The following is a 57,671-nucleotide window of genomic DNA, read 5'->3' as shown; positions in this document are numbered from 1 at the left end:
TTCCGCCTGTGCCGCTTGAAGATCGCGCAACCAATCCGCGACTCCGCGCGCGCCGTCGAGCCGGACGCGCACCGGCAGGGTGTTGATGAAGATGCCGGGAATGTCGTCCGCGCCAGGCAGTTCCGCCGGACGGCCGGACACCGTCGCGCCGAAGCACACCTCGGTTTCGCCGCTGTAGCGCGCCAGCAACGCGGCCCAGGCACCTTGGACGACGGTGTTGACGGTCAGCCGGTGCCGCCGCGCGAAGGCATACACCGCGGCGGACGTCTCGTCGTCCAGTTCCACCGGGATCCGGCCGGTCGAACTCGACGTGTGCGTGCGGACGGCGGGACGTTCGAGGGGCAGCGGAGTCGGCGTCACTCCGGCGAGTTCGGTTCGCCAGTGTTCCTCGGCGCGCTCGTCGTCTTGTGCGGCCAGCCAGGCCGCGTAGTCGCGGAACGGGGGCCGTACGGGCGGTTCTTCGCCGCGCAGCAGGGCGACGACGTCGGAGAGGATGCCGAAGACGCTCCAGCCGTCGAGGAGGACGTGGTGGAAGGTCCAGAGCACGCGCACCTTTGTGGCGGATTCCCGTGCGATGGCCAGCCGGGCCAGCGGAGCCTGGGCGAGGTCGAATCCTTCAGCGAGGTCTTGTTCCAGCTGATCTGTTAGAGCTTTCTCCGCGTCCACAGTGGACCAGTCCAGATAGGACACTGGGAGGTCGACCGCGCGGTGCACGACCTGCAGCGGCTGGGGCACGCCGTCCCACACGATGCGGCTGCGGAGGATCGGGGTCCGCTCGACAATCCGCTTCCACGCCTCGCCGAGCCGCCGCGGATCCGGCACATCGTCCACGGTGAACGAAACCTGTTCGAAGTAGACCCGGTCGCCGGGCTGGGCCAGGTCGTGGAACACCATCCCGGCCTGCATCGGCGTCAGCGGGTAGATGTCCTCGACGTCCCGGCCGTCGCCGACCAAATCGTCCACTCCTGCTTGGTCGAGCCCGGTCAGCGGGAAGTCCGACGGCGTCCGGCCGCCCGCTCCCGGCTCCGCGCAATGCCGGACGATCTCGCGCAGGGCCTCGGCCATCGCCGCGGCCAGCCGGTCCACAGTGGACTTATCATGGACGCCCTCGGCGTAATGCCAGGCCAGTTCCAGCTCGCCGCCCTCGACCCGGCCGACCACCTCCAGCAGGTGCGGACGGACAGTGTCCGGCGCGACGTCCAGCGCGAGTTCGCGGTGCAGCGCCGGGTAAAGGTCGCCGGGAAGGTCGAACTGGCCGAGGTAGTTGAAGCTCACCTGCGGTTCGATCACCGGTGCCGACCCGGCCAGATACCGCAGCGCGCCATAGCCGACCCCCCGTCGCGGGACCGCGCGCAGCTGCTCCTTGACTGCCTTCAGCGCCGCGCCCCAGCCGTCCGGAACGTCCAGCGCCACCGGGAACATGCTCGTGAACCAGCCGACCGTCCGCGACAGGTCGACGCCGTCGAACAGCTCCTCGCGGCCGTGCCCTTCGAGGTCGACGACCGGCTGGCTCCCGGTCCAGTCCCCCAGCACCCGGCCCAGCGCGGCCAGCAGGACGTCGTTGACCTGCGTCCGGTAGGCCTGTGGAACCTGGCGCAGCAACGCGTGCGTCTCGTCCGCGGTGAGCCGGGCCGTGACGACGCGGGCGTGGCCGAACGTGTTTTCCGCGGTGCCGTCGACCGGAAGCGGCGTCGGCGTGGGCAGTTCCCACCAGTGCGCGAGTTCGTCGTCGAAGCCGCCCGCTTCTGCGTGCTCGGCGAGCCTTTTCGCCCACTCGCGGAAGGACGTCGTCCGCGGGCCGAGGTCGATCGGTTCGCCGCGCACGGCCTGCTGGTAGGCGCGGTCGAGGTCTTCGAGCAGCACCCGCCACGACACCCCGTCGACCACCAGGTGGTGCGCGGCCAGGTGCAGCGTCCGAGGCTCGCCGGACAACGTCCATCGCAGCAGCGTGTGTCCTTCGCCGACAGCGGTGTTGTGCTGATGCCAAGCGTCGCGGTCGTGGCTGAACCGCATCCGCAGCGCGTCGTGCTGCTCGGACAACGCGGCCAGCGCGAGGATCAGCGCGGTCAGGTCGACGTCAGCGGGGAGCTCGACGGCGATCGTCTGGTCGAAGCGGTCCGTGCCCAGGCCGAAGAACCAGTGCTGGATCGGGGTCAGGACGACGTCGCCGCTTTCCGGACCGCGTGCCGGGATCGCCGCGGCCTCGCTGACGGCCGGGGCGAGCGCGGCGATGGTCTGGTGGCGGAACAGATCGGCGGTGGTCACGCTGAGCCCCGTTTGCCGGGCGCGGGCGCTCACTTGGATGCTCAGGATCGAATCGCCGCCGAGGGCGAAGAAGTTGTCGTCCACGCCGACGCGGTCGAGGCCGAGCACGTCGGCCCAGATCCCGGCGAGCACCGCCTCCCGTTCGGTGCGAGGGGCGACTGTCCGCTCGCTGGACGTCTGCGGCTCCGGCAGTGCGCGGCGGTCGACCTTGCCGTTGGCGGTGAGCGGCAGTTCGGCCATCGGGACGAGCACCGACGGCACCATGTAGTCCGGCAGCGTGCGGGCGACGGCGTGGCGGAGCGCCTCGGTGTCCACGGTTGCCGGGACCACGTAACCGACCAGCTGCTTGCGTCCGCCGGCGGCCCGGATGGTCACGTACGCCTGTGCCACGTCTTCCCCGGCCGCCAGCGCGCGTTCGATCTCGGCCGGTTCGACGCGGAAGCCGCGGATCTTGACCTGGTCGTCCACGCGGCCGAGGAATTCGAGCGTCCCGTCGGTGCGCCACCGGCCGAGGTCGCCGGTCCGGTACATCCGGTCCCCCGGGTTGCCGAACGGATCGGCGACGAACCGGTCGGCGGTCAGGCCCGGCTGGTCGAAGTAGCCGCGCGCGAGCCCGGCCCCGGCGATGCAGATCTCGCCGGCGGCGCCGCGCGGCAGCAGGCGGAGCCGGTCGTCGACGACGTTGATCTGGACGTCTCGCAGCGGCGTGCCGATCGGGATGACGTCGGGGACCTCGGAGGTGATCCGGAAGGACGTGGCGAAGGTGGTGGTCTCGGTCGGGCCGTAACCGTCCACGACGGCGATGCCGGGGCAGCTGTCGAGGACCCGTTGCGCGGCGGGCGGCGGCACGACGTCGCCGCCGGTCCAGACCTCGCGCAGTCCGGCGAAGCATTCGGGCGTTTCCTCGGCGAAGAGGCGGAACAGTCCGGCGGTCAGCCAGAGGGCGGTGATGTGGTGTTTGGTGACCAGCCGTTGGATCACCTCGGCATCCAGGTCGCCGGGTGGCGCGACGACCACGGTGCCGCCGTTGAGCAGCGGCACCCACAGCTCGTAGGTGGACGCGTCGAAGGCCAGCGGGGAATGCAGGAGGACCCGCTCGTGGCTGGCGAAGCGCGGGTCAGTCGCGAGTGCGGTGACGTCCGCGTGCCGCACGGCCACGCCCTTCGGGACACCAGTCGACCCGGACGTGTACTCGACATAGGCCAGGTTGTTCGGGCTGAGGTCCGTGAAGGGCTCCTTGAGGGAATCAGATTCCCTCAAGGAGCCCTTCACGGACAGAGAGATTCCCTTGTGGACGGCGACGGCGGTGTCGTGCCAGGTGTCGTCGGTGAGCACCAGCGATACTCCGTCGAGGACGCGGCGCAGGCGGTCGGCCGGGGCTCGCAGGTCCAAGGGCAGGTAGGCCGCGCCTGCCTTGAGGATCGCCAGGACGGCCACGACGAGATCGGCCGAGCGGTCCAGCAGCACGCCGACCCGCTCTTCCGGCCTGATGCCGCGCCGGATCAGGTGCTGCGCGAGGCGGTTCGCCCTCGCCTGCAGCTCCGCGTAGCTCAGGCTGATGTCGCCGCACACCACGGCTGCGGCGTGTGGACTTTGCTCGGCGCGTCGGTCGAACAGCTCCGGCACTGTCTCGGCGGGCGTGTTCTCCAGCTGGCTCGGCAGCAGGAACCGGCGGTCTTCGGCGGTGAGCAGCGGGAGGTCGCCCACCGGCCGCGACGGGTCGGCGGCGATCCCGGTGAGCAGCACTTCCAGGCTCCGTGCGAGACGTTTGATCGTGGCAGCGTCGAAGAGCGCGGTGGCGTACTCGACGGTGACGCGCAGGCCGTCGGGTCGCGGCCAGAACTCCACCACCAGGTCAAACCGCGCCGAGGGCCGGGGCAGCGCGTACTCGCTGACCCGCAGCCCGGCGACCGTCCGTTCCGACACCAGCGGGCGTTGCAGGACGACGACGGCCTGCACCAACGGCGTCCGCGACGGGTCGCGTTCGGGCTGGATTTCCTCCACCACGCGGTCGAACGGGACGTCGCCGTGCGCGAACGCGGCCAGCACGGTCTCGCGGAACTCCGCCAGGAAGCGGTCGAACGGCCGCGCACCGTCCACTGAGGACCGCAGCACGAGCGTGTTGACGAAGAATCCGGTCAACGGCTCCAGTTCGGCCCGGTCGCGGCCGGACACCGCCGTGCCGACCGCGACGTCTCGCTGGCCGCTGTAAGCAGCCAGGACCGTCTGGATCGCGGCGGTCAGGGTCATGAACAACGTCGCGCCCCGCGCCCGGCCCGCTTCCGCGACCCGGCGCACCAGGTCGGCGGGCAGATCGTGCCGGTGCACCGCGCCTTCGGTGGTGCGCTGCGGAGGCCGAGGACGGTCGGTCGGGAGCGCGAGCGGTTCCAGGCCGTCGAGGGTTTCGCGCCAGTAGCCGAGCTGGTCGAGACGTTCGGACGCCAGACGCCACCGGGTGTAGTCCTGGTAGCCGAGCGGCAGCGGGGGCAGGGTCTTGCCGCTGTACAGGTCGAGAAGTTCGTCGGTGAGCACCGCGATCGACCGGCCGTCAGTGACGATGTGGTGCTGGCACAACACAAGCAGGTGCTCGTCCGGGCCGGAAGGGAACAGCACGGCTCGGGTCAACGGTCCCGTTCGCAGGTCGAATGGCGCACTCAGCTCGGCCTTCAGCACGTCGTCGTCCGGGGCGGAATCCGCTATCCTCAACGGGATCTCCCCCGTCGGCGCGATCCGCTGCATCCCTTGCCCGTCAACGGAATCGAAGGTCGTGCGCAGCGATTCGTGCCGCACGCACAGGGAGGCCAGCGCGCCGCGCAGAGTCGCGAGGTCAAGCGAGCCGGACAGCCGGATCCCGACACCGGTGTTGTATTCGGAGCTGCCGCCGGTCATTTCGTCGAGGAACCACAACCGCCGCTGCGCCGGGGACAGCGGAAGCAGCTCAGCCGGCGACGCGACCGGGATCGCCTGCTCGGCTCGCGGGCCGTTTTCCAGGTGCAGCGCGAGCTTTTCCACGCTGGTCGCGTCGAACAGCGCCCGCGCCGAGAGATCCGCGCCGAACTTCCGGCGCAACCTGGACAACGCCTGCACCGCCAGGATCGAATCACCCCCCAGGGCGAAAAAATCGTCATCGACGCCAATCCGGTCCAGGCCCAGCACTTCAGCGAGGATCTCGGCGACCACGCGTTCGATGTCCGTCCGCGGCTCAGCTCCGCCGTCTGCCGATTCCGCTGACGGCGCGGGCAGCGCTCTCCGGTCGACCTTTCCGTTGGCGCTCAACGGAAGCTCGTCCAGCACGACAATCGCCGAAGGCACCTGATAGTCCGGCAATACTGCCGCGACAACGGTTTTCAGGTCCTTTCGCGGCGCATCCGGCACCAGCACGACGTACGCGACCAGACGCTTCGTGGCTGGGCCATCCGCCCGCGCGACGACCACGGCCTCCGCGACGGTGTCGTCCGCGGCGAGCACGGTCTCGATTTCGCCGAGTTCCACCCGGAAACCGCGGATCTTGACCTGGTCGTCAGTGCGGCCGAGGAATTCCAGCTCGCCCTCGTCGTTCCAGCGGACCACGTCGCCGGTGCGGTACATCCGCTCGCCGGGCACACCGGGGTCGGCGACGAACTTCTCCGCCGTCGCGCCGGGACGCGCCCAGTAGCCGCGCGCGAGCCCGGCACCGGCCAGGTGCAGCTCGCCGGGTTCACCGGGAGCTACTGGGTTCAGCGCGTCGTCCAGCACATACGCGCGGACGTCGTCCAGCGGGCGGCCGATCGGCATCGCCGTCACGTCCGCCGACTGGGCCGCGTGGGCCGTCGCGAAGGTGGTGGTCTCGGTCGGGCCGTACCCGTCGACCACGGTGACGCCGGGGCAGGCGCGCAGCACCCGCCGCACCGCCCCGGCCGGGACGACGTCGCCACCGGTCCAGACCTCTCGCACGCCCTGGAAACAGTCCGGCGCTTCCTGCGCGACGACCCGGAACAGGCCCGCCGTCAGCCAGATCGCACCGACGTCGTACCGGGAGATGACCTCGCGGAGGCTCTCGACGTCGAGGTCGCCGGGCGGCGCGACCACGACGGTGCCGCCGGTCAGCAACGGCACCCACATTTCATAGGTCGAGGCGTCGAAAGCGGCCGGCGAGTGCAACAGCACGCGCCGATGCGCATCCCCCGCGAATCGGCGGTCAGCCGCGAGCGCCGCGACGTCCCGGTGCCGGACCGCGACGCCCTTGGGCTTGCCGGTCGATCCGGACGTGTGCACCAGATACGCCAGGTTGTCCGGATGCACCGCCCCCGAAGGGAAATCCGCTTGCGGCAACGGCCGTCCGAGCACCGCGATCTGTCCACTGTGGATTTCCGCGGCGCGGACCGGGTCGTCGGTCAGCAGCACCGTGACCCCGGCTTCGACCAGCAGCGTCCGCAACCGGCTGTCCGGCGCGCGCCGGTCGAGCGGCACGTACGCGCCGCCGGCGGCGACCACGGCCAGTTCCGCGACGATCAGCCCTGCCGACCGTTCCGCCAGCACCCCGACCCGGTCCTCCGCGCGCAGCCCCAGCCGCAGCAGGTACGCGGCGAGCCGCCCCGCCTCGTCGGCCAGTTCGGCGTACGTCAGCCGGGCCGCCGCGCCCTCCACGGCGACGGCGTCCGGAGCCGACCGCGCCTGTGCGGCGAACAGCTCCGGCAGAGTGGCGGTCACATCCGTTTCGGCCGGGATGTCTTGGGCGGTCATCGTTTCTCGCTACCTTCCGGGCACACCAAGGGATCCCGCCTGGCGCGGGTGGGGACGAAGAGTGCTACGGGCTGCTCAGCACCGCCGCGCGAGCCGGCCGCCGATTTCGACGGCCGTCGCCGCGCCGGGTTCGCCGCGGAACCGGCCGCAGGGGGTGGCGCGGCCGGTCGCCGGATCGCGGACGGTGAACGTGCCGTCGGCGTACCGGGTCAGTTCGGGGAAAACGTCGCCGTCCACGTCGAGACACGCGCCGCCGAGGGCGTCCGGACGGATCGTGTACCCGATGGCGCCATTGCGGAAACTTCCGTAATCGCCGTCCGGCAGGGGAACCGGGCAGGATTCCGCGACCTGGACGCGCTGGGGCGGGAGGCCGAATTCCGGCAGCTCGGCTACCAGGTCGTGCCAGAGGTCGGTGCCCCCGGCGCCGTTGGCGGTCAGCGCGAGCACGCAGGCGCCGGCCTGGTCGATCCGCAGGTGGCACGAGGTGCCGTCGGCCGTCCCGTCGTGTCCGAGCCAGCGGGATTCCTCGTCCCCGAAGCAGGCCAGCCCGAGCCCCCAGCCGTCCGCGAGGCCGAACGGTTCCGCGCCCGGCACCGGGCGATGCAGGTCACTCGCCGTCACGACGTCGAGCAACCCCGGTTTGCCGAGGTGCACCCGCCCGAGCGCGACGAGGTCGCGGGCGCTGAGCGCGAGCGCGCCCGCCGGGTCCAGCATCGGCGGCAGCACCTGCGCAAGCGGCCGCTCGCCGTCGCGCGCGTGCCCGGTCGCGATGCCCGGGCTGTCGACGTAGACCGGCGCGATCTCCAAGGGCCGCAACAGGATCGACTCGACCGCCTGGCGCCAGCCCATCCCGGTGACGTCTTCGATCAGCTCGCCGACCAGCGCGTAGCCGAGGTTGGAATAGGAGAACGCGGTCCCCGGCTCGCAGACGAACTCCGCGGCCCGCACCTCTTTCCGGCACGACCCGGCGGCGTCGGCCGGGTCCGAGGGCAGCCCGGTGGTGTGGCTCAGCAGCCCGCGCAGGGTCAGCGAACCGGGAAGCCCCGGGTCGCCGAGGATCTCGCCGACCGGCTGGTCCAGCTCGAGATCGCCGTCCGAGACGAGCACCATCGCCAGCGTCGCGGTCGCCACCTTGGTGATCGAGCCGATCGGCACGCACGAGCTCTCCCGCATCGGCCTGCCGCGGCTCGCGACACCGGTCTGGACCACTGCGGTCTCGCCGCCGGCCCAGACCGCGACCTGCGCTCCCGGCACCCGATGCCGGACGGCCAGCCGAGGGAGCACGGCCGCCAGCCGGTCCGCACAGCCGACGCCGGGCACCGGGCGCGGTCTCGGGACTTCGAATCTTTCTTTCCGGGAGTGCATGACCAGACCTTTCGAATACTCGTAGGAGCCGCACGAGGAATTGCCCCCTGCTCGCGCGGCACTAGCCCCAGCACAACGCGGACGCCATCGAGCCCAAACCCGCGCTGGAATCCATACCCTGCCTAGCTCGGTTGCACTCCAGCAACCGCCAAACGAAGGACTCCCGCATACGCCGCTTCGCACCCAGCGTCACACATTGCCGAGACCATTCTAAAATATGAACAACGGACTCACACCTCGGGGCGAAGACAGATAACCGGAAGATCAGCCTTCGCATTCGGCGGATCTTCCTCCCGCGCACGGCACCGATTCCCGTTGCGCCGACCAGCGTAAACCCGCCTTTCCCGACGCCGCCGGAACGGCGATCACCACCAAAGAACTGGTGCCAACAGCCCTCGCCGTTACACCGACCGCAGCAACATCGCCGCCGCGCGCCCGCCTCCGGTGTCAGCACGGGAAAAGATCACCTCCCGCCGTCGCCGATAACGTCCCCGGACAGGTAGCGCGACAAGTCGATCTCAGGGAATCGGGGAATCCGCCCGCTAAACCTCACCCGATCACCGGAAGATTCCGGCAGCTCCCCGCCTCGCGGAATTCCTTCCCGGCGAACCACCACACGAATGGCGTGCGACGGCAGTAGCACTTACCGCCAGGCCGCCCGCGCCTCCAGTGTTTCGGTCCCGCTCGAGTGCGCACTGCCTCCGCCGATTCCGCCACAAGCACCTCCGCCCGCACAGTCGCCGCCGCCGAGCGAAACGTTGCAGCTTCTCCGCGACCAATAGCCGAACAGCGGAACCGCCTTCTTGAGGGCGCGGAGTAAATGCCCGTTGTCGGCAGACTGCCAATAAGCGGACTATTCCAAGAAGGACAGTAAAGAAAGCCATACGGCCGGTTGCCCGCCCATTGACGATCACCCCGTGTGACGCCGCAGAATGTCCACTGAGGACATTTCCGTCACTTTTCCCGGGTGCCCGTCATTCGGACGACCGCCCGCTCCGCATCGCCGAAAGAAGCACCGGCAACGCGACAACCAGCGCGACTCCCCGCACCGCCCCCGCCACCGGATACGCCGCCCGGACGCCGAGCACGTCCGCGACCAGCCCGCCCGCCAGCGATCCCAGCGGCATCAGTCCCCAGCCCAGCATCCGGTAGACACTGTGCACGCGCCCGCGCAGTTCCGTCGGCACCGCCTGCTGGCGCAGGCTGACCGTGACCACACTCCAGAGCGTCGTGGCGAATCCGTTAATCCCCAGCAGTATCCCAAGAATGACCGCGTTCGGACTGGTACCGATCAACACGAAGATCACCGCATTGGCGACCAAGGCGGTCAGCAACGCTTGTAGCGCCCCGATTTTCGCCACGACCCGCGCGTTGACCATCCCGCCGAGCACACTCCCGACCGCGGCCCCCGCGAGCAGCACGCCGTAACCGCGCTCGCCGACGTGCAAGATCTGTGTCGCGAGCAGCACGACCGTCACATTGCCGAGCTGGTAGCAGAACGTGTTCACCGCCAGCAGCCCCGCCAACGCGCGCAACAGCCGATGCCGTCCGAGCCAGCGCACCCCCTCCGCCACCGCGACCCGCATCGGCGGCTGCTCAACCCGCGGCAACGGACGCCTCGGGAGGGTCGCCAGCAATACCGCAGACACCACGAACGACACCGCGTCCACTCCGAACGGCAATGCCGCCGCGACCGCGAACAGCAGACTGCCGATCGGCGGCCCGACGAACAACTGCCCGGCGTTGGCGACCGCGTACTGACTGCCGTTCGCCCGATGCAGCTGCGCCTCGGAGACAAGGTCGGGCACCACCGCGAGCGACGCGTTGGCGAACACGACCTCGCACGCACTGAGCGCGAACCCCATGACCGCGAGACCCGCGATGTCGATCCGCCCCAGCCAAATCATCGCGGCGGCCACCGCGACGATCGCCGCCTGCATCGCTTGCGACCGCCACAACAAGCCGACCCGATCACGCCGGTCCACGAGCGCGCCCGCGGGAAGGGAGAGCAGGAGCCAGGGCAGGTACGTCGTCGCCGAGACGACCGAGACCAGCACCGGATCGCGCGTGATCGTGACCGTCAAAAGCGGAACGGCGGCCGCGAAGATCCCGTCGCCGACGTTGTCCACCGCCGAGGCCCACCACAGCCGCCAGTACGCGGCGGGGAGCTTGGTGCGGGAGCCGGATTCCTTCATGTGAGCGATGGTTCCCGACTCGAACATGTGTTCGCCATCATGTAGGCTGGAGCTACATCGAAAGTTTCGTGGTGTGCCGTCGTTGTATTTCGCTTGCCGCGGGTTCCCCCGTGCCGCAGACTGACCCGCCGATGCCAAGTCCTGCGCGAATCCGGAACCAGCCCGACGTGCCCGCCCGCGTCCGCACCTGCCGACGTGGACACACGACGGCTGGACGCACCGCGGCTGGACGGGCGGTCGAGCGCGCCGCAGCCGAGCACCACGCAGCTGAGCGGACGGCGGCTGGTCTGGCGACGACCAGGCACACCGCGGCTGGACGCACACCGGCCGTGCGTCTCCGCTCCACGGCTGAGCGCACGCCAGCCACGCACCCCCGCTCCACGGCTGAACGCACACCAGCCACGCACCCCCGCTCCACGGCTGGACGCACACCAGTCGCGCATCTCCGCTCCGCGTCCGGATACCCGGCAATCAACCGCGCTGCCGCTAAAAGAACCGAACGAACAGGTGGTTCATGATCGACGTCATCATCTCCGGCTGCGGCCCGACCGGCGCGACGCTCGCCGCCGAGCTTCGGCTGCACGGCGTGCGGGTCCTCGTCGTGGAGAAGGAAACCGAGCCGCTCCCGCTCGCCCGCATCGTCAGCCTGCACATCCGCAGCCTCGAACAGCTCGCGATGCGCGGATTGCTGGAGCGCGTCCTCGAACGCGGACGACAACGTCCCGTCGGCGGCATCTTCGCCGGCATCCCCCAACCCGCCCCCGAGGGCCTCGATTCCGCGTACCTGCTGGGCATCCCGCAGCCAGTCGTCGTCCGCCTGCTCGAAGACCACGCGGTCGACCTGGGCGCGGAAGTCCGGCACGGCCGCGCAGTCGCCAGTTTCGAGCAGGACGAGGACGGAGTGACCGTCGAACTGACCGACGGCGAACGTCTGCGGTCGCGCTACCTCGTCGGCTGCGACGGCGCGCGCAGCACCGTGCGCAAGCTGCTCGGCGTCGGCTTCCCCGGCGAACCCTCGCGGACCGAGACCCTGATGGGCGAGATGCCCGCGACCGCGGCACAGGAGGAGATCGCCGCCAAGGTCGCCGAGATCCGCGAGACCGACAAGCGCTTCATGCTGAGCCCACTAGGCGAGGGCGTCTACCGCGTGGTGATCCCGGCTGCGGGAATCAGCGCTGAACCGCCCGTTCTCGAGGACTTCAAACAGCAACTGCACGCCATCGCCCGAACCGATTTCGGCGTCCACTCCCCGCGCTGGCTGTCCCGCTTCGGCGACGCCACCCGCCTGGCCGAACGCTACCGCGTCGACCGGGTCCTGCTGGCCGGCGACGCCGCGCACATCCACCCGCCCACCGGCGGGCAGGGCCTCAACCTGGGCGTCCAAGACGCGTTCAACCTCGGCTGGAAACTGGCCGCACAGATCGGCGGCTGGGCCCCGGCACCGCTACTGGACACCTACCAGACCGAACGCCATCCGGTCGCCGCGGACGTCCTGGACAACACCCGCGCCCAGATGGAACTGTCGTCCGCCGACGCCGGGCCGCGGGCCGTGCGGAAGCTGCTCACCGAACTGATGGACTTCGACGACGTCAACCGCCGCCTGATCGGGAAAATCACCGCGATCGACATCCGCTACGACTTCGGCGAAGGCCCCGACCTGCTAGGCCGCCGCCTCCCCGACCTCGACCTGAAACAAGGCCGCCTCTACGACCGCCTCCATCAGGGCCGAGGCCTGCTGCTCGACCGCACGGAACGACTGACCGTCGAGGGCTGGGCCGACCGCATCGACCTCGTCGCAGACCCCGCCGCGGCCCTGGACGCTCCGGCCCTTCTGCTCCGCCCGGACGGATACGTCGCGTGGATCGGCGACGACCAGCAGGACCTGAACGACCACCTCGCCCGATGGTTCGGCCAGCCCGCCGCTGGTGCCTGAGCACCGGGTGCCTGTCGCACAGCAAGACCACCACCGAACTCAACCAACCCACCGCATCCCGCCGGACAACCACCGGGCACCGCCACCGCGCGGGCAGACGACAACAACCAAGACCACCACCGAGCTTGGCCAACCCCGCTGCTTCCGTCCGGGCACCGATCGAGCCGCAGCCATCCCCGCACAACCCACCCGCCGAGTCGGCAAACCCGCCGATCCCGCCTCGCCAGCCATCCCCGCACAACCCACCCGCCAAGTCGGCAAACCCGCCGATCCCGCCTCGCCAGCCGCCAAGTGACGCATAATCGCGACGTGCCGTTGACCCTCGATCTGAGCATCGACGACCTGGCCGCCACCAGGCTCGCCGTCTCGCCGTTGTCCGAGACGGTCTCAGGCCTGCAGACCCTGGCCGGTTGCTGGGGCCGGACCCGCCACGGGCGGTGGACCCGCTGGGCCGCGAGCGAACTCGCCGGCCGTCCGCTGGATCTGTCCTGGACGTGGCCGTTGCTCGTCACCGGCCGGACCAGCTGGCCGCAGTTCCTGCTGCCCGCACCGGCCCGCGCGGCTAGCACGATCGACGAGGCGCTGGCCGCGATGTGCCAGACCACCGCGAGCGAGGTCCGGCGCAGCCTGCACGGAGTGTTCGGCGACCGCCTGCCCGTCCCGGCCCGAGCCCTCGCCGACGATCCCGCGGCCGGGCTCCGCGCGATCGCCGAAGAACTCCGCCAGGCGCACGACCGCCTGATCGCACCGCACTGGGCCCGGCTGCGCGCCGTCCTCGACGCCGACATCGCCTACCGCGCCAGACAATGGGCCGACGGCGGCGCGGGCCGTCTCTTCGCCGACCTGCACACCGAGCTCACCTGGTCCACCAGCCAGCTCGCCCTCCACGGCGACCACCGTCCCTCGCCCGGCCGTCCTTCCGGCGGACTGGTGCTCTCGCCGGTCGTGCTCGGTCCGCCGTGGGTGATGATCAAACTGCACACCACCACCCAGACCACGATCCGCTACCCGGCCCGTGGCAGCGGTGCATTGTGGACAGCCGCCGAACGCCGCCCGGCCGAACCCGCGGTCCGCCTCCTGGGCCGACGCCGGGCCGAACTCCTGGAGACACTGCGCTCCCCCGCCACGACCACCGACCTCGCCGAAGCCCTGCACGTCTCGCCGAGCGCGGTGTCGCAACACCTCCGAGTCCTGCGCGACAGCGGCCTGGTCACCGGGCGACGGTCCGGTCGCGAAGTCCTGTACCGCACCACCGAACAGGGCGTCCGCCTGCTGAACCCCTCGGGCGAACCGCAAAGGTGACGGCCCCAACCGCATCGACCCCCACGCACCACCAGCCCAGTCGCCGCACAGTCCGCTACCGCGCCACCGAGCAAGGAATCCGCCTGCTGGCCCCTCCGCCGAACCGGCTCACAAGTGTGACCCCTCGACACCGCCTATGAGCCGGTTGCCGAGCAGCGAACCGAGCACCGAATGCGCCGTCCGCCGAAGCACAAAACTGACGAACGCAAGCCCCGACCCGCCAAAATCGAACCAAGACGGTCCGATCCCCGCGCTTCCCACGACCGAGGCACAAATGTGACAACTCCACACCCGATGCCACATTTCCGGAGTACGATCTCGCCGAACCGCGGGCGGGCCTCGCGGGAGAGGGGAAGCGGCGGGGATGAGCGACACCTGGCAGGTGCCCGGGTTCACCGAGGTCGACGTGCTCGGCGTCGGCGGCTTCGGGCGCGTCGTGCTGGCCAAACATCAGCAATCCGGCCGCATGGTGGCGATCAAATACCTTCTCGCGGAGTACCTCGCCGACCCGGACATCGCGGCCGGGTTCCGGCGCGAGGCGTGGCTGTTGTCCGGCGTCCGAAGCCCGCATGTCGTGCGGCTGTTCGACTTCGTCGAGACACCGCAGGGCGCGGCACTGGTGATGGAGGCCGTGCCCGGCGTGTCTTTGCGCGCGCTCCTGGCGACGGAAAACGTTCTCGCCCCCGAATCCGCGTTGGCCATTCTCAAAGGTTCGCTGCTCGGTCTCGCCGACGCGCACGCCGCCGGAGTCGTCCATCGCGATTACAAACCGGGAAACGTCCTGGTGTCGCGGGAAGGCCAGTCGAAACTGGTCGACTTCGGACTGGCCACTTTGGACGGACACAACGGACTGACCGCCGGTTCCCCGTCGTACATGGCGCCTGAGCAGTGGGCCGGTCAACCAGGCATGCCAGCCACAGATGTGTATGCCGCGACCTGTGTGTTCTACCAATGCGTCACCGGACACCAGCCGTTCGAGGCGACCACCACCGACGAATTGCGTTCGCTGCACCAGATAGCCCCCGTACCGCTCGACGCGGTGCCCGAGGAGTTGCGTCCGCTGATCGCGCGCGGCATGGCGAAGGATCCGGCGTGGCGACCGTCCACAGCGGACGCTTTCGTGGCCGAATTGGAGACCGTCGCGCGCAAGGCTTACGGAAAGGACTGGGAGAAACGCGGCTGGAAGCGCCTCGCCGCCTCGGCCGCCGCCCTGACCGCGCTCACGCCGCTGGCTCTCCTGACCACGGCTGGAACGGCCGCCGCGCCGATCGGAGCAGGTGCCGGTGCGGTGGCGGCGGGAGTGCCTGCCACGGGAACCGGAGCGGGCGCGACCGCGGTGATCGTCGGCAAGGTCATCGCCGTGCTGGTGGTCGTCGGCGCCCTGGTCACGGGCGGAATCCTGGTCTTCAACCGCCAGGACGACCCACCGGCTCCCGCGGCGCTCACGGTGGCGATCCAGACCGATTCCGGACGCGACCAGGCCCTCCCGATCACCTACAACCTCCAGTATCCGCAAGTGTCCGGCGGACCGGACGCCGCCGTGCGGAAACGCATCAACGACGCCTTGCGCGCCCCGATCGACAAGCGGCTGAAGGCCATTCGCGACGCACGGTCCTATCCGGACTGGCAGCAGCAGTTCACCGAAGCCGGGGAAACACCCGTCGCGCGATCGACCGCGCACATCCTCCTGCAGACCCCGAGCCTGCTTTCCGTCCGCTACGACCACGACCTCGACTCGAAAGTGCTGTGGCACACGACGTGGCGGTTCCCGGAAACCGTCACCGTCGACCTCGGCACCGGGAACCCGATCGGCCCCCAGGACATGTTCCGGCCCGAAGTGCTCACCGCGGCCGGAATGAAAACGCTGACCGACCGCATCGAACCGCACACCAGGAACGGTTTCTGCGAGCTGGCGTCCGTCGACGAACAAGGCCGGAAAACCACCATCGACGCCGCCGACCGGGTCCCGGCACGCGGGCACGTTCCGGGAGCCTCGATCGGATTCACCAAGGCTGGGGCCGAATTCGAAATCCTGTGGTACGACCTCGGCTGCGTCACGGCGGCGGGGAAGGAGACCGTGACCGTTCCGTACGCCGAAATCTCCGATCTGCTGCAGTCGAAGTTCGTGACAATGCTCGGCGCCCCAACGGCTTCCCCGTCACCCGCATCACCAGCCTCGTCTTCCCCCGCGGTCAGCAACACCTACACCAACCCGCGATTCGGCTTCACCACACGCGTTCCGCAGGGCTACACCGCCGCGCCCTACAGCCCGGACAACGGCGACGGAATGACGTTCACCAACACCGCCCTCGACGCGACCCTCACCGTATGGGGCTCCAACTCCGGCGGCCGGACCGCCGCGGCAGCACTCGCCGACGCAGCCGCCGCGGCCGAAGGAAATGGCGGCCGCGTGACCTATCGCAAGGACGAAGGCGACCATTACTCGATTTCCGGCTACCAAAGCGACGGCAAGATCTTCTACGAGCGAGGTTTCTCCGGAGCGGGGTCGACGGCCTCGTTGCGCTGGGTCTACCCGCGAGACCACAAGTCCGAAATGGACACTCCGGTAAGCACCACAGTGGACTCCTTCCGCCCCGGGGACCTGTCCCAGCCGCACTGAGCCGCCGCTGGATCAGGCCAGGCCGAGCAGTGCGTCGGCATTGCGATGGGCGATCTTTTCCTGGTCCTCGGCCGAAAGATGCGATTCGGCCAGGAACGACCCGGCGCCCTCGTTGCCGAGCATCGGGAAATCCACGGAATGGATGATCCGGTCCGCGCCGACGGTGTCCGCGCAGTACCGCAGCTGGGCCTGGCTGAACATGCCGCTGGGAGTGATGAACACGTTGTCCCGGAAGTACTCGCGGAACGTCCGGTCGAGCCCGGTCATCCGCCTCGGCATGGTCTCGTCGAGCCGGTCGAGGTAGAACGGGATGAACTCGCCCCAGTGGCCGAGCACGAACTGCAGGCCGGGACGGCGGTCGAGCACTCCGGTCAGCACCAGGTGCAGGAAGTGCACCGCCGTCTCCTGATGCCAGCCCCACGCGGCGAGCCGGAGGGCCCCGGAGACCGCGGGCGAGAGTCCGCCCGCATAGTTGGCCTCGCTCACCTGCGCCGGAGGCGGGGCCGGGTGCAGGTAGATCGGCACCGACAGTTCGCTCGCGGCGCGCAGGATCGGATCGAACCGCGGCTGGTCGAGGAATTCGCCGTCGGTGCGCCCCATGATCATGGTGCCGACGAAGCCCAGTTCGCCGACGCACCGGCGCAACTCGTCCGCCGCGGCGCCGGGCACGGCTGTCGGCAGGGCCGCGAACGCGGCGAACCGGCCCGGAAACGCCTCGACCGCCTTGGCCATGGTGTCGTTCGCCGCCGCGGTCAATTCCGGTGCGACGTCCGCCGGCAGGAAGGTGTTCACCAGTGACAGGACCTGGGTGGTGATGCCGTGGCGGTCCATGTCGGCGATCCGGGCGGAACCCAGGTCCGCCAGGAGATCGGGATGCCGCGGGTACGGCATCCCGGTGTCCGGGGCGAACGCCGCCGCGTAGCCGGGAACGTGGTCGAGCATGGCCGACATGCCGGCGGCGGTCACCGCCGGGTCGGTCCAGTGTTCTTCGAGCGTGACAATCCGCATCGTTGCCCCTCTTCGTCGGCCTGTCCCTTCACGATGGACCTGGCCGGCGATAGGCTCAAACACTTGTTTCTGATTCATCGATCAGTACCGCTGATAGGAGCTGGAGATGGAGCTGCGGCACCTGCGCTATTTCGTCGCGGTGGCCGAGGAAGGCGGGTTCAGCGCGGCCGCGCGGCGGCTGCACGTCGTCCAGCCCACGTTGAGCATGCAGATCCGCGACCTGGAACACGAACTCGGCGGACCGCTGTTCGACCGCACCGGGCGACGGCCCCGGCTCACCCCCGCGGGCCAGGCGTTCCTGGTCGAAGCCCGGCAGGTGCTCGCGCAGGCCGAACGGGCGCGGGACACCGCGCGGTCAGCGCTGCGCGGGGAAACCGGAAGCGTCCGGATCGGCGTGGCGGGCGCGGTCGTGTTCGGCGGCCTCCTGGCCGGCCTGATCGGCGAGTTCCATCAGGCCACGCCGCTCGTCCGGATCGAATTGCGGGAAACGGGGCCGCTGGCGCAGCGCACCGCGATCCTCGCGGGCGAACTGGACGTCGGCTTCAGCGCGCTCGCCGCGCCTGCCGACGAACCGCGGCTGGCCTCGATCCCGGCGAGTTCCGTGTCGTTCCTGGTCGCGCTGCCCGCCGGACACCGCCTCGCCGAGCACGAAACGCTGACTGTCGAGCAGATCGACGGCGAGGAGCTGATCGAATACATCACCGGCGACGGCGATCTCGTGCCGCACGGAGTGCGCCGCTACGGGGCGGACCCGCCGTCCTCGCCGGCCCGGTTTCGCGGCGACAGCACGCTGAGCGTTCTCGCGCTGGTCGCCGCGAAGGCCGGTCTGGCGGTGGCCCCGGCGGGCGTGGACCGGGCCGCGGTGCCGGACGTGGTGTACCGGCCGCTGGCCGAACCTGGTCTGAAGACCGACTTCCATCTGCTGCACCGCAGCGACGAAACCGCACCGGCCGTGGCCGCCTTCGTCCGCGCCTGCGCTTAGCGGCCGACTTCCCCGCGGCGCGTTCCCGCAAGCGGCCGAATCCCCGGTCAGCCGGGATTTCCGGCGGCAACGGCCCGAACCGGTCCGCGCGGCTCTGCGCACAGCCGGGCAAACCCGGCGCGCGATGCTGCTCCATTCGGATGATCGACAACTCCCCCGCGCGGCATCCGCCCCCGCTCGCACCTAGCCTCGACGGACCCGGCGGCCGCACACTGTCCCCGCGTCAGCGAGGCCCAGCTCCGCGGCCGTTTCCGACAACGTTGTCGGCCGGGGGCGCGACCGCGGGACGGCACGGCCGAACGAGAGGAAGATCGATCGATGGCTGATCGGATCACCGGGCAGGGCCAGGGAAACCCGGACACCCCGGGCGAGGCGACCCCGAACGAAGCGGCCGCGGGCACGACGACCCCTGGCGAGGCGAAGGCGGTCCCGACGGAGGCAGCCGAACGCACGGCGACTCCGGGCGAGGCGACCGCAGGCACGACGACGCCCGGCGATGCGACGGCAGGCAAAGCGGTCCCAGCGGAGGAAGCTGAACGCACAGCCGTCCCGGCCGAAACAGCTCCCCGCAACACCACCCCCGCCGACGCGGCCAGAGGCAAGACGGCCCCGGCCGAAACTACGGGCGAAACGTCCGCAAGCACACCACCCCCGGTGGAAGCGCCCGGCAGCAAAACAGCCGCGGCAACTGCACGCCCGGCGACCTCAGCAGAGTCACCCGCGAGCAAAACAGCCGCAGCCGAAACCACTCCGCCCGAATCGAAGACCGGCCCCAAAAAGCTCCGTTCCCGCCACATCACCATGATCGCGCTCGGCGGCATCATCGGAGCCAGCCTCTTCGTCGGCTCCGGAAACGTAGTGCGCGCCGTCGGACCAGCCGCCGTCCTCTCCTATCTCATCGGCGGGCTCCTCGTTTTCCTCGCGATGCGGATGCTCGGCGAGATGGCCGCGGCGCGTCCGGCGATCGGGTCGTTCATGGAGTACGCCCGGGTGGGGCTCGGCGAGTGGGCGGGGTATCTCGTCGGCTGGCTGTACTGGTACTACTGGATCGGCGTGATCGCGTTCGAGGCGGTCGTCGGCGGGTCGGTGCTCGGCGGATGGTTCCCCGCGGTGCCGCAGTGGGTGTTCTCCGTCGTGCTGCTGCTGTTCTTCACCACCACGAACCTGGTGTCCGCGCGGTCGTTCGGCGAGGTCGAGTACTGGCTGGCGAGCATCAAGGTCGCCGCGATCATCGTGTTCCTCGCGGTCGGCACCCTGTTCGCGTTCGGGCTCTGGCCGAAGGCGAGCTTCTCCGTCCCGAACCTCTGGCAGCACGGCGGGTTCGCGCCCCACGGCTGGTGGCCGATCCTCAGCGGCGTCGCGATCGTGATTTTCTCCTATTTCGGCACCGAGATCGCGGTGATGGCCGCGGCCGAGTCCGAGGACCCGGCCAAGGGCGTGCGGCAGGCGGTCAGCACGGTGATCTGGCGGATCCTGCTGTTCTTCGTCGGCGGGGTGCTGCTGATCGTCACCATCGTCCCCTGGAACCAGCTGCCGAATCCCAAACAGGAAGGGCCGTTCGCGCACGCCTTCACGTTGTTCGGGCTCCCCGGCGCCGGTCTGGTGATGAACGCGGTCGTGCTCACCGCCGCGTGTTCGGTGCTCAACTCAGGGCTTTACTCCGCCGGACGGATGTTCTCCGCGCTCGCCGAAAAACGGCTCGCGCCGCGCGTGGTGGCGAAGAAGAGCAAATCCGGCGTGCCGGTCATCGCGGTGGTGGCCTGCACGATCGGCGGGTACATCGCGGTCTTCGTCAACTTCGTCGCGCCGGACTCCGGCATCTTCGACTTCATCATGAACTCCGCGGGCCTGGTCGCACTGTTCGTGTATTCGTTCATCGCGTTCACCCAGATGCGGATGCGGCACAGGATGACGCCGGAGGAACGCGCCGGGCTGAAGCTCAAGATGTGGCTGCACCCGTGGCTGGGCATTCTGACCGTCCTCGGCGTCGTGGCGATCATCGTCGTCATGCTGCTGACCGACGATTCCGCCCGCACCCAGGTGTGGACCAGCATCGTGTCGCTGGCCGTGATCGCGGCGTTCTGGCCGCTGGTGCGCCGGGGATTGCGGAAGTCCGCCGCGAAGGAGGGCTGAGGGGAGCGGCCAGAGGGCAGTCCGGGAAAGCGCGCTTTAAGCTGTCGCCGTGGCTGCTCCGCAGGTGATCGCCGGGCGTTACCGGTTCGAGGAACGCCTCGGAGCCGGCGGGATGGGCGTCGTCTGGCGGGCCAGCGACCTCGAGTTGCGGCGGACGGTCGCGCTCAAACGGTCGCTCGACGGCGACGAGCCGCAGATCCGCCGCGAAGCCCGGCTCGGCGCGGCCTTGCAGCACCCGAACATCGTCGCGGTCTACGACTCCGTTTCCGACGGCTCCGACCGATGGCTCGTCATGGAGTACCTCCCGGCGCGCAGCCTGGCCGAGATCGTGCACGCCGACGGCGTCCTGACACCCGAGCGAGCCGCCGCGGTCGGCGTGCAGATCGCGGCCGCGCTCGCCGCGATGCACGCGCGCGGCATGGTGCACCGCGACCTCACCCCGGGCAACGTCCTGGTCGCCGACGACGGCACCGCCAAGCTCGCCGACCTCGGCATTTCCCGCGGTCACGAGGTCACGCTCACCGACAGCGCCCGCATCGGCGGCACCGCGGGGTACCTCGCGCCGGAAGTCGCGAACGGCGAGGCGGCCACCGCCGCGTCGGACGTCTTCTCGCTCGGGGCGACGCTGTTCGCCGCCGTCGAGGGCGGTTCCCCTTGGGGCACCGGGGAAAACGGCCCGTTCGCGCAGCTGCGCCGGGCTGCGGAAGGGACACCCGAATCGCCGCGCAACGCTCGTGAGCTCAGGCCCGCGTTGCAGGCGATGCTCAGCCGTCAGCCGGAAAGCCGCCCGACCGCGGTCGAGGTCGAGGGCTTCCTGCGCGGCTCCCCGGTACCCCGCGCAGTGAAGAAACCCAAGCGGCCAGTGCTCATCGGCGCGGCGCTGGGTGCGATTGTCCTGCTGACTGCCGGGTTTCTCGTCTTCACCCGCGACGACGCACCGCCCGCGAACGCGACGGCCGCACCGCCGTCGCCGGACCTCGTCGGCGACCCGCACACCGCGGATCCGTGCTCGCTGCTGTCGGTGAATTCCCTGAGCCAGTACGGCAAAGTCTTCCTCGAACCGAACCTCGGCACGTTCGCCCGCTGCGACCTGAACACGAGCCTGCCCGACGGCGGCGGCACGATCGTGACCAGCCTCGAACTGTCCGGACCCGAGGAGTACCCGCAGGTGCCGCCGGTCCGCGGCAAGCTCGGCGAGATCCAGCGGCCGAATCCCGACTCCGGGAAGTGCCGCCGTTCGTTCACCCTGCCCGATCTCAGCGTCGTCACGGTGAGTTCGGTCCGCTCCGACAGTGCCGCCGCGCCGCAGCTGTGCGCGATGTCGGACGCGGTCGTCGGCGACGCCTACGCGCGAGTGGCCCGCGGCCCGATCGCCCGCCGTGCCCAGCCGTTCCCGCCGGATTCGCTGGCACGGACGGACGCCTGCACGCTGGTCGACGACGCCACGCTGCGCCGGACCGTCGGGCCGGACTACCCGGTCGACCGGTATTTCGCGGACTGGGCCTGTTCGTGGGGGCACGACGCGAAGTCGGTCGACCTCTACTACGACCGGCAGTGGCCGCTGTCCACGAACGCGCCGGACGGCCAGACCCGCACCACCGTCGGCGGGCGGCTGGCGTACGTCGATCCGCACGAAACCGCTGGCGACATGTGCGATGTCACCGTCGTCTACCACACGTACTCGCCAGCTCTCCCGACGCAGGAAGGAACACCGGACCGGCGGGACGAGGTCGTGCTGGTCGAGATCACCGACGAGGCGGACAAAGGCAATCTGACCGCTATCTGCGACACCGCGAAGTCAGTCGCGGGGGTCGTCGCGACCCGGCTGCCCCAGTCCTAGCGGGCCGCTTCGGAGCGGCTGCGCGAGGATGCCGCGTGCTGTGAGGGGAACCCTGCGGGAATCAGAGTCAATGCCAGGAACTTAAGGTTGTGATGTGGACGCGCTTCCGGCTTGTTTCCCCAGCTCGGCTGGTTCGGTCCGGTTGAGCGCAGGTCGCTGTGGGCCCCGGACCCGGGAGCGGAAGCCGGATGATGGTCCGTGAGGGGAACCCTGAGGGAATCTGATTCCCTCAGGGTTCCCCTCACGGACTTCAAGACACGGTCACATGGTGACATATCGGGCATTTCGGTGCCGCTGGTGTCCTTTATGGACGGTCAGCGGGCCGAGGCCGCGCGGCTTGAGTTCCTGGCATTGGGAATCAGAGTCCGTGAGGGGAACCCTCACGGCAAGCTAGCCCACCGGGCAACGCAGCGACCTCCGCCAGATCGGGAAATTGAAATAGGTGTCCGGGAACGTCTCCGGCTGGAACGTGTAGTGCCACCATTCCTCGGGCAGGTTCTTGAACCCGGCCCGCTCCAGCCCGTGCAGCAGGAGCATCCGGTTCGCCTTCTGCTTCCCGACGATCCGCGGGTCGAGCGTGTGCGCGAGGGTGTCGAAGCAGTCGAAGCCGGTGCCCATGTCGAGCGAGTTGTCCGGGAACCGCTCGGTTTTCGGGCCGTAGCAAGGCTTCAGCGGTTCGCCGGGGTGGTACGGCCGCGTCGGGAACGCCGGGAGGCGGACGAGCGTCAGGTCCACCGTGCTTCCCCGGCTGTGGCCGGATTTCGCCGCGATGTAGCCGTCCTCGAAAAGCCGGTCCTTGTCCACGCGCGGGTAGAACTCCGCTTTCATCCGCAGGTCGGACAGGTCCTCGGCCCAGCGCACGAAGTTGTCGACCGCACGCTGCGGGCGGTAGCAGTCGTACACCTTCAGCGTGTAGCCCTGCCGCAGGAACGACAGCTGCGCCTTGTGCAGCGCGACCGCGGCGTCCCGGGTCAGGATGCACATCGGCTGCCGGTAGCCGTCGACCGGCGCGCCGGTGAAGTTGTGCGGCGTGATGTAGCGGATTTCCTGCACGATAGTCGGGTCGACGTCGCGCAGGGCGACGAACTCGGGCGGTGCCTTCGGCTCCGGTGCGGCAGGCGCCGGCGGTGCGGCGGCGAGGCAGGTCAGCAGGCTCATCGCGGCGACCGCCAGGCCGCGCATCATCTTTCCGCGCATAGCCCGCTTGCTTACCACAAGTTCACGCGCTGGTGCAGACGTCATGCGCCGGGCGGGTTCCCCGGGCGCGAAGCGAAACCGCGCCCGGGGACCCAGTCAAAGAAGCGGCCGCCCGGTCAGTAGTCCCACACCGTCGGCACGAAACGGAACGCGGTGCCCGCGACCGCCACATGGCACACCGACGGGAACGGCAGGTGTGTGGCCACCAGTTGCTCGCCGCTGGCCGCCAGCTCCCGCAAAAGCCGGATCCGGACCCGCGCCGACTCCTCGGGGTCGTGCTCGAAACCGTTGTACCAGTCCGGATTCTCGAACCCGGGCTGGAACACCGCGTCTCCGGCGAAGGTCAGCCGGTCGCCGCCGGACTCCAGCCGGACGATGCTGTGGCCGGGCGTGTGCCCGCCGGTGCGGCAGATCCGCACGCCCGGCGCCACCTCGTGCTCCGTCTCGAACGGACGCAACTGGCCGCGGTACACGTCGAGGAACCGCGTGGCGGTCGTGCGCAGCACCTCCGGGATCGGCTCCGGCATGACAGTCCGGGAGAAATCGGGAGCCTGCCAGAACTCCGCCTCGGCCGCCGCCAGGTGCACCCGCACGTCCTCGCGCAGGCGGCCGCGGAGCCCCTCGACGAGCAGCCCGCCGATGTGGTCCATGTGCAGGTGGGTGAGCACCACGTCGGTCACCGACGCCGGGTCGATGCCCGCCGCGACGAGCCGGGTCGCCAGCTGTCCGGCGCGCGGAAAGCCCGGGAATTCGGTGCCCAGCCCGGAATCGATCAGAACCGTCCGGCCGCCGCTGCGCACCACGGCGACGTTCAGCGGCCAGTCGATCATCTCCGGCGGCAGGAACATCTCACGGAGCCAAGCGGCGAGATCGGCCCGTTCGGCGTTGGTGGCCAGCGTTTCGGCGGTGATCGGCAGCACGCCGTCGCTGATCACCAGCACGTCGATGTCGCCGACTTTGAGCGCGTACCGCGAAGGAACCGCCTCGTCGAGACGGGCGGAAGGGGCCAAGCTCATGAATTCTCCTCAGGAGTAGATCAGCCAGATCGTCGGCTATGACCGGACTGCCGCCCGGTTTGTGACAACTCGCCGAGGATTGGCCGTGAGGGGAACCCTGAGGGACTCTGAGTCCGTGAAGGTGGCCTTCACGGACTTCTGTCAGGCTTGCGGAGCAGCCTTCGACGCCCTCCGCACCACTCGCCGCCGCCCGTCCGCGCGCAGCATCGGCCCGAACCGCAACCGCGCCTCCTCCGCCAACTCGGCTCCGAGGTCCACGTCGAACCCGCTCGCCGACGCAGCGACGCGCAACCGATCACCCCGCACAGCGAGCCCAGTGATCCGATCCCGAGCCACCGCCAGCAACTGCACCCCGTGCGTCAACGGCCGCCGCCCCAGCACATGCCGGACGACCACCAGCTCCTGCCGCGTCAGCACGACGAACGCCGCGGGCCGGGATTGCTGCCACAGCCATCGCCGCGGCAGTTCCGGCTCCGCGCCGAGGTAGCGCGTATGCCGGGTATGTCCGAGTGCCACCAGCGGCGACGCCGGAAGCCGGTCCCAGCCAAGGGAAGGCGGCCCCGCGTGCGCCGGTTCCGCCGCGCCGGGCCGGTGCGCGCGCGACCGCACGTGCGTCAGGAGGTCCGCCACCGCGGGCCACGCCCACGAGCGGTAGCGGAAAACCAGTGTCGTCCGGACACCGGTTAGCACCAGGCAGGAGTGCTTGCCCGCCATCGCGTGCTCGACCGCGATCAGCTCCGGGTACGGGATCGCGCCGACGATGCGCGGATACGGCAGGTCGTCGACCCACAGCGCCACTCCGCGCGCGCCCGCGCCCAGCGCCTGCTCCGGCGTCCACACCACGCCGTCGCCGGAGGGCCGGGTCGCCGACGGGGCCAGCACCACCTCGCCCGGGCCGACCAGGTCCGCGAGGTCCTCGGCCGCCGCGCCCGGCCGGGACCAGCGGGAAGGCGGTTTGGTCTCGAGCCGGTCGGCGAGGTCGCGGCCGACCTGGATCTCCCACGGCTGCGCCGCGGCGGTGAGCGCGGCCCGCGCCGAACCGGTGCCGGACATGCGAGCCTCCTGCCGCCGCGGGAGCCGGGCCTGGTGCCCTGTGCTTCCAGCGTATACACCGCCGAGGGGCCGGTCCTCATTCCGGAGTTCCCCCGGTTGGGACCTAGATCACCCGATTGCCGCAACCCGCTTCGACGATGCGCCGGTGCCCGCGCCGCCCCTAGAATCGGCGGTGCGGCACCGTGGCCACACCGTCCTTTGTGGACACAGCGCCGCGCGGCAGCCTGCTTCGAACCTGGAGGGAACCTCGTGTCCGCACCGGAATCCGTGCAGATCGTCACCGCCCGGCGCATCGTGACCATGGCCGGCGCCGAGCCCCCGGCCTTCGCGATGCGCGGCGAACGGGTCGTCGCGCACGGCAGCGTCGCCGACCTGCGCGGCGAGTTCCCCTCGGCTCAGCTGCACGATTTCGGCGACGCCACCGTCATCCCCGGCTTCAACGACGCCCACCAGCACCCGACCGTCGTCGCCGCGCAATCCCTGCAGGTCGACCTCTCGCCGTCGCGGATCCGCTCGACCGCGGACCTCACCGCCGCCCTGCGCGAACGAGCCGCCGCGACGCCGCCCGGCGAATGGGTCATCGGCTGCGGCTACGACTCCTTCCGCAGCAACGGCGGCCGCGAACTCACCCGCGCCGAACTCGACGAAGCCTGCCCGGACCACCCCGTACTGGTCGTGCACGTGACGCTGCACGCCGGCGTCATCAACTCCCCCGGCCTCGCCCTCTCGGGTCTCACCGACGCCAGCGAACCCCCGCCCGGCGGCCACCTCGGCCGCGACGCTGCCGGCCGCCTCGACGGCGTCATCCACGACCAGGCCCTCTACGACCTGGCGTTCCCGGCCTTCACCCCGCGCCCGACGATCGTGAAGGACCCGTCCACCGAGGTCCTGGCCGCCGCCTTCACCCGGCACGCCGCTGACCTGCACGCCGCGGGCATCACGTCGGTCGGCGATGCCCTGGTCGGCCGCACCGAATGGGAGATGCTCCGCCACCTGGCCGACCAGAACCAGCTGACCCTGCGCGTGAACGCCCTCGCCGCCTACGACCACTTCGACTACTTCCGCGCTCTCCCCTCCGCCCCGCTCACTACGGAAACCCGGCTGCGCCTGGGCGGCGTCAAGACCTTCGCCGACGGTGCCGTCAACGGCGGAACCTGCCTGGTCGAACAGCCCATCGAAGGCACCGACAGCTACGGCCTGGAGCGCGTCTCCGCCGCCCAGCTGGCCGACACCGTGCGGCACGTGCACGACGCCGGATGGCGAGTCTGCGTGCACGCCAACGGCGACCGCGCGATCCGCCGCGTCCTGGACGCCGTCGACCAGGCGCAAGCCGCCAATCCCCGGCAGGACCCGCGACACCGCATCGAACACTGTTCGATCATCGACGACGAGATCCTGAAGCGCATGCGCGACCAGGGCATGGTCGCGGTGCCGTTCGCGAACTACGCCGCCGCGCACGGGGACAAGCTGACCCAGTACTACGGGGCGGAGCGCGTCGAGCGGATGTTCGCCCACCGGTCGATGCTCGACGCCGGAGTCGCCGTGGCGGGCTCGTCCGACCATCCGTGCGGGCCGTTCCCGCCGTTGTACGCGCTGCGCAGCTGCGTGACGCGCCGCGCTCCGGACGGGGAGTTGTTCGGGCCTTCGCAGCGGATCAGCGTCGAGGCCGCGCTTGGGGTGTACACGACGGGGTCGGCTTACGCTTCTGGCGAGGAGACGACGAAGGGCCAGCTCGCGCCGGGTTTCCTGGCCGATTTCGCCGTGCTGGCGGAGGACCCGTTCGAGGCGGATCCGGAGGCGTTGGATCGGGTGCAGGTGCGGGAGACTTGGGTTGGCGGGGAACGGGTCTGGTCGGCCTAGCCGTTGGCGGGCGTGCGACATCCTCCGCCAGCAGGCCGATTTATCGCGCGGAATTCGATATTTTCAAGATAAATCGCGACGGCTACCGTTCTCGGAATGAACGCTGTCGTCGTCCGTGCCACGCCTGAATCCGTTCCGCAGCTCGTCGCCTCGGCCACGTCCCTGTTCGCCGAGGACGGCGGGCAGCGCGATCCATGGATGGACCTCACCTGGCCACACCGCGAAGGCCCTGCCTACTACGCGGACTTAGTGCGCCAGAGCGATTCCCTGTGCCTGCTGGCGCTCTCCCCCGCAGGCACAGCGATCGGCCACCTGATCGGCCGCATCCGCCGCGCCGACCCACTCCGACCCGGGGCGGTGGCCGGGGTGCTGGAGAGCATGCGCGTCGACCCCGCGCACCGTGCAACCGGCGTCGGAACGGCGTTGGCGGACGAGTTCTTCGCGTGGGCCAGAGAATCCGGCGCGAATCAGATCAGCGTCACGGCCTATTCGGCCAACGAATCCGCGCTCAGTTTCTACCGCGGTCGCGGCTTCACCCCGTTCGAACTCACCCTCCACGCCCCGCTCTAGCCCTCTAGCGTCAAATACCCCTGCGCGAACCCCGCAGCCACCGCCGCCGCGCGGTCGTTGACGCCGAGTTTCGCGTAGACGTGCAGCAAATGCGTCTTCACCGTCGCCTGGCTGATGAACAACTGCTCCGCCGCCCGGCGGTTCGTCGCGCCCTTCGCGATCAGTTGCAGGACCTCGACCTCACGCTCCGACAACGGGTCCGCCGCCGGTTGCCGCAGCTGTCCCATCAACCGCGTCGCGACCGTCGGCGACAGCACCGCCTGCCCTTTCGCCGCGGCCTCGACCGCGCGGAAAAGCTCCTCCCGGGGAGCTTCCTTCAGCAGATACCCGGTGGCCCCGGCTTCGATGGCGGGGAGGACGTCGCTGTCGGTGTCGTACGTCGTCAGCACCAGGATTCGCGCGGGGACACCGCGTTTCGCCAGTTCCTTGATCGCGGTCACGCCGTCCTTCCCCGGCATCCGCAGGTCCATCAGGATGACGTCCGGGCGAAGTTCCTCGCCAGCGGTGATCGCGTCCGCCCCGTCGGCGGCCTCGCCGACCACCTCGAAGCGCGGGTCCGCGCCGAACATGCCGCGCAGGCCGTCGCGCACCACCGGATGGTCATCGACGATCAGCAACGAAATCACCGCTCACCACCAGCCGGAATCGCCGGAACAGTCACCGAAATCGCCGTACCGCGGCCCGGCTCCGATTCGACGTCCAGCCGCCCCGCCAAGCGCTGCACCCGCTGCCGCATCCCGGCCAGGCCGAAGCCGCCGTTCGTGGAACCGTTGGCGCGCTTGGCATTCGGCTCGAAGCCCACGCCGTCGTCGCGGACGTCGAGGGTCACCAGGTCCGGCATGTACGACAGGGTCAGGCCGACCCGGCTCGCCCGGGCGTGTTTGGCGACGTTCGACAGCGCCTCCTGCGCGGTCCGCAGCAACGCCACCTCGACGTCGGTGTGCATCGGCCGGGCGTCCCCAGTGGTGGTGAGCACGGCGTCGACGTCGTTGGCCGCCGACCAGTTCCCGGCCACCTCGCCGATCGCCTCCGGGAGCCGGGCTTCGGCGAGCACCGACGGCCCCACGGACTGGACCGTCCGGCGCGCCTCGACCAGGCTTTCCCGCGCCAGGTTCGTCGCGTTCGCCAGGTGCCGACCCAGCACAGCGGGCTCTGCCGCAGTCTGTTCCGCGGCCTGGAGCTGGGTCAGGATTCCGGCCAGTCCCTGGGCCAGGGTGTCGTGGATTTCGCGCGCCATCCGCTGCCGTTCGTCCAGGACCCCGGCCTCGCGCGCCTGGACCAGCAATCGCGCGTGCAGCCCGGCGTTCTCGGCCAGCGCGGCCTCCAGTTTGAGATTCACCTCGTGCACTTCCGCCAGCGCCTGCTTCTGCAATTCATTCCGCCGGTAAGCCATTTCCACGAAATAGAACACCGCTCCCGCGAGCGCGACCGAAAGCACGCTGACACCCAGCCACACCCACCACAGATTCTCGGCGCTGATCTTGGAGATTCCGCCGAGGAACGCCATCGCCGAGATCACCGCGGTGGCCGCGGCGCCAGCGTAACGCCAGCGGCCCGTCAGGTACTCGAAAGCCTGCGGATAGCCGACGAAGGCGAACAGGCAGTACCACGGCGCAAGGGCCGCCAGACCCGCTGCGATCGCCAGCAGACCGGTGTAATACCCCGCCATCAGCGAACGATTACGGTGCCATTCCGGATGAAGCGAGTGAAACCACAGCAGCCACAGCACGGCCGCGGCGGAGAGCCCGAGAACGACCGGGAGCCGCGCCGGCAACTCCAGCAAAGTAATGGTGACGCTGACCGCGAGAAGAACATAAGGCAGTGCGGTGAAGGTCGCCGACTGTGCTCGTTCCCAGCGGTCGAACTCTTCGCGCAGGTCGCCCTCGATGCCCACCAGTTACTCCCAGCGGAAATATCGTGCGGCCAAACCCCCGGCCACGACGAGCCACCCTAGCATGACACCGAGGTGCAGCAGTTGCGGCCAATTCCCGGAAGCCGTGTCCTGCAACGCTTGTACGCCCGCGCCGAGCGGCGTCAGGTCGCTGATCGTCAGCAGAACCTGGTTCATGCTCGCGCGCGGCACCCAAAGCCCGGCGAAGAACACGAGCGGGAAGAACACCAGCGAACCGACCGCGCTGGCGCTCTTGGCCGACGGTGCGAGCGCCGCGACCAGCAGGCCGATCGCGAACAACGCCAATGCCAGCAACGCAAAGCTGAGCGCGTACGCAGGCAGTTGCCGAGGCAGGTCGACGTCGAAGGCAAGCCGTCCGAGCACGAGGATGACCAGCGTCGAGGCCGCCGACAGCACCACGGCCATCAGCAGCTGCGCGCCGAGCATGACCGTCGGTTTCACCGGCGTGAGCCGCATCCGTCGCAGCACGCCCTTCTCGCGGTACGAAGCGAACAGCTGCGACAGCCCGCTGAGCGAGAACAGCGAAACCCCCATCGCGACGACGATCGGCAGGTACCGGCTGATCAGCCGAACCCCGTCCGGGCCGGGTTCGCGCAGAGCCGGGATCAGGCCGAGGACGCCGAACAGGATCGGCGAGAACGCGAGCGCGAAGAACACGACTATCGGCTCGCGGAAGAACAGTTTCGTTTCGGTGGCGGCAAGCCGGGACAAAGCAGGCACCAGGACCTCCTCAGGATTCGATGGAACGGCCGGTCAACGCGACAAACGCGTCCTCCAGCGTGGTCTGATCCACCCGCAGGCCCGCGACAACGATCCGACGACGGGCGAGCGCCGCTGTCACCGCCAGCAGCAGGTCTCCGGTTCCGGTGACGACGACCTGGCTGCCCGCCCGTTCGACGGCGGCGACCTCCGGCAGTCCGGTCAGCACCGAGTCGGCCAGCGGGGCGGACGTGCGGAACCGGATCCGCTGCTGATCGTCGACGCGCGAGACCAGACCGGCGGGGCTGTCCACCGCGACGACCCGGCCGGCGTCGATGACCGCCAGCCGGTCGCACAGCCGCTCGGCTTCCTCCATGAAGTGCGTGACCAGCAGGATCGTCACGCCGCGCGCGCGGATGCGTTCGACCAGGCCCCAGACGTCGCGGCGGGCTTGCGGGTCGAGTCCCGTGGTGAGTTCGTCGAGCACCGCGACCTTCGGGTTGCCGAGCAGTGCGAGCGCGATCGAAAGCCGCTGTTTCTGGCCGCCGGACAGGCGGCGGAACTGGGTGCCGAGGTTGCCGTCGAGGGTGAGGATTTCCGCCAGTTCGCGCCAATCGGCCGGGTCGCGGTAGAACGAGCTGTACAGCTGGAGCGCCTCGCCGACCTTCAGTTTGTCCGGCAGTTCGCTTTCCTGGAGCTGCCCGCCGAGCACCTGGCGCAGTTCGCCGCCGTCACGCCGCGGGTCGAGGCCGCAGACCTGGATCGCCCCGCCGTCCGGCCTGCGCAGGCCTTCGACGCACTCGACCGTAGTGGTCTTGCCTGCTCCGTTCGGGCCGAGAATGCCGAAAATCTCGCCCGGTTCGACGGCGAAGCTCACCCCGTCGACCACGGCCTGCCCGCCGTACCGCTTGACGAGGTTGTCCACCTCGATGATTGCCATGCTTTAAACCGTGCCGGGCAGCACGGGTGCGGCGAATCGACTGCGTGGCCAGACTTTCCGTTCAGCCGGGGCGGAGCGGTGCATCAACCGATCGGTCGATGCGCGGTCAGCCGAGGTGAACGGCCTCCGCGCCGACAGCCGGTTCGACGTGCACTGCCGCCGCGGTCAGCCGGGGCACCGCGGCGATCAGCTGGTGTTCCAGGCTGTGCGCCAGTTCGTGCGCTTGCTCGACGGTGAGCGTGTTGGCGACTTGCACCGCGAGTTCGGCGCGCAGGCTGTGGCCGATCCAGCGCATCCGGACCTCGCGGACGCCTTCCACTCCGGGCACCGCCGCGGCTGCCTGCTCGGCCAGTTCGACGGTCGCCGGGTCGACGGCGTCCATCAGCCGCCGGAAGACTTCCTTGGCCGCGTCACGCAAAACGAACAGGATCGCGACGGTGATCAGCAACCCGATCACCGGGTCGGCCGCCGGGAAACCCAGGGCGACGCCGATCGCGCCCAGCACGACCGCCAGCGAGGTGAAGCCGTCGGTGCGGGCGTGCAGGCCGTCGGCGACCAGGGCGGCGGAGCCGATTTCGCGGCCGACGGTGATCCGGTACCGGGCGACGAGCTCGTTTCCGGCGAATCCGACCACGCCGGCTGCGGCGAGCACCCAGAGCTGCTGGACCGGGTGCGGGTGCAGCAGACGGTCGATCGCTTCGTAGGCGGCCAGCGCGGCTGATCCGGCGATGATCAGCACCACGACGACTCCGGCCAGGTCCTCCGCGCGGCCGAGGCCGTAGGTGTAGCGGCGGGTCGCGGCGCGGCGGCCGAGGGCAAAGGCGATGCCCAGGGGCAGGGCGGTCAGGGCGTCGGCGAAGTTGTGGATGGTGTCGCCCAGGAGGGCTACCGAGCCGGTGACAGCCACCAGGGCCAGCTGGACGACCGCAGTGCCGAACAGGGCCACGAACGACCAGATCAGCGCCCGGATGCCGCGTCGGCTGGTTTCGAGGGCGGTGTCGAGGCGGTCCGCGCTGTCGTGGCTGTGCGGGGTGAAGAAGTGCTTGAGGCGGGATCGCCAGGTCTCATGCCCATGCCCGTGACCAGCAGCGTGACCGTGCGCATGCCCGTGGCCGTGGCCGTGCTCCGGCTGCGGACGGTCGCGGCGCGGCTCTGCCATCAGGTACTCCCGGAATCCTCGAGGCCTCCGCGACCGCAGGACGAGGGCCGCTCGACTACCAGCATACCTGCGCAGATGCGCAGGTAGTCGAGAAGGGACGGTAGCATCAGGTCATGCACTCCTCCCTGCCGGACTTCGACATGCCCTCCGACGAGCAGGTCCACCTGGCCGCGGAAAGCTTCCGCCTGCTGTCGGACCCGACGCGGATCAAGGTGCTCTGGGCGCTCCTGCAGGGAGAATCGTCGGTGGCCTGCCTCGCCGAACTGGCCGGGGCCGCGCCGACCGCGGTCAGCCAGCATCTCGCCAAGCTCCGGCTCGCGGGCCTGGTCAAGGGCCGCCGCGAGGGGACGTTCGTGTACTACTCCGCCGCGGACGAGCACGTCCGCGGGCTGCTGGCCCAGGCGCTGCACCACGCCGACCACGTGGACCGCGACATCCCGAGCGAACCGGGCGGCCACGCCCAGCCGCACCGACCCCGGATGCGGAACGCCTGAGTCACGCGACCCGAAGCCGCTCCGCCTCCACCAGCTGCCGCAACGGTTCCGGCAGCACGTCCCACACCTCGTCCGCGACGTGCACCGTCTCCCGGCCCAGCACGTCCAGCACGACGGCGGCCCGGTGCACGGCCTCCGGATCCGTCAGATTCGCCCGCTTAGCTACGCAGCCCACGAATTCCGTCAGCTCAAAGCCTTCTTCGACCGGACCGCCGCCCGGGCGCAAGTCTTCAGCCAGTTCCGGCGGCAGTTGCGCGGCCAGACTCGCCGCCGCTCCCGGGGAAATCCGCTCGGACAGCGTCCGCAGCACCGCGTGGGCGACGAGTTCGGCGGCACGGGATTCCGCGAGGCAGGCGCGCCTGCGGATCAGTTCGACGATCTCGTTCATTGTCACCGGATACCCGCGGCGACCGCCCGCAACCGTCCGGTTAGCCGTGCCACCACCGGGTATCAGCGAAGCATGGACCATTCAGCGACGTCTCCCGCACCGGCCGAGCAGGCGCAGACCGCGCCGCGCCGGCTCCGTCGCGAAGCCGGTGCCGGGGGCTGCGAATCCCCCGCGGAGCTGTACCCTGACTCGGCTCAAATTAGTGCGCACCGCGGTCGTGGATGCGGGTGAGGGCATCGCGGAGGTCGTCGGGTAGCGGGTCGACGGCGGTGAGGGTGTGCTCGCCGGCCTGGATGTTGATGGTGCGGCAGCGGCGGGTGGTGCGCACGAACTTCTTGACCGACCAGCCGGTGGTCTGCTCGATCCACCTGCTGACGGTCAGGGCGGCGAACACGACCGTCAGGTGCGCGTCGATCGACTCGCGCTTGTGGTGGTAGATCGGCCGCGCACGTAGGTCGTGTTTAGACATTCGGAACGACTTCTCGATGTGGAACAGTCGGTGGTAGGCGCCGGTGAGCTGGATGAACCGGTTGCGTTTGACCGCGGTCTTGCCAGCGACGGCCTGCTCGGCCTTGGCGACCTGTTCGTCGATGCCGTGCAGGGTGCGCCGAGCCCGGTCCGTCCGGTACTGGCAGTAGATGATCTGGTCGCGGCGCTGGTCCTTGGGGCCGGCAGGCCAGGGCCGGGTGAAGATGTGCCCGTCGGGGATCTGCTCATCCGGGTGCTCGTGGCGCCACGACTGGACCACGTACGGCACGTCGGGTGTCCGCGCGCCGAGGATGAACGACAACCCCGCGGCCTCGATGGCCTGCTGGTTGGCCGCAGAGATCGTGCCAGCGTCGGCCACGACCGTGACATCAGCCAACTGGTGGGCATCCATGAACGCACGGATGTGGTCGGCAGCATCGTAGTGGTCTCGCCCCGGTTGCCCTCGAACGCGTTAACCATCAACGGAAACCCGCCTGCGTCGGTGAGCAGCCCGATCGTGATCTGCGGCTCCAGGCAGCGTTCTTTGGAGAACCCGGGCTCACGGAACCCGTCCCCGGCATCGGTCTCGAAGTACAAGGTGGACACATCGCAGAGAACCAGTGACTCCGGCCCCAGATCAGCGGTGCGGGCGCACGCCGCGGCCCAACTTCTGCCGCCAGGACTCTTTCGCGAACGCGGGCAGACGCCGCTTGAGGGTCGCGTACGCCGGCGGGTCGAAACCTGCCTCCTCGACACCACCCGCAGACTGTCCAGCTTGCTGGTCGGCTCGACGATCCGTGCCAGCACCAGCAATCGGAACACCTCGTCACCACCAGCGGCCCACCACCAGCACCACTGCCGGCCTGCAACGCCGCGAAGTCCGGGCCAAAGTCGAGCTCGGGCTGCCCCACAGCCAGACGCTGCCTCGCCACCGCCTTGAGCGCCTCCAACGCCGCATCGTCATGCGCCGAGCCGATGTGCTCGATGTCCCGCGACCCGCGACGCGAGGAGTGCACGATCTGCACCGCCCTGGCCCCCGACGCCGTCTTCACCGTGCGCACATACGCCACGAGAGACAGCCTGGAACCGGCCGCTCAGTGCACGGATTTTCGCCGTTCACACGACGAAACCGCAGCTCAACAGCCAGCACCCGACCCAAGATCAGCGATCTTGAGCCAAAGTCAGGTAAGGTGACGAAATGGTCATGCGGGTGGCGGTTCCCGTGCTGCCGTGCCGAGATGTGCAGGCAGCGCGGTCGTACTTCACGGACGCGCTCGGATTCGACACCATATTCACCTGGGAGACCCCACCTAGCTACGCGGCCGTGATCCGCGACTCCGCCGAGTTCCACCTGTACGCCGAAAGCAGCGTCGGCCCGGCCAGGGTGACGGTTATCGTCGACGACGTCGATTCCTGCCACGACGAGCTGCGCGCCCGCGGCGCCGACATCGTCGAGCCACTGGCTGACCGGCCCTACGGGATGCGCGACTTCAACGTACGGACACCCGATGGGCACTTGCTGATCTTCAGCCAGCCGCTTACCTAGTACGGGTGACCATCAGCGGACCAGCCGGAAGAATGACCGGACCTCGTCGACGAACAACGCCGGCTGCTCGAACGCCGCGAAGCGGCCGCCCTTGCCGGGCTCGTTCCAGTACCGGATGTTCGGGAACCGGCGCTCCGCCCACCGCCGAGACGGGCTCTTCAGCTCCTTGGGGAAGACCGAACAGCCGGTGGGTACGGTCACCGGCGCGCCGGCCGACCCGGAGATCCATTCGTTGACCTGCCGGAGGCTTTCCCACGCCTCCCGCAGTGTCGCGAGCGCCGCCCACTCGGCACCGATGAGGTCGTCCACCGTGGCCGGATCGGGCGGTGCGAGCGGCGGCATGAGATGGATGCCGGCGACCCGATCGGGTTGCCGTTGACCGATGCTCGTGGCGATGCTGGTGCCCCAGTCGCTGCCCCGGGCACCGAACCTCCGGTAGCCGAGCCGGGCCATCAGCTCGCACCACGCGTCGGATATCCGCTCGATCCCCCCACCCCGGCGCGGCCGGCTTGTCGCTGAAGCCGTAACCGGGAAGCGATGGGCAGACCCCTGGAACCGGCCGCTCAGTGCGCAGATTTTCGCCGTTCACACGACGAAACCGCAGCTCAACAGCCAGCACCCTACCCAAGATCAGCGATCTTGAGCCAAGTCAGGTCCGTCGCGAAGCCGGTGCTGGGGGCTGCGAATCCCCCGCGGAGCTGTACCGGACGCTCGGCTCGCTGAGCCTCCTCGCCGACGATCTCTCCGAATTGCTCCCCGACTTGTGCGGCCAGCTCGAAGACGCGTTGCTCGCCGGGCGCGTGCGGCATCGCGCGGCCGACGCCCAGGAAGCCTGCGACGCCGTCGCCTCGGCGGCGCACAGCATCTCGGTCGCCCGCTTCACCGCGTTCCTGGTCGGGCAGGAAGTCCAGAAAGCGCAGACCGCGATCCGCGATCTCGCCGCCGCCTGACGCCGTTTTATCCCGTTCCACACGGGTACTCGGCGAGGAAAGCGTTGTACGGAGAAGGGAGCACGATGGCCGACCGCGATCCGGCTGAGCCCGAAACGCTCGACCCGTCCGAGGCACTCGACGAGGACGAACTGCGGGTCGACCCGCTGGAGGACGGCGTCGAACCCGCCGAACGCTGGAGCCCGGCGACCCGGGAGGCCACGACGCCCGCCGAGGCGCGCGAAGGCGCACCGCTCGGCCGCAGGCTCGCCGAGGAACGGCCGGACGTCCAGCCCGCGCAAAACCCGCCCGACGACGAGACTCTCGCCCGGGCGGAAGCGGCCCAGGCGGTGGCCCCGGACGAAGATCTCCCGCAGCGAAGGGCGGATCCGGACCCCGGCGAACAGGCGGACGAAGCAGGCGGTTCCGTCGCGAAATCGCTGCGCGAGGAGTAACCCGCTCCGAGCGGTGGCGGAATCCCCATGCCGGACGGTCACGACCCGACGCGCGTCGCGATGCTGAACATCGTCCGCACGGCACCGAATTTCGGCCGCGCGCAAGCCTTCCGGTGCCGTCGCGTACGCGACGCCTGGACCTTCACCGCGCCGCAGCCCACCCGGACTCTCCCACCGGCACGGCCTTCTCGTACGCCCGCACGGTCTCCGCCGCGATCCGGTCCCACGAATACCGCGCCCGAACCCGCTCCAGGCCCGCCGTCCCCAGGGCCTCCAACTCGGCGGGTTCGTCCAGCAAAGCCCGCAGCCGAGCCGAAAGCCGGGCCGGATCGCGCGGCGGCACCAGGCGTCCGGTGATGCCGTCCACCACCGTGTCGGCCAAACCGCCCACCGCGGCGGCCACCACCGGCACCCCGCACGCCATCGCCTCCAGCGGGACGATCCCGAACGACTCGTACCAAGGCGTGCACAGCACCGCGTCCGCCGAACGCAGCAACGCCGGCATCTCGGCGCGGCTCACCTGACCTGCCAGCTGTACCCGGTCAGCGACCCCGAGCCGCTCCGCGAGCCGCCGCAGCCGCTGCGCCTCCGGATGCCGCGAGAGCGCCGCGGAAGGCGGTCCGCCCGCGATCACCAGTTCGGTGTCCGGCACCCGCGGCAAGGCGGCGACAGCCAGGTCGAATCCCTTGCGCGGCACCAATCTCCCCACCGACACCAGCCGCTTCGGCGCGGTCCGCGAAGCCACCGGGCCGCCGGTGCCGAACCGGTCGGGGTCGACCCCGCACGGCACCACCGAGATCCGCTGTCGCGGCACCCCCTGACGAGCCAGTTCGAACACCTCGTCCGAGCAACCCGCCACGATCCGGCCGGCCTGCTTGCCGACCATCCGCTCCAGCCGCATCCGGTCCGGCGGGCTCGTGTCGGCGTCGCCCAGATTCCGCCGCTTCACCACGCCCAGCGTGTGAAACGTCTGCACTGTCGGCACTCCGGCCTCGCGCGCGGCGAGGACGGTCGCGACCCCGGACGTCCAGAAGTGCGCGTGCGCCACGTCCGGCGGTTCCTCCGTCCACCGGTCGCGCAGCCAGCTGCCGAATTCCCCCAGATACGGCACGAATTCGTCCTTCGGCAGCCGGCGCGCCGGGCCCGCCGGGACATGCACGACGCGGTAACCGGCCGGAACGTCCACCGAGGCGGGCGCTTCCGGGTCGTCGCGTCGCGTGTAGACAGTCACGCCGTGCCCGCTGCGGACCAGCGCCGCGGAAAGGCCTGCCACGTGGACGTTCTGGCCGCCCGCGTCGTCCTCCCCCGGCGCGGCGAGCGGACTGGCGTGCCCGGCCACCATCGCGATCCTCATCGGGTGCCCTCCGCGACGGCGTCGGGCCACGATCCGGGTACGTGCCACAGCAAGATCCGCATGGGCCTGGTTAGCCGCGCGGACGCGACGTTAAACCAGGCCCGCTATCGGGTACCCGCAACGGTTTCCGGCGAGCAAGAATCATGCGCCTTCTTGGCCGCTGTCGGTCCAGTCAGCTCCTCCGCCCGGTCAGCGCGTCGCGGATCTTGTCGACGAACGCCGCGCCCCGCGCGAGGATCAGATTGGCGGGCGGTTTGCTCGGCGCGTGGGGATGCGGCCTGGTCGGCGCGACATTCTTCGCCGCCAGCACCCGCTCGCCCAGCCGGTCGAGTTCCTCGGCCGAACACGCCTCGCGCAGTCGCGGCAGGAGGTCGGTCTCCTCGTCCTTGATGTGGTGGCGGACGTCCGCGATGAGCTTGCCCAGCAGCTCCTCGAACTCCGGCTCGCCGGGGTGCTTGCCCTCCAGCTGTTTCATGACCTTCTCGGCCTCGCCGTGCTCCTCGATCTCGTGGTCGGCGATCTCGTCGCCGTCGTCGAGGTACTTGCGCGCGGCCGGGTACATGAGCTGTTCTTCCGCGACGGAATGCCGGACGAGCTCGGCGATCACGTGGTCGACCACGTCTTTCCGGTTGCCCGCCTCGGGTTCGGCCTCGAGTTCGGCGAACACCCGCTCAACGTCGCGGTGGTCGTCGGTGATCACGGTGATGAGGTCGGTTCGGGTGGGTGCGGCCATGCTGCCTCCTCGGGTGTCGGGAAGCTCCGGTTACCCGTTGCGCCGCAGGGCAATCACCGGAAGCGGAACTTACCCGGCCCCCGCCTGTGCCCGGTCGTCCGCGACCACCACCCGCCGCAGCAAGGAAACCAGCGTCTCGCGTTCTTTCGCCGACAATTCGGCAAGAAACACGTCCTGCGACCGGCTGGCCTCCCGTTTCAGCTCCCCCGTCAGCGCCTTCCCGGCTTCGGTGAGCGTGACGCGCTGACGACGCCGGTCGTCCGGATCGCGTTCGCGGCCGACGAGGTCCCGGCGTTCCAGTTCGTCCAGGTAGCCGACGAGGTGACTGCGGTTGAGCCCGAGCCGGTCGGCGAGCGCGTGCTGTGCCAGCGGACCGAAGTCGGAAAGCCCGGCCAGCACGGCGAAATGCGGCAGCCGGAGATCGCGCTTCTCGAGCGCGCCCGCCAGTTCGCGGCGTCCGATCCGCGCGACGTGCCCAGCGAGGTACGAGGGCAGCGCGAGCAGGGTCGGCGGGCGCAGTTCGTCCATTCCGGGATCCTACCCGCTGGACAGTTTTCGTTTCGTCAGGTAATCATGTCGTCATGACACGATTTTGGGCGACCCATGCCTGACTACGGCCACGACCTCCAGTTCGGCGTCATCCTCCTGCCGGAAGCCGCCTCCCCCGCCGCCGCGACCAGGCTCGCCGAAGCCGCCGACACGGCCGGGCTCGACCTGCTCAGCGTGCCGGACCACCCGTATCGCCCGGACCTGCTCGACGCGTGGACCGTCCTGAGCGTCGTCGCGGCGCGCACCGAGCGGCTGCGCGTGTTCCCCAACGTCGCCAACCTGCCCCTGCGCCCGCCCGCCGTGCTCGCGCGCTCGGCCGCGAGTCTCGACCTGCTCACCGGCGGCCGCACCGAACTCGCCCTCGGCGCTGGCGCGTACTGGGACGACATCGCCGCCCAGGGCGGTCCGCGGTACACACCCGGCGAAGCCTTCGACGCGCTTACGGAAGCGATCGAAGTCGTCCGTGCACTGTGGACACCCGGTCCGCCCGCCACCGTGCCCGGCACTCATCACCGGCTCACCGGCACTCCGCCAGGCCCGTTCCCGGTGCACCGGATGGAAATCTGGCTCGGCGCGCTCGGCCCGCGCATGCTGCGCCTGATTGGCCGGACCGCGGACGGCTGGCTGCCGAGCATGACCCGGATCCCGCCGGACCGGCTGCCCGCCGCGAACGCACTCATCGACGACGCCGCCCGGAAAGCGGGCCGCTCCCCCGGCGAGATCCGGCGGCTGTACAACCTGCCCGGGATTCCGTCCGGCAGCACCGCCGAATGGGCCGAGCAACTCGCCGAACTCGCGCTCACGCACGGGATGAGCGCGTTTCTCCTGTCCGTGGACTCCGCCGACGCCGTCCGGTTGTTCGCGCGAGAGGTCGCGCCGCGGGTCCGCGAACTGGTGGCCGCCCGTCGGTAGTCAGTCGCGGATCCCGGGCGGCAGTGGCGAACCCGCCACGACCGCGGGCGGCACCCGGACCACTGCCAGCGCTCCCTGCCCGGACGGCGGATCCTCGAAGCGCGCGTATCCGCCATGCGCGGCAGCGATGTCCACGACGATCGCCAAGCCCAGTCCCGATCCCGGCAGCGACCGGGCCTCCGGCGCGCGCCAAAACCGGTCGAACGCCGACGTCCGGTCCGCCGCGGCGATGCCGGGGCCCTCGTCGGCCACCGACACCAGCCCCGGTTCCGAACGCACCGTGACCGCCGAACCGGCGGGCGCGAACTTGATCGCGTTGTCCAGCAGGTTCAGCACCATCCGTTCCAGCGCGCCCTCGTCGCCGCAGACGTGCCATTCGGCGCTCCGCACGTCGAAGGTGTGCTTGCGCGCGCGGCTCGACGCCCGGCGGACGGCGTGCCGGACGACCGTGCCCATGGCGACGTCGGCGTGGTCGAACTCGTGCTCGTCGCGGGCGAGCACGACCAGTTCGGTGACGAGGTCGCCGAGTTCGCCCGCCTGCGCCTGGAGCCGGTCGAGCAACCGGCCGCGGTCGCCGTCGGCGAGGGCGCGGCCGGTGTGTTCGCTGCGCGCCAGCAGGTCGATGTTGGTGCGCAGGCTGGTCAGCGGCGTCCGCAGTTCGTGCGCGGCGTCGGTGACCAGCGCGCGCTGCCGCCTGCGCGAATCGGCCAGCGCGCCGGTCATCGCGGCGAACGCGCGGCCGAGGCGGCCGACCTCGTCGCGGCCGGACACGGTGACCGGAAGGTCGAGGTCGTGCGTGCGGGCGATTTCCTCGGCGGCGCCGGTCAGCCGCGCCATCGGCCGCAGCGTGCGCCGGGTCAGCAGCAGCCCGGCCGCGGCGGCGAGCAGCGCGCCCAGCACCGAAACCGCGATCAGGATGGTGCGCAGGCCGGCGAGCGTGCTGTCGACCTCGGCGAGACTGCGCGAGATGACCAGCACATTCCCGTCGCTGAAGGGACCGAGCAGGACCCGGACCGGAGTGCCGGACCGCGTGTGGCCGTCCCGCAGGGTCACCGTGCGCGCGGCGCGGTCGGCCGGGTCGACGACGACCGAGTCCACGCCGGGCGGCGCGCAGACCGTGCCGTCCGCTTTCAGCAGCTGGACGCCTTCCAGGAACCGCTGCAGCGGCCTGCCGGGAGTGCTGCGGCGGCAGAGATCCTCCAATCCCGGCTTCGGCACCGAAGGATCGCCCTCGCCGGGCGGCGGCCAGCCGCCGAGCAGGGTTTCGTCCAGCTGCGTGCGGAGACTGTGCTCTGTGGACAGATAAGTGACGGTGCTGATCGCCGCGATCGCGACCGCGACGATCGCGGCGGTGATCAGCGCGACCCGGCTGCGCAGCAGCATCCGGGGCTCCCGATGCCGCCTCACGGCGCCCGCAGCACGAATCCGACACCGCGCACGGTGTGCAGCAGCCGGGTCGCCCCGCCCGCCTCGGTCTTGCGGCGCAGATACCCGACGTAGACGTCGAGATTGTTGGTACGGCTCGGTTCCCGCCCCCACACCGCCTGCCGCAGCCGGTTCTTGGTGAGCACCTTCTCCGGTGCCCGCAGGAACACCGCGAGCAGGTCGAACTCGGTCGGCGTGAGCTCCAGCCGCCGCCCGGCGCGGGTCACCTCGCGCGTTTCCGGGTCGAGTTCCAGATCCCCGAACCGGTGCACCGCCGAACCCGGCGCGGCGCGATTCTGCTTCAGCAGCGCCCGTACCCGCGCCAGCAGTTCCTCCAGCGCGAACGGCTTCACGAGATAGTCGTCGGCGCCGGAGTCGAGGCCGGTGACCCGGTCGCCCAGCGCGTCCCGAGCGGTCAGCATCAGCACCGGCAGCCGCTCCCCCGCCGCCCGGATCCGCCGGCACGTCTCCAGTCCGTCGACCTCGGGCATCATCACGTCCAGGATCACCAGATCGGGTCTGGCCGCCCCGGCGAGCGCCGCCACCGCCGCCGCGCCGCCCGCGGCCACGGCGACGTCGTAGCCCTCGAAGGCGAGGCTGCGCTGGAGGCTTTCCCGCACGTCGGGGTCGTCGTCCACCACCAGCAGCCGCATCCGCCCGGTCCCTTCCGCGTCGTGAGCCTCCCGAATCGGGCCGAGGCTACGCGGTCAGCCTGTGCGGACGCTGTTCGTCCCACGACCGGGGAAAGATCAGCTTCTCACGATCCTCTCAGGTTTTTTCCAGGTCTTTCTCACGACGACCACGCCACGGTGAGACCCGAAGCGGTCACACAGCGTCGTGCACGGCCGGAAACCATCCCCGAACGGAGGAAGCATGTCGGTCGGCGCGACCAGAGGGTTGACCACGTCCCCCGAACCGGGGGCGGCGACCGCGACCGTGGACATCGTCATCCCGGTCTACAACGAGGAACGCGCCCTGCCCGGCTGCGTTCAGGTCCTGCGCGAGTTCCTGCGCCGCGAGTTCCCCTTCGAGTGGACCATCGTGATCGCGGACAACGCGAGCACGGACCGGACCCTGGAGGTCGCCGAGGCGCTCTCCCGCGACGACAAGGCGCTGCGGGTGCGCCACCTCGACCGGAAGGGCCGCGGCCTGGCGCTGCGCGAAACCTGGCGGGCGAGCACCGCCGACGTCGTGGTGTACATGGACGTCGACCTCTCCACCGGCCTCGACGCCCTGCTGCCGCTGGTGGCTCCCCTGGTCAACGGGCATTCGGACCTGGCCATCGGCTCGCGGCTGGCACCGGGGGCGCGCACCGTGCGCGGGCCGAAACGCGAGTTCGTCTCCCGGTGCTACAACAAGATGATCCGGCTGAGCCACGGCGCGCGGTTCTCCGACGCGCAGTGCGGGTTCAAGGCCGCGCGCACCGACGTGCTGCGCCCGCTGCTGGACCACGTGCGGGACGACGCGTGGTTCTTCGACACCGAACTCCTGCTGCTGGCCGAGCACAACGGGCTGCGCGTGCACGAGGTGCCGGTCGACTGGGTCGAAGACGCCGACAGCCGCGTCGACGTCGCCAAGACCGCGCTCGACGACATCCGCGGGCTGATCCGGGTCGCCCGGGCCAAGGCGGCGGGCACGGCGAAGGTGCCGGATCTGCCCCGCCGTCCCGCGCCGAGGGCCGCGCACCCGGACGCGGTGCTGAGCCCGCCCGGCGGCGGCCGGTTCTGGGAAATCCTGTCGTTCGCGGTGATCGGCGTGCTCTCCACGGTCGCGAATCTGGCGCTCTACGGGCTTTTCCGCCTGTGGTGGCCGGTGCTCGCGGCCAACCTCGCCGCGCTCGTGCTCACCACGCTGTTCAACACCGAGGCCAACCGCCGCTTCACCTTCGCCGGTGCGGGCACCCCGCGCCGCAAGGCGCACCTGCAAGGATTCGTGGTGTTCGGCCTCTACTACGCCTTCACCTCGGCCGCGCTGCTCCTGCTGCACGCGCTGGCCGCCGAGCCGAGCCGGGCGCTGGAACTGACCGTGCTGCTCGCGGCCTCGGTGCTCGGCACCGCGGGCCGGTTCGTATTGCTGCGCACCTGGGTCTTCCGCCAGGACAACGGAAAGGACGAAGAATGACAGTCGACGCCCCTTCAGCGGCGCCGGCCGAAACCGCCGCCCCCGCGAACCGCTCGCGATGGCAGCCGTGGGCGCTCGCCGTGATCTGCGTGGCCGCCGGCGCGCTCTACGCCTGGCGGATCGGCGGCGGGCAACTGGGCAACAGCTACTACTCCGCGGCTGTGAAGTCCATGACCGGCAGCTTCTCGAACTTCCTCTTCGGTTCGTTCGACCCGTACGGCGTGTTCACTGTGGACAAACCGCCGATGTCCCTGTGGCCGCAAGCGATTTCGGTACTGGTCTTCGGCTTTCACGGCTGGTCGCTGCTGCTGCCGCAGGTGCTCGAAGGCATCGCGGCGGTTTTCCTGCTGCACCGCACCGTGCGGCTGTGGGCCGGGGAAAACACCGCGCTGCTGGCCGCGTTGATCCTCACCCTCACGCCGATCACCGTGGCGATCAACCGGGACAACAACCCGGACACGCTGCTCGTGCTGCTGCTCATCGCCGCGGCCTACGCGTTCACTCGCTCGGTGCAGGCGGACACGAGCCGCGCGCGCACCCGGTGGCTGCTGTGGTGCGCGTTCTTCGTGGGCTGCGGGTTCGTCACCAAGATGATGCAGGCGTGGATCGTCCTGCCCGGCTTCGCGCTCGCGTACTTCGTCGGCACCTCCGCGCCGGTCAAGCGGCGGCTGCTGGATCTGCTCGGCGCGGCCGGGGTGCTGATCGTTTCCTCGTTCTGGTGGACCGCGCTGCACGACCTGTGGCCGGGCTCGAAACCGTACATGGGCGGCAGCACCGACGGCACCGCGCTGAACCTGATCTTCGGCTACAACGGTTTCGGCCGGATCTTCGGCGGCGAAGGCAACTTCGGTCCCGGAGGAGGCGGCCCGCGCGGCGGAGACCTGCCCGGCGGCATGGAGCTGCCCGCGGGCATGACCCCGCCGCCGGGCGGCGCCGGCGGCCCGTTCGGCGGCGAGACCGGGCTCGGCCGGATGTTCAGCAGTTCGGTCGGCGGGCAGATCTCCTGGCTGCTGCCGCTGGCGCTGCTGGTCCTGGTCGCCGTCGCGGTGCGCGGTATCCGGCGGAAGCAGCCGGGCGACCCGGCGCGGCGGGCGGGCTGGTTCGCTTGGGGCAGCTGGCTCCTGGTGACCGGCGTGGTCTTCAGCTACGCGCAGGGGATCTGGCACCCGTACTACACGACCATGCTGGCCCCGGCGATCGCCGCGATCTGCGCGGCCGGGCTCACCGGGTTCTGGCGCGAGTACCGGCAGGGCTCCGGCTACGGCTGGTTGCTGCTGCCCGCGGCCGTCGCGCTCACCGCTGGCTGGGCGTTCGTCCTCGCCAACCGCGATCCCTCGTGGCATGGCTGGACCCGGTGGACAGTGCTGGCGGTCGGCGTGGTCGCGGTCCTCGCGCTCGTGCTGGGGAAGCTGACCTCGGCGCGGAAGGCGATCCTGACCCGGGCGTCGCTGGTGCTCGCGGTCGTCACCGTGCTGTTCGTGCCGACCGTGTGGTCCACCGCGACGGCGGCGACCGGCGAGAGCATGGGCGGCATGCCGTCGGCCGGGCCGGGCGGCCTCGGCTTCCCGGGCGGATTCGGCGGGATGCGGATGCCGGGCGGCGGGCGCGAAGCGGGAATGCCCGGAATGCCGGACGCCGCTGACTTCCCAGGTGGAATGCCGGGCGGGTCGCCGGACGCTTCCGGGTTCCCCGGCGGCCCGGGCGGAATGCCGGGAGCCCCCGGCGGCGCGCGGAAGCCCGGCGGCATGGCCGATTTCATGAACGGCAAGCTCACCGACGACCAGCGGCGCGTCCTCGCCTACGCCAAGCAGCACAGCGGCGGCGCGGAGATCACCCTCGCGGTCGACGGCTCGGCCATGATGTCGTCGAACTTCATCATCGGCTCCGACGAGACCGTGATCGGCATGGGCGGCTTCCTCGGCAGCGACGATTCGCCGTCGGTCGGCCAGCTCCAGCAGTGGACCGCCGAAGGCAAGCTCAAGTTCGTCCTCGGCGGCACCGGCGGCATGCGCATGCCGGGGATGAGCGGCGGAGCCGGGGAAAAGCGGCAGGAGTGGATCAAGCAGCACTGCACCACCGTCGATCCGGCCGCTTACGGCGGAAAACCGGCCTCCGCACAGCAGGAGGCCGGGCCGATGGGCGGAGCCCAGACGCTCTACCAGTGCCACGCGTGAAACCCCGCGGGGGCAGGCCGAAGCCTGCCCCCGCGGGCCGCTAACCGGCCGCCGGAACCTTCCCGCTCAGCAAATGCCCCGCGTTCGGCACCTCCGGCGCAACCCCCAGCTCGGAGAGGATCCGGAACGTCGTAGCCGTAGCCGCCGAAAGCACCGGAATCCCCACCGCGTCCTGAACCGGCTGGATCGAGGGCAGCGACGGCATCTGCACACAAGCCGACAGCACCAGCGCGTCCGCCCGCGAAAGGTCCAGTTTCCGGTAGTGCTCAAGCAGATCCGCCGGGTCCAGCCGCGCCACCGCGAGGTTGTCGGGCACCTCCAACGAGAGCGAATCAACCACCTCGACGCCCGCGTCCTCCAGGTATTCGATCACCGCCTGGGTCAGAGGTTTCAGATACGGCGTCACGATCGCGACCCGCTTCGCCGCCAACGCGGCGATCCCGGACAGCAGCGCGCCCGCCGACGAAACCACCGGCGCGTCCGAGCCTTCCGCGCGCAACGCCGACGTGATCGAATCCTCGGCAGTGCAGTGATATCCCGGCCCCTGCGCCATGATCGCGACGAGACACGCTGTCGCCACGACGCCGGGCCGCGCGTCCGCAAGCTCGGTGGCCGCGCGTTCCGCCTGGGCGTTCATGGCGCGCAACTGCTCCGGCGTCACGTGCTGCATCCGCGCGCGGGCGGAATGGAAGACGAACCGGTCCTCCGGGTAGCGCTCCTCGCGGGCGCGCAGCATCCGCGGCAGCTCGGTTTCCATGGTCAGGTTGGAACTCGGGACGATCATCCCGATGTGGTGGTCGGTCATCGCTTCGCCGCCGGGCGCATGTCCTTCACGGTCAGCTCGCCCGCGTCGACGATCAGCTCGTCGTCGAGGTACAGGCTGTTGCCGCGCATCGGGATGTCGAAGTGGCACGCCGTGTCGTTCGGGCCGCCGAGTTCGTTGTTCGGGCCGATCGAGAACATCACGTTGCCGTAGAAGCTGCGCAGCTCCATGCCCATGCCGCCGGGGAACTGGGTCAGGCCGTGCCAGTGCGCCCGCTCGTCGAGGCCCCAGCCGACGTGCGACATGCCGTAGCCGCGCGGGTCGTCGAACGATTCGATGTAGCCGCGCAGCAGGTCGGCGTCGAGGCCGGACGAGCCCGCGCCGCCGCGGATGTCCTGGATGAAGCCCTTTTCGATGGTCAGCTCAACCGGCGTCTGCACATAGGTGTTGAACGGCAGCAGCACGTCGCCGGGCGCGAGCACGATCTTGCCGTCCACCCCGTCGTCCGAACCGCCGGTGAAGACGAACGCCGCGGGCCAGTGGTCCCAGCGGCCCGGCTGGTCGGTGTAGCCGTACTCGCTCATCGTCGGGTACACGCCCAGCTGGTAGGTGACGTCCGTCCCGTGCGGACTGGTGATCCGCATGGTCTTGGCCTTGGCCAGCAGTTCCGCGCCGGTCTCGACGCGCTCGCGCAGCTCCTTCGTCGGCATCAGCCGGGCCAGCAGCTCGGGCGGCTCGACGGCGGTCAGGATCCGGGTGCCGGCGGCCTGGATCGCGAACTGCTCCTCGCTGAACAGCAGGAACGTGCAGTCCACGACCATGTCCGCGGCCTTCAGCGCCTCCACCGCGAGCGGCAGCTGGTCAAGGCCGGACTGCCCGACCGCCCACGCGCCGGACGCGCTCGCCGGCGACGGCAGCCGCAGGTGATAGGTCGCCGCGCCGAGCTGCTGGGCGGCCCAGAGGAAGGCGTCCGCGTACTCCCCGCGCTCGGCGCCGCGCGTCAGCACGACGACCGTCTCCCCCTCGTGCACGCCGGAAAAAGTCAGCTGGCGCAAGCAGATGTCGTTGAACAGGTTCTGGTCCATGGCGACCTCCTTGATTGTCCGAATACGGATTATCCGAGTACGCGAAATTGGGAAAGGTCCGTGAGGGGAACCCTGAGGGAATCAGAGTCCCTGAGGGTTCCCCTCACGGACGGCGGATCAGGTGCGAGGGGCGAGCAGGTCTTTCAAGGTCGAGCGAAGGGCGTGGAGGGCGGGCTGGGGTTCGTCCCAGAAGATCATGTGCCCGGCACCCGCCACGGCTTCCAGCGGATGCGGCGATTTCTCCAGCACCGCGACGTCCGCCGAGGTCACCACCGGGCTCTCCGCGCCGTACAGCAGCACGGCGGGCCCGGGCAGGTTTTCCCACAGCGGAGGGAATTCCTCGGATTCGAAACCCGCGTGCGTCGCGGCGATCGCGGTCCGGGAGCACGACGCGAGCCAGCGAGCGCGCAGTTCCTGTTCCCGGCGCGGCCATCGCGGCCACGAGGCGGCGACCTCGTCCGCGCTGGTCCCCCGTCGCGCTTGGTCCAATTGCGATTCGAAGACCGCCAGGGAGGTCGGGTACGGGCGTCCGGGGCCGCTCATCGGCGGGTCGGCGAGGACAGTGCCCGCGATCCGGCCGGACAGCGCGGCTTTGGCCGCGATCCGCGCGCCCATCGAGTGGCCGAACAGCAGCGGCTTCGCCAGCTGAAGCTGGTCAATGACGGCCTCGACGTCCGCGGCGTACGCGTCGAGGTCGTAGCCGGGCCCGTCGTCGGACAGGCCGCGGCCGCGGATGTCGAGCACCAGCGGGCGGACGAGGTCGGTCAGCTCGCGGGCGACGAAGTCCATGGTGATCGCCGGGCTGGTGATCCCGGGCAGGATCACCAGCGGGACGCCGTCGGCCGGGCCGTAGTCGAGGACGTGCAGCCGGACGGAACCGGACCGCACCCAGACGCTCTTCGCCGGGACGTCCGCCAGATCGGCGAGCGCGGGCTGGGTCAGCACCCGGTCGGAAACTGAGGACATGAGGGAACTCCTAGCGGGCCTTGGCGAGCAGCTCGACGCCCTCGCCCAGACCGATCACGTCGGCGTATTTGGCTTGCAGGTCAAAGAGAGCGGCGTCGTGCGGTCCCCGCGCGCGGTCGCCGCAAGCTTCGCGGACGACCAGGGTGTTGAAGCCGGATTGGACCGCGTCGACCGCGGTGGCCCGCACGCAACCCGAAGTCGTCGCACCGCAGATCAGCACGGTGTCCGCGCCGAGGCCGGTAAGCAGGGCGGCGAGACTCGTTCCATGGAACGCGGACGCGCCCTTCTTGACGATCAGGTGGTCTTCGTCGCGCCGTTCCAGCCGGGGATCGAGCGCGACTTCGGCGCTTCCGTCGCGCAGGCTGCGCATGCCGGGAGCCTTGCGCAGCCACGCGATCGCGTCGCCGTCCGCCTCCGCGGGGGTGTAGCTGATCGCGGTGTAGACGACCGGGGCTCCGCTCTCGTGCGCGGCCCGGGCCAGCGCACCGGCGGCTTCGACTTCGACGGAAAGGTCTGCGCCGGAAGGGAAATCCGGTTCGGTGAAGCCGCGAGTCAGGTCGACCACGACCAGCACCGGCGCGGTCCCCCTCGGCACCGCGGCACCGAACCCAGCGCGGGCGTAGGTCTGGTCGGTCTCGGTGCCGTGCAGTCCGTTCTCAGGCGCGTTCACGCAGCAGCTCCTTGATCAGTTTGTGCTGCGACCGGACGCGGCCGAGCAGCCAGCCCTGGAACAGCCCGAGCGCGCCCGCCGCGACGACCGGGAGATAGCGCTTCGCGTTGGGCGGGAGCAGCATCGCCAGACCGTCGAGCGAATCTGACGCAGGCGCGGCAGCAGTCGTCGGCTCGGCTGTGGTACCGCCGTTTTCCAGCAGCTGGCCGAGATTCTGCGCGAACTGCTGCAGGATCCGGTTCGACACCGTGCTGATCGCGCCCTTGCCGAACTGCGCGATCTTGCCGCGCACCACGAGATCCGTGTGCAGATTGAGCGACGAACCCTTCGGACCGGGCACCAGGGTCAGCGTGACGTCGGCTTCCGCGTCGCCGTTTCCGTGGCTGTCCGCGCCCCGGGCCGACAGCCGCAGCCGCCGCTCGCCCTCGGCGATCTCGGTGAACCGCACCTTGCCCGCGTACGCGGCGCTGACCGGTCCGACCTTGAACTTGACCTTGCCGAGGTAGGACTCGCCGTCCCGGCCCTCCAGCACCGCGCCGGGCAGGCAGCCCGCGACCCGCTCGACGTCGTTGAGCAGCGCGAACACCGTGTCCGGATCGCCGGGAAGGTCAAGGGTGTTCTCGAGAATCATCGGACAGCGTCCTCTTTCCTGCCGGTTCCGGCGCACCGCTGGGCGGCGGTCGCCTCGATCGCGTCCACAATGGTCTGGTACCCGGTGCAGCGGCACAGGTTCGACGACACCGTCTCCCGGATCTCCTCCCGCGTCGGCGACGGTTCCTGCGCGAGGAATCCTTCGGCGAGCATGAGGAATCCGGGCGTGCAGAAGCCGCACTGCAGGCCGTGGTGTTCCGAAAACGCCTGCTGCAGATCGTTCGGTTCTTCAGGCGTGCCAAGGTCTTCGACAGTCCGGATCGCGCAGCCTTCCGCCTGCACGGCGTACATCAGGCACGCGCGCACCGGTTCGCCGTCGACCAGGATCGTGCACGCCCCGCACACGCCGTGCTCGCAGCCGACGTGCGTGCCGGTGAGGCCCACGTTGTGCCGCAACACGTCGAGCAGGGTCCACCGGGGTTCCACGAGCAGTTCGTGCTCCTCGCCGTTGACGGTCAGGACGATCAGCTGTTTGTCGGTCATGCGCCGGTTCCCGCTTTCTCCCGGTCGGCCGCGGCGAGCGCGGCGAGGACGGCTTCGGGGTGGATCGGGGTCTGCTCCAGTTGGACCCCGGTGCGCCAGAGGAGGTCGTTGACCGCGTTCAGCACCGCCGCGGGCGCGCCGATCGTGCCGCCCTCCCCGGCTCCCTTCGCGCCGCTTTCAGTGAAGGCGCAAGGGGTTTCGAGGTGGTCGACGGTGATGTCGGGAATCTCCGCGGCGGTCGGGACGAGGTAGTCGATGAAGCTCGCCGCCGACGGTTCGCCGTTCTCCGCGTAGGTGACCTCCTCGAACAGCGCACCGGCGATGCCCTGTGCGATGCCGCCGCGCGCCTGCCCGTCGACCACCTTCGGGTTGATCACCACGCCGCAGTCCTCGACACAGGCGTAGCGGAGGATTTTGACCTGGCCAGTGCCCGGATCGGCTTCCACCACGACCGCGTGGGTCGCGTTCGAGAACGTGCCGTCGCCGGGGACGTCGAACGCGGCGGTGGCGGTGAGCGTCGGTTCGGCTTCCTTGGGCAGCAGGTGGCTGCGCAGGTACGCGACGTCGGCGATCTCCTCGAACGAGAGCCGCCGGTGGGGATCGTCGAGCTGGATCACTCCCCCGTCACCGTCGAGTCCGACGTTCTCGACCCGGGTGTCCAGCAGGTGCGCGGCGATGACGCAGAGCTGCTCGCCCAGCCGGGTCGCCGCCGTTGCCACCGCGGAGCCGCCGATGGTCACCGAGCGCGAGGCGAAAGTGCCCCAGCCGTAGGAAATCCGCTCGGTGTCGCCTTGGCGCAGCTTGACCTTGGCGAGGTCGACGCCGAGCCGTTCCGCGACGATCTGCGCGAACGTCGTCTCGTGGGACTGCCCGTGGTTGATCGTGCCGCTCGTGACCACGACGGAGCCGGTGAGGTCCATCCGGATCTCGCTCACGTCGAACCCCGGGACGACGGTCATCTTCCGCTTCGCGAAGGCCTCGGAGCCGTAGCCGGTGCGCTCGGAGAAGCAGCTGAAGCCGATGCCGAGGTGCGGGTTCTGCTCGCGCCGCTCGTACCAACCCTCGTCGCGGAGGATCTTTTCGCCCAGCTCCAGCGATTCGAGGTAGCTGCCCGGGTCGTAAGTCACCTTGTTGATGCCGGTGTACGGAAATTCAGTGATCACATTACGACGGCGGATCTCCACCGGATCGAGCCCGAGCCTGCGCGCGGCCAGGTCCATGATCCGCTCCATCACCATGACGTACTGCGGGCGGCTGACCCCGCGATACGGCGCGGTCGGCGCTTTGTTGCTGGTGATCGCCCTCGCCCGCACGCGGTAGGCCGGAACCCGGTACACCGACGGCATTTCCGCCGCCGCCATCAGCGGTTCGATGCCGACGGTGAACGGATAGCACGAGTATGCGCCCATGTCGCACACGATGTCGGACTCCAGCGCGGTCAGCTGGCCGTCCTCGGTGAACGCGGCGCGCGTGCGGTACCGCTGCTCGCGCGCGAGGAACCCGGACGCGAGGGCTTCGCTGCGGTCCTCGATCCATTTCACCGGACGCCGCAACAGTTTCGCCGCCGCCGCGACCGCGATTTCCTCCCGTCCGACAACGCATTTCTGCCCGAAGCCGCCGCCCATGTCCGGGACCACCACGCGCACCGACCGCTCCGGAATCCGCAGCGAACGCGCCAGCACGGTACGAACCTGGTGCGGCACCTGGCTGCAGGTCTGGACGAGAAGCTGCTCGTCGCGGTCGTCCCAGGACGCCACCGCGCCGCGCGTCTCCAGCGGCAACGCGTTCTGCCGCCCGCTGCGGGTGACGAGCTCGATCACGCACCCGTCCGCGAACGCTTCGTCCACGCCCGGAGTGTCGAACGAGGTGACGTCCAGCAGCACGTTGCTCGGCGCGTCCTCGTGCACCAACGGCGCGTCCTCGGCGAGCGCGGTCTCCTCGGACACGACGGCGTCGAGGACCTCGTAGCTGACCTGCGCGGCTTCGATGCCGTCCTCGACCGCGTACGGATCCTTCGCGATGACCAGCGCGATCGGCTCGCCGACGAACCGCACCTTGCCGCGCGCGAGAATCGGCATCGTGGTCGGCGTGAACTCCTCCGGCGGTCGGTCCAGCAGCGCGACCATGTCGCCGAGCTGGAGATCTTCCGCCGAATACGCGGCTACGACGCCGTCCACCTCGCGCGTGGCGCTGAGGTCGAGTTCGGTGATCTTGCCGTGCGCGACGGTCGCGCGCACGAACCCGGCGTGGAGCATGCCGTGGAGGTGGATGTCGTCGACGAATCGTCCGCGGCCGGTGACCAGCCGCGGGTCCTCGCGACGGCGCACGGACGCGCCGATCCACTTGCCGCCCCGGCCGTCGAACCGGGGTTCTTCGGACTTGCTCGCCATCACCGGTCTCCCCTCTCCCACGCCTGGCCCAAACTCCGCGCCACCAGCGTCCGCGTCAACGCACGCCGGTAATCCGCGCTGCCCTGCGCGTCTCCCTGCGGATCGATCGCCTCCGCCGCCGCTCGGCCGCACTCAGCGAACAACTCCGGCCCCGGCACTCCGCCCATCAGCACCTCCTCGGCCGCCGGCACCCGCAACGGCGCAGGCGCGACCCCGCCGAGCACCACCCGGCCGCCTTCCAGCGATCCGTCCGCGCGAGGTTCGAGCGTCACCGCCGCCGCGACCGTCGCGAAATCGCCAGCCCGCCGGGAAAACTCGGTCAATGCCGCCCGCGGCGCCGCCCGGGTGAACCGGACCTCGGTGACGACCTCGTCCGCCTCCACGGCAGTCGCGTAGAAGCCGTAGAACATCTCCCCCGCCGGGATTTCGCGGCGGCCGTTCGGTCCTTCGGCGACGATCACCGCGTCCAGCAGCAGCGCCAACATGCACCACTCCGCGGTGGCGTCGCCGTGCACAAGGCTGCCGCCGACCGTGCCGCGAGACCGGATCGGCAGGTGCCCGACGTACCGCATCGCCTCCGCCAGCACCGCGAAACCCGGGCCGAGCTGGGCCAGCTCGACCGTGCGGTGCGTCGTCATCGCGCCGATGCGGAGCGTCGAACCGGCCTGGACGATGTCCGTCATCCCCGGCAGGTCGCGGAGCCGCCCGAGGTCGACCAGGTCGCTCGGGCGGGCCAGGCGGAAGCTCATCATCGGCATCAGGCTCTGCCCGCCCGCGATCGCTTTCGGCTCCCGGCCTCGCGCGGCGAGGTCGGAAAGCAGGCCGACGGCGTCGGCGACGTCGTGCGCCCGGTGGTAGGCGAACGCGGCGGGCTTCATGCGATTCCCTTTCTGCTGCCGTTGATCAGACTGCGTCCATTTCGGACTGTTGCGGCGCGGGCGCGGGCGCGGTCTCGCCGTCGATGTGGTCCAGCTCCCGGCCCCGCGTTTCCGGCGCGCAGAAGACCATGAACACCACGGCCCCGACGACGAGCAGGCCGAGCAGCGTGAACGTCAGCGGCAACCCGAGCACCGGCCACAGCACGCTGCCGAACAGCAGCGGCGCGAACCCGGTGACCGCCCGGCTGGACGACGACGCCCAGCCGAAGCCCGAAGCGCGCAGCTCCGTCGGGTACAGCTCGGACACGAAGGCGTACATCACCGGGATGACGATGAGCGAGAACAGCCCGAACGCGCCGATCGCCACCACCGCGGCCTCGGCCGAGCCGAGCACCAGCGAGAAAATCACCAGCGTGACCGCGGCGAGCGGCCCGGCCGCGGCGATCACCCGCTTGCGGCCGATGCGGTCCACCAGCAACACCGCCACCACGACTCCGACGATACCGAGCGCGTTCATCAAAGTGGTCGAAGCGAACGCGGCGATCTCCCCGAAGCCCTGTGCCTTGAGGATCGACGGCATCCAGCTCAGCGCGGCGTAGTACACCAGCATCACGGTGATGAACAACGCCCAGGCGACGCCCGTGACCTTCGGGTTGTACGCCCACACGCGGCGCAACTGATCGACCGCCGCGAACAACCCGCCGCCGCGCTTGTCCTCCTCGATCGCCGGCGGAATCCGGTACTGCTCCTTCGGCGCGCCGGTGCGCTCGACGAGATCGTCGATGACCAGCCGGGCTTCCGCCTCGCGCCCCTTGCGCACCAGATACAACGGCGATTCCGGAACCCCGCGCCGCGCCCAGAACAACAGCACCGCGGGCAGGATCATCAGGACCAGCATCCAGCGCCAGTTCCCGGAAACCGGAAGCAGCAACGTCGCCGACGCCCCCGCCAGCGTCGTGCCGACCGGCCACCAACCGTCCATTGCGGACAGTACGCGCCCGCGTTGCTTGCGCGGCGAAAACTCGCTGACAATGGCGTAATCCACCGGAATACACCCGCCGAGCCCCACTCCGGCAAGGAACCGCAGCAGCAGGAAGATCTCGATATTCGGCGACAACGCCGCGAATACCGAGAAGAACGCGAACAACAGCAACGTAATGCTGAACGCGCGCTTGCGGCCGATCCGGTCCGCGACCGTCCCCCAGGCGACCGCCCCCACCGCCATGCCGATCAGGTTGGCGGTGGCGACAAACCCCCGCTGCGTGGCCGACAGCCCGAATTCCGTGCCCACCAACGGGGTGAGGAATCCGTTCAGCGCCACGTCCCAGGCGTCGAACATGTAGCCGAGCCCGCCGATGAGGAAGATCTTGCCCTGGACGCGCCAGCGCCACGGCAGGTCTTGGACCACCTGGTCTCCGGTACGCATAGCCTTTGCTCCTTTGCGAAGTCTGCGTGTGCCGTTTCGTGCTATCGGGCGAACTGGTAGTGAATGGATTCGTTGTCGGGGTCGCCCAGCGGGGTTCCGTTCCACAGCCAGTCGTAGGACACATCGGACTCGCCGTCGAAGCTCCGCAGCTTTTCGTCGCGCTCGCGCTGCTCCGGACCGTCCGGGAGATGGTAGAAACTCATGTTCCGCAGCGACGCGTCCTGCACCATCCCAGCATGCTTCGCGCGCCGGTGCACATACCGGGTCAGTGCGTTGTCGATCCCGTCGCGGGTCGCCTGCCCCAGCTCCTCCGCGAGAACCGCCCCGTCCTCCATCGCCTGCGACGCCCCTTGCGCCTGGTACGGAAGCATTGCGTGGCAAGCGTCCCCGAGCAACGCAACGCGCCCGTCCACCCACACCGGATCGCGGTGCCGCCGGTACATCGCCCAGACCGAGACGTCGTCCTTGGCCTTGGCCAGCATCGTCGGCACGCGATCGTCCCAGTCGGAGTATTCCGCCGCGAGCTGCTCCGCGCTGGCCGGCGCACTCCAGTTTTTCTCGACTTCCTCCGTGCACGGCACGATCGCCACCACGTTCAGGTACTCGCCGCCGCGGATCATGTAGTGGACGAGGTGTTTGTCCGGGCCGTACCAGATCGTGGAGTGATAGCGGTCGACCAGGAACCTCGTCGCCGGATCCGCCGCGATCGAATCTCCCGGGATCAATGCCCGGTACGCCATCTCGCCGGAGAAGGCGAGGGTGTCGTCGAATCCGGCCAGGTCCCTTACCGCGGAACGGATCCCGTCCGCGCCTACGACGACGTCGCCTTCGAACCGTCGCCCGTCCTCGGTGATCACGGCGGGCCGCTCCGGGTTGCCGCGATCAAGGTCGACCACCTTCGCCGCAGTCGCCACCTTCACGACCGGCCCCGCCCCGTCGGGGTCGATGCACGCCCGCAGGAGAACGGAATGCAGATCCGCCCGGTGGTAATGCCAATACGGCGCCCCGTATTGCTCGACGACCCGCTGGCCGAGCGGGAGCTGCGCGATGATGCTGCCGTCGGCCCAGCGTCGCCGGACCTGGTCCTGCGGCTCGCACCTGACCCGCTGAAGCTCAGCCCTCAACCCCAGTCCGATCAGGATCCGGCTGGCGTTGGGCGCCGTCTGGATCCCGGCCCCGATCTCGCCCAGTTGCGGCGCGGCCTCGACCACGGTGACCCGCAACCCGCGCTGCCGCAACGACAAGGCGGCGCACAAGCCGCCCAAGCCGCCGCCGGCGACCACTACCTCGAACGACTGACTCGCCGCCACCTGCTGACCTCCTACCGCTTAGCCGCTTCCGGCAGATGCTCGCCTGGATGCGGTTAATCCGAACACGGATTATCCGAACACGCAATAGTCGACGGGGAAGTTTTGTGGGGGTGGGGTGTTTTGGGGGCGGTGGGTGGTGGGGTGGTTACCGAGTGAGGTGAGGGAAGGGAGTGCGGGCTGCTGCGGCTTGAGGTGGCGTTGGGTGGGTGGATTCGGTTGAGCTGCCACAGCCGGGGAGGCTGGGGTTGAGGTGCCGCCGCTGAAGCGTCCCCGGCTGGACTGGTGGCACAGGAATGTTCCGGCTGGACTGGGGCTGCGGGACTGTTCTGGCCGGACTGGCGCTGCGGGGCCGTTCCGGCCGGACTAGTTCTGCGGGGCTGCTCCGGCTGGGCTGGTACTGCGGGGCCGTACCGGCTGGACTAGTTCTGCGGGGCTGTTCCGGCTGGATTAGCGCTGCGAGACTGGTGCTGCGGGATCGTTCCAGCCCGACTGGCATTGCTGGCCTGCCCCGAACTGATTGACCCTACGCGGCGAGGCTTTCCGTGAGGGTTCCCCTCACGAAACCGCGGCGTGGTGGGGCCCCGCACCCCGAAGCTTGATTGTGCTGACGGTCTGGGGTTGCTTGTCAAGGCGGGAAAGATGCCTTGACAAGCAACCCCAGACCGCAGGGAGGCGTCGTATCGGGGTGGAGGGCGGGGGGGGGGTGGCAGGATTGTGGGGTGAGCCGGTT

General features: G+C 69.9%; 44 protein-coding genes and 1 pseudogene (1 of these 45 running past the window's edge). 15 read left to right on the top strand and 30 right to left on the bottom strand.

Annotation, left to right across the window (positions count from 1 at the left end; translation table 11 throughout):
* The 3 genes from ABZX37_RS34015 to ABZX37_RS34005 form a co-directional block, all read right to left on the bottom strand.
* Positions 1 to 6,987, bottom strand: partial view of a non-ribosomal peptide synthase/polyketide synthase gene (locus ABZX37_RS34015; RefSeq protein WP_354746589.1) — the 5' end (the start) only. Its footprint begins 10,590 nt before the window's first position; only the first 6,987 of its 17,577 coding nucleotides appear in the window; it begins with the start codon at positions 6,985 to 6,987; its stop codon lies off the left edge, out of view.
* A 75-nt stretch (positions 6,988 to 7,062) separates the two neighbouring features.
* Positions 7,063 to 8,352 carry a serine hydrolase domain-containing protein gene (locus tag ABZX37_RS34010; protein WP_354746588.1) on the bottom strand — a complete coding sequence of 430 codons (1,290 nt, stop codon included), beginning with the start codon at positions 8,350 to 8,352 and terminating at the stop codon, positions 7,063 to 7,065.
* Between the two features lie 974 nt (positions 8,353 to 9,326).
* On the bottom strand, positions 9,327 to 10,547 hold the full coding sequence (locus tag ABZX37_RS34005) for an MFS transporter (protein WP_354746586.1): 1,221 nt from the start codon (positions 10,545 to 10,547) through the stop codon (positions 9,327 to 9,329).
* A 514-nt stretch (positions 10,548 to 11,061) separates the two neighbouring features.
* Between ABZX37_RS34005 and ABZX37_RS34000 the strand changes: the two genes are divergently transcribed.
* The 3 genes from ABZX37_RS34000 (at position 11,062) to ABZX37_RS33990 (ending at position 16,402) form a co-directional block, all read left to right on the top strand.
* A complete protein-coding gene (locus tag ABZX37_RS34000) occupies positions 11,062 to 12,480 on the top strand; it encodes an FAD-dependent monooxygenase (RefSeq protein ID WP_354746584.1) in 1,419 nt (472 codons plus the stop codon).
* Positions 12,481 to 12,789: 309 nt separating this feature from the next.
* Complete coding sequence (locus ABZX37_RS33995) at positions 12,790 to 13,782, top strand: metalloregulator ArsR/SmtB family transcription factor (protein WP_354746582.1); 993 nt, start codon at positions 12,790 to 12,792, stop codon at positions 13,780 to 13,782.
* Between the two features lie 364 nt (positions 13,783 to 14,146).
* Entirely contained in the window at positions 14,147 to 16,402 is a 2,256-nt protein-coding gene (locus ABZX37_RS33990) for a protein kinase (protein ID WP_354746580.1), read from the top strand.
* A gap of 12 nt (positions 16,403 to 16,414) precedes the next feature.
* On the opposite strand, the gene ABZX37_RS33985 is transcribed toward ABZX37_RS33990, so the two are convergent.
* Positions 16,415 to 17,410: an amidohydrolase family protein gene (locus ABZX37_RS33985; RefSeq protein ID WP_354746578.1), complete on the bottom strand. Its 996-nt coding sequence runs from the start codon at positions 17,408 to 17,410 to the stop codon at positions 16,415 to 16,417.
* Positions 17,411 to 17,516: 106 nt separating this feature from the next.
* Between ABZX37_RS33985 and ABZX37_RS33980 the strand changes: the two genes are divergently transcribed.
* From ABZX37_RS33980 to ABZX37_RS33970, 3 genes are all read left to right on the top strand, one after another.
* Entirely contained in the window at positions 17,517 to 18,392 is an 876-nt protein-coding gene (locus ABZX37_RS33980; RefSeq protein WP_354746576.1) for a LysR substrate-binding domain-containing protein, read from the top strand.
* 318 nt (positions 18,393 to 18,710) lie between these two features.
* On the top strand, positions 18,711 to 20,525 hold the full coding sequence (locus tag ABZX37_RS33975) for an amino acid permease (protein ID WP_354746574.1): 1,815 nt from the start codon (positions 18,711 to 18,713) through the stop codon (positions 20,523 to 20,525).
* A 49-nt stretch (positions 20,526 to 20,574) separates the two neighbouring features.
* Complete coding sequence (locus ABZX37_RS33970; protein WP_354746572.1) at positions 20,575 to 22,365, top strand: serine/threonine-protein kinase; 1,791 nt, start codon at positions 20,575 to 20,577, stop codon at positions 22,363 to 22,365.
* A 390-nt stretch (positions 22,366 to 22,755) separates the two neighbouring features.
* Here the strand turns inward: ABZX37_RS33970 and ABZX37_RS33965 are convergent, their stop codons facing one another.
* The 3 genes from ABZX37_RS33965 to ABZX37_RS33955 all read right to left on the bottom strand — a co-directional run bounded on the left by ABZX37_RS33965 (position 22,756) and on the right by ABZX37_RS33955 (position 25,631).
* The gene (locus ABZX37_RS33965; RefSeq protein ID WP_354746571.1) at positions 22,756 to 23,562 is read right to left on the bottom strand and encodes a M15 family metallopeptidase; all 807 of its coding nucleotides are present in this window, start codon (positions 23,560 to 23,562) and stop codon (positions 22,756 to 22,758) included.
* Between the two features lie 116 nt (positions 23,563 to 23,678).
* A complete protein-coding gene (locus ABZX37_RS33960; protein WP_354746570.1) occupies positions 23,679 to 24,578 on the bottom strand; it encodes an MBL fold metallo-hydrolase in 900 nt (299 codons plus the stop codon).
* A gap of 141 nt (positions 24,579 to 24,719) precedes the next feature.
* Positions 24,720 to 25,631: a hypothetical protein gene (locus ABZX37_RS33955; RefSeq protein ID WP_354746568.1), complete on the bottom strand. Its 912-nt coding sequence runs from the start codon at positions 25,629 to 25,631 to the stop codon at positions 24,720 to 24,722.
* A 249-nt stretch (positions 25,632 to 25,880) separates the two neighbouring features.
* On the opposite strand from ABZX37_RS33955, the gene ABZX37_RS33950 reads away from it, so the two are divergent.
* Together ABZX37_RS33950 and ABZX37_RS33945 are read left to right on the top strand one after the other, a co-directional pair.
* Positions 25,881 to 27,491 (top strand): amidohydrolase, encoded by a 1,611-nt coding sequence (locus ABZX37_RS33950; protein WP_354746566.1) that lies wholly within the window; start codon positions 25,881 to 25,883, stop codon positions 27,489 to 27,491.
* Between the two features lie 96 nt (positions 27,492 to 27,587).
* A complete protein-coding gene (locus ABZX37_RS33945) occupies positions 27,588 to 28,061 on the top strand; it encodes a GNAT family N-acetyltransferase (RefSeq protein WP_354746564.1) in 474 nt (157 codons plus the stop codon).
* Here the strand turns inward: ABZX37_RS33945 and ABZX37_RS33940 are convergent.
* From ABZX37_RS33940 to ABZX37_RS33920, 5 genes are all read right to left on the bottom strand, one after another.
* A complete protein-coding gene (locus ABZX37_RS33940; protein ID WP_354746562.1) occupies positions 28,058 to 28,687 on the bottom strand; it encodes a response regulator transcription factor in 630 nt (209 codons plus the stop codon). The genes ABZX37_RS33945 and ABZX37_RS33940 overlap by 4 nt on opposite strands.
* Positions 28,684 to 29,955: a sensor histidine kinase gene (locus tag ABZX37_RS33935; protein WP_354746560.1), complete on the bottom strand. Its 1,272-nt coding sequence runs from the start codon at positions 29,953 to 29,955 to the stop codon at positions 28,684 to 28,686. Before ABZX37_RS33935 ends, ABZX37_RS33940 begins: the two co-directional genes overlap by 4 nt.
* A 3-nt stretch (positions 29,956 to 29,958) precedes the next feature.
* Positions 29,959 to 30,693, bottom strand: coding sequence for an ABC transporter permease (locus ABZX37_RS33930; protein WP_354746558.1), 735 nt, complete (start codon positions 30,691 to 30,693; stop codon positions 29,959 to 29,961).
* Positions 30,694 to 30,703: 10 nt separating this feature from the next.
* Positions 30,704 to 31,612: an ABC transporter ATP-binding protein gene (locus ABZX37_RS33925; protein WP_354746556.1), complete on the bottom strand. Its 909-nt coding sequence runs from the start codon at positions 31,610 to 31,612 to the stop codon at positions 30,704 to 30,706.
* 106 nt (positions 31,613 to 31,718) lie between these two features.
* On the bottom strand, positions 31,719 to 32,771 hold the full coding sequence (locus ABZX37_RS33920) for a cation diffusion facilitator family transporter (RefSeq protein ID WP_354746554.1): 1,053 nt from the start codon (positions 32,769 to 32,771) through the stop codon (positions 31,719 to 31,721).
* Between the two features lie 113 nt (positions 32,772 to 32,884).
* Here ABZX37_RS33920 and ABZX37_RS33915 point away from each other — a divergent pair, with 113 nt between their 5' ends.
* Positions 32,885 to 33,265: a metalloregulator ArsR/SmtB family transcription factor gene (locus ABZX37_RS33915; protein ID WP_354746552.1), complete on the top strand. Its 381-nt coding sequence runs from the start codon at positions 32,885 to 32,887 to the stop codon at positions 33,263 to 33,265.
* A 1-nt stretch (position 33,266) separates the two neighbouring features.
* Here the strand turns inward: ABZX37_RS33915 and ABZX37_RS33910 are convergent, their stop codons facing one another.
* Both ABZX37_RS33910 and ABZX37_RS33905 read right to left on the bottom strand, forming a co-directional pair.
* Positions 33,267 to 33,653 (bottom strand): DUF2267 domain-containing protein, encoded by a 387-nt coding sequence (locus ABZX37_RS33910; protein WP_354746550.1) that lies wholly within the window; start codon positions 33,651 to 33,653, stop codon positions 33,267 to 33,269.
* Positions 33,654 to 33,852: 199 nt separating this feature from the next.
* Positions 33,853 to 35,146: pseudogene (locus ABZX37_RS33905) on the bottom strand (IS1634 family transposase).
* Between the two features lie 173 nt (positions 35,147 to 35,319).
* Between ABZX37_RS33905 and ABZX37_RS33900 the strand changes: the two are divergent.
* Positions 35,320 to 35,667, top strand: a complete 348-nt coding sequence (locus ABZX37_RS33900; protein WP_354746548.1) for a VOC family protein — start codon at positions 35,320 to 35,322, stop codon at positions 35,665 to 35,667.
* Between the two features lie 12 nt (positions 35,668 to 35,679).
* Here the strand turns inward: ABZX37_RS33900 and ABZX37_RS33895 are convergent, their stop codons facing one another.
* Positions 35,680 to 36,120 (bottom strand): alpha/beta hydrolase, encoded by a 441-nt coding sequence (locus ABZX37_RS33895; protein WP_354746546.1) that lies wholly within the window; start codon positions 36,118 to 36,120, stop codon positions 35,680 to 35,682.
* Positions 36,121 to 36,233: 113 nt separating this feature from the next.
* Between ABZX37_RS33895 and ABZX37_RS33890 the strand changes: the two genes are divergently transcribed.
* Together ABZX37_RS33890 and ABZX37_RS33885 are read left to right on the top strand one after the other, a co-directional pair.
* Complete coding sequence (locus ABZX37_RS33890) at positions 36,234 to 36,617, top strand: hypothetical protein (RefSeq protein ID WP_354746544.1); 384 nt, start codon at positions 36,234 to 36,236, stop codon at positions 36,615 to 36,617.
* Positions 36,618 to 36,682: 65 nt separating this feature from the next.
* Entirely contained in the window at positions 36,683 to 37,051 is a 369-nt protein-coding gene (locus tag ABZX37_RS33885; RefSeq protein ID WP_354746542.1) for a hypothetical protein, read from the top strand.
* A 142-nt stretch (positions 37,052 to 37,193) separates the two neighbouring features.
* On the opposite strand, the gene ABZX37_RS33880 is transcribed toward ABZX37_RS33885, so the two are convergent.
* The 3 genes from ABZX37_RS33880 to ABZX37_RS33870 all read right to left on the bottom strand — a co-directional run bounded on the left by ABZX37_RS33880 (position 37,194) and on the right by ABZX37_RS33870 (position 39,666).
* Positions 37,194 to 38,405, bottom strand: coding sequence for a glycosyltransferase (locus ABZX37_RS33880; RefSeq protein WP_354746540.1), 1,212 nt, complete (start codon positions 38,403 to 38,405; stop codon positions 37,194 to 37,196).
* 172 nt (positions 38,406 to 38,577) lie between these two features.
* Positions 38,578 to 39,138, bottom strand: a complete 561-nt coding sequence (locus tag ABZX37_RS33875; protein WP_354746538.1) for a hemerythrin domain-containing protein — start codon at positions 39,136 to 39,138, stop codon at positions 38,578 to 38,580.
* Positions 39,139 to 39,207: 69 nt separating this feature from the next.
* The gene (locus tag ABZX37_RS33870) at positions 39,208 to 39,666 is read right to left on the bottom strand and encodes a MarR family transcriptional regulator (RefSeq protein WP_354746536.1); all 459 of its coding nucleotides are present in this window, start codon (positions 39,664 to 39,666) and stop codon (positions 39,208 to 39,210) included.
* Between the two features lie 75 nt (positions 39,667 to 39,741).
* On the opposite strand from ABZX37_RS33870, the gene ABZX37_RS33865 reads away from it, so the two are divergent.
* Positions 39,742 to 40,599 carry an LLM class flavin-dependent oxidoreductase gene (locus ABZX37_RS33865; protein WP_354746534.1) on the top strand — a complete coding sequence of 286 codons (858 nt, stop codon included), beginning with the start codon at positions 39,742 to 39,744 and terminating at the stop codon, positions 40,597 to 40,599.
* Here ABZX37_RS33865 and ABZX37_RS33860 read toward each other — a convergent pair whose 3' ends face one another.
* On the bottom strand, positions 40,600 to 41,982 hold the full coding sequence (locus tag ABZX37_RS33860; RefSeq protein ID WP_354746532.1) for a HAMP domain-containing sensor histidine kinase: 1,383 nt from the start codon (positions 41,980 to 41,982) through the stop codon (positions 40,600 to 40,602).
* A gap of 20 nt (positions 41,983 to 42,002) precedes the next feature.
* Positions 42,003 to 42,677, bottom strand: coding sequence for a response regulator transcription factor (locus tag ABZX37_RS33855; protein WP_354746530.1), 675 nt, complete (start codon positions 42,675 to 42,677; stop codon positions 42,003 to 42,005).
* Between the two features lie 220 nt (positions 42,678 to 42,897).
* On the opposite strand from ABZX37_RS33855, the gene ABZX37_RS33850 reads away from it, so the two are divergent.
* Together ABZX37_RS33850 and ABZX37_RS33845 are read left to right on the top strand one after the other, a co-directional pair.
* The gene (locus tag ABZX37_RS33850; protein ID WP_354746528.1) at positions 42,898 to 44,145 is read left to right on the top strand and encodes a glycosyltransferase; all 1,248 of its coding nucleotides are present in this window, start codon (positions 42,898 to 42,900) and stop codon (positions 44,143 to 44,145) included.
* Positions 44,142 to 46,319 (top strand): glycosyltransferase family 39 protein, encoded by a 2,178-nt coding sequence (locus ABZX37_RS33845; protein WP_354746526.1) that lies wholly within the window; start codon positions 44,142 to 44,144, stop codon positions 46,317 to 46,319. Before ABZX37_RS33850 ends, ABZX37_RS33845 begins: the two co-directional genes overlap by 4 nt.
* Positions 46,320 to 46,359: 40 nt before the next feature.
* Here the strand turns inward: ABZX37_RS33845 and ABZX37_RS33840 are convergent, their stop codons facing one another.
* From ABZX37_RS33840 to ABZX37_RS33795, 10 genes are all read right to left on the bottom strand, one after another.
* A complete protein-coding gene (locus ABZX37_RS33840) occupies positions 46,360 to 47,124 on the bottom strand; it encodes an Asp/Glu racemase (protein ID WP_354746525.1) in 765 nt (254 codons plus the stop codon).
* Positions 47,121 to 48,167, bottom strand: coding sequence for a leucyl aminopeptidase (locus tag ABZX37_RS33835; protein ID WP_354746523.1), 1,047 nt, complete (start codon positions 48,165 to 48,167; stop codon positions 47,121 to 47,123). Before ABZX37_RS33835 ends, ABZX37_RS33840 begins: the two co-directional genes overlap by 4 nt.
* Positions 48,168 to 48,284: 117 nt before the next feature.
* On the bottom strand, positions 48,285 to 49,133 hold the full coding sequence (locus ABZX37_RS33830; RefSeq protein ID WP_354746521.1) for an alpha/beta hydrolase: 849 nt from the start codon (positions 49,131 to 49,133) through the stop codon (positions 48,285 to 48,287).
* 10 nt (positions 49,134 to 49,143) lie between these two features.
* On the bottom strand, positions 49,144 to 49,803 hold the full coding sequence (locus ABZX37_RS33825) for an isochorismatase family protein (protein ID WP_354746520.1): 660 nt from the start codon (positions 49,801 to 49,803) through the stop codon (positions 49,144 to 49,146).
* Positions 49,790 to 50,434, bottom strand: a complete 645-nt coding sequence (locus ABZX37_RS33820; protein WP_354746518.1) for an SRPBCC family protein — start codon at positions 50,432 to 50,434, stop codon at positions 49,790 to 49,792. The genes ABZX37_RS33825 and ABZX37_RS33820 overlap by 14 nt, the downstream gene beginning before the upstream one ends.
* On the bottom strand, positions 50,431 to 50,937 hold the full coding sequence (locus ABZX37_RS33815; RefSeq protein ID WP_354746516.1) for a (2Fe-2S)-binding protein: 507 nt from the start codon (positions 50,935 to 50,937) through the stop codon (positions 50,431 to 50,433). The genes ABZX37_RS33820 and ABZX37_RS33815 overlap by 4 nt, the downstream gene beginning before the upstream one ends.
* The gene (locus ABZX37_RS33810; protein WP_354746514.1) at positions 50,934 to 53,327 is read right to left on the bottom strand and encodes a xanthine dehydrogenase family protein molybdopterin-binding subunit; all 2,394 of its coding nucleotides are present in this window, start codon (positions 53,325 to 53,327) and stop codon (positions 50,934 to 50,936) included. The genes ABZX37_RS33815 and ABZX37_RS33810 overlap by 4 nt, the downstream gene beginning before the upstream one ends.
* Positions 53,327 to 54,205 (bottom strand): FAD binding domain-containing protein, encoded by an 879-nt coding sequence (locus ABZX37_RS33805; protein WP_354746512.1) that lies wholly within the window; start codon positions 54,203 to 54,205, stop codon positions 53,327 to 53,329. Before ABZX37_RS33805 ends, ABZX37_RS33810 begins: the two co-directional genes overlap by 1 nt.
* Before the next feature lie 25 nt (positions 54,206 to 54,230).
* The gene (locus tag ABZX37_RS33800; protein WP_354746510.1) at positions 54,231 to 55,631 is read right to left on the bottom strand and encodes an MFS transporter; all 1,401 of its coding nucleotides are present in this window, start codon (positions 55,629 to 55,631) and stop codon (positions 54,231 to 54,233) included.
* Positions 55,632 to 55,672: 41 nt separating this feature from the next.
* Positions 55,673 to 56,941, bottom strand: coding sequence for an FAD-dependent monooxygenase (locus tag ABZX37_RS33795; protein ID WP_354746508.1), 1,269 nt, complete (start codon positions 56,939 to 56,941; stop codon positions 55,673 to 55,675).
* Positions 56,942 to 57,671: the final 730 nt, after the last annotated feature.

The organism is Amycolatopsis sp. NPDC004079 (assembly GCF_040610415.1).
Classification (GTDB): Bacteria; Actinomycetota; Actinomycetes; order Mycobacteriales; family Pseudonocardiaceae; genus Amycolatopsis; species Amycolatopsis halotolerans.
This window is presented reverse-complemented; position numbering and strand designations above follow the sequence as displayed.

Excerpts from the sequence above, each read along its gene's own strand:
- ABZX37_RS34010 (WP_354746588.1), bottom strand. The coding sequence starts at position 8,352 with ATGCACTCCCGGAAAGAAAGATTCGAAGTCCCGAGACCGCGCCCGGTG.
- ABZX37_RS34005 (WP_354746586.1), bottom strand. The coding sequence starts at position 10,547 with ATGAAGGAATCCGGCTCCCGCACCAAGCTCCCCGCCGCGTACTGGCGG.
- ABZX37_RS34000 (WP_354746584.1), top strand. The coding sequence starts at position 11,062 with ATGATCGACGTCATCATCTCCGGCTGCGGCCCGACCGGCGCGACGCTC.
- ABZX37_RS33990 (WP_354746580.1), top strand. The coding sequence starts at position 14,147 with ATGAGCGACACCTGGCAGGTGCCCGGGTTCACCGAGGTCGACGTGCTC.
- ABZX37_RS33985 (WP_354746578.1), bottom strand. The coding sequence starts at position 17,410 with ATGCGGATTGTCACGCTCGAAGAACACTGGACCGACCCGGCGGTGACC.
- ABZX37_RS33980 (WP_354746576.1), top strand. The coding sequence starts at position 17,517 with ATGGAGCTGCGGCACCTGCGCTATTTCGTCGCGGTGGCCGAGGAAGGC.
- ABZX37_RS33975 (WP_354746574.1), top strand. The coding sequence starts at position 18,711 with ATGGCTGATCGGATCACCGGGCAGGGCCAGGGAAACCCGGACACCCCG.
- ABZX37_RS33965 (WP_354746571.1), bottom strand. The coding sequence starts at position 23,562 with ATGCGCGGAAAGATGATGCGCGGCCTGGCGGTCGCCGCGATGAGCCTG.
- ABZX37_RS33960 (WP_354746570.1), bottom strand. The coding sequence starts at position 24,578 with ATGAGCTTGGCCCCTTCCGCCCGTCTCGACGAGGCGGTTCCTTCGCGG.
- ABZX37_RS33955 (WP_354746568.1), bottom strand. The coding sequence starts at position 25,631 with ATGTCCGGCACCGGTTCGGCGCGGGCCGCGCTCACCGCCGCGGCGCAG.
- ABZX37_RS33945 (WP_354746564.1), top strand. The coding sequence starts at position 27,588 with ATGAACGCTGTCGTCGTCCGTGCCACGCCTGAATCCGTTCCGCAGCTC.
- ABZX37_RS33925 (WP_354746556.1), bottom strand. The coding sequence starts at position 31,612 with ATGGCAATCATCGAGGTGGACAACCTCGTCAAGCGGTACGGCGGGCAG.
- ABZX37_RS33920 (WP_354746554.1), bottom strand. The coding sequence starts at position 32,771 with ATGGCAGAGCCGCGCCGCGACCGTCCGCAGCCGGAGCACGGCCACGGC.
- ABZX37_RS33915 (WP_354746552.1), top strand. The coding sequence starts at position 32,885 with ATGCACTCCTCCCTGCCGGACTTCGACATGCCCTCCGACGAGCAGGTC.
- ABZX37_RS33910 (WP_354746550.1), bottom strand. The coding sequence starts at position 33,653 with ATGAACGAGATCGTCGAACTGATCCGCAGGCGCGCCTGCCTCGCGGAA.
- ABZX37_RS33900 (WP_354746548.1), top strand. The coding sequence starts at position 35,320 with ATGGTCATGCGGGTGGCGGTTCCCGTGCTGCCGTGCCGAGATGTGCAG.
- ABZX37_RS33895 (WP_354746546.1), bottom strand. The coding sequence starts at position 36,120 with ATGGCCCGGCTCGGCTACCGGAGGTTCGGTGCCCGGGGCAGCGACTGG.
- ABZX37_RS33885 (WP_354746542.1), top strand. The coding sequence starts at position 36,683 with ATGGCCGACCGCGATCCGGCTGAGCCCGAAACGCTCGACCCGTCCGAG.
- ABZX37_RS33880 (WP_354746540.1), bottom strand. The coding sequence starts at position 38,405 with ATGAGGATCGCGATGGTGGCCGGGCACGCCAGTCCGCTCGCCGCGCCG.
- ABZX37_RS33875 (WP_354746538.1), bottom strand. The coding sequence starts at position 39,138 with ATGGCCGCACCCACCCGAACCGACCTCATCACCGTGATCACCGACGAC.
- ABZX37_RS33870 (WP_354746536.1), bottom strand. The coding sequence starts at position 39,666 with ATGGACGAACTGCGCCCGCCGACCCTGCTCGCGCTGCCCTCGTACCTC.
- ABZX37_RS33865 (WP_354746534.1), top strand. The coding sequence starts at position 39,742 with ATGCCTGACTACGGCCACGACCTCCAGTTCGGCGTCATCCTCCTGCCG.
- ABZX37_RS33860 (WP_354746532.1), bottom strand. The coding sequence starts at position 41,982 with ATGCTGCTGCGCAGCCGGGTCGCGCTGATCACCGCCGCGATCGTCGCG.
- ABZX37_RS33855 (WP_354746530.1), bottom strand. The coding sequence starts at position 42,677 with ATGCGGCTGCTGGTGGTGGACGACGACCCCGACGTGCGGGAAAGCCTC.
- ABZX37_RS33850 (WP_354746528.1), top strand. The coding sequence starts at position 42,898 with ATGTCGGTCGGCGCGACCAGAGGGTTGACCACGTCCCCCGAACCGGGG.
- ABZX37_RS33845 (WP_354746526.1), top strand. The coding sequence starts at position 44,142 with ATGACAGTCGACGCCCCTTCAGCGGCGCCGGCCGAAACCGCCGCCCCC.
- ABZX37_RS33840 (WP_354746525.1), bottom strand. The coding sequence starts at position 47,124 with ATGACCGACCACCACATCGGGATGATCGTCCCGAGTTCCAACCTGACC.
- ABZX37_RS33835 (WP_354746523.1), bottom strand. The coding sequence starts at position 48,167 with ATGGACCAGAACCTGTTCAACGACATCTGCTTGCGCCAGCTGACTTTT.
- ABZX37_RS33830 (WP_354746521.1), bottom strand. The coding sequence starts at position 49,133 with ATGTCCTCAGTTTCCGACCGGGTGCTGACCCAGCCCGCGCTCGCCGAT.
- ABZX37_RS33820 (WP_354746518.1), bottom strand. The coding sequence starts at position 50,434 with ATGATTCTCGAGAACACCCTTGACCTTCCCGGCGATCCGGACACGGTG.
- ABZX37_RS33815 (WP_354746516.1), bottom strand. The coding sequence starts at position 50,937 with ATGACCGACAAACAGCTGATCGTCCTGACCGTCAACGGCGAGGAGCAC.
- ABZX37_RS33810 (WP_354746514.1), bottom strand. The coding sequence starts at position 53,327 with ATGGCGAGCAAGTCCGAAGAACCCCGGTTCGACGGCCGGGGCGGCAAG.
- ABZX37_RS33805 (WP_354746512.1), bottom strand. The coding sequence starts at position 54,205 with ATGAAGCCCGCCGCGTTCGCCTACCACCGGGCGCACGACGTCGCCGAC.
- ABZX37_RS33800 (WP_354746510.1), bottom strand. The coding sequence starts at position 55,631 with ATGCGTACCGGAGACCAGGTGGTCCAAGACCTGCCGTGGCGCTGGCGC.